We start from the raw sequence: 55,400 nt of genomic DNA, 5'->3' as shown, positions 1-55,400 counted from the left end.
CGCCGGCCGCGTCGAGGATCTGCAACCGGGTGCCGTGCGGTGCCCGGCCGGCGGTGGTGGGCGCCGCACGCAGCTCGGCGGGGCCGGCTATGGACGCCCAGGAGACCTCGGTGGAGCCGTAGAGGTTGTGCAGGACGTCGCCGTAGACGTCCATGAACCGCGGGGCGAGGCCGCCCGGCAGCGCGGAGCCGCTGACCGCGACCACCTTCAGCGGGGGGCGGGGCTCCGGCGGCGGCACCTCCAGCAGCCGTTGCAGCATCACCGGTACGGCGAAGAGGGCGTCGCAGCGCTGTGCCACCAGGGCGGCCAGCGTGGCGGCCGGGTCGAAGCGGCGGTGCAGCACGATCGTGGCGCGCAGGGCGAAGCAGACCTGGAGGGCGGCGTACCCCCAGGTGTGGAAGAGCGGCGCGGCGATCATGACGGTGTCCCGGGCGTGCAGCGGGATGCGGTCGATGATGGAGACCAGCGGGCCGAAGCCGTTCGGGGTGGGGCGCCGGGCGCCCTTGGGCGCGCCGGTGGTGCCGGAGGTGAGCACGATGATCCGGCCGTCGCGCCCGGGGGGACGCAGCTCGCCGGAAAGCGAGCCGACCACGAGTTCCTCCCGGGCGCGCTCGTCGAGGCGCAGCACCTCGGCGGCGAGGTTGGCGACCCGGTCGACGAACTCGGCGTCGTGCACCAGCACGCGCAGCCGCTGCTCCTCGGCCACGGTGGCGAGCTGCGCGGCGGAGAGCCCGGTGTTGACCAGCACCGCGTCCGCGCCGAGCAGGGTGGCGGCCACGATCGACTCGACCAGGCCGGGGTGGTTGCGGCAGAGCACGCCGACCCGGTCGCCGGGCCGCACCCCGAGCGCCGTCCGCATCCCCCGGGCCAGCCGCTCCGACCGGTCGAGCAGTTCGGCGTACGTCGTCCTGGTGCCCTGCTCGTCGACGACGGCCGTGCGGTCGGGGTCGCGGGCGGCGGCCTGGCGCAGCTCGCCGGCGATGTTCCAGCCCCACCTGCGCAGCGCCTGGAGCTGGGCGGCGACGCGGATCGGCCGGCCGGGGGTGAGCAACCCGCGTCGGGTCAGGGTGGCGACGACGAACGGCAGGTCCATGACGCAACCTCCTCAGGCGGTGCGCGTGGGACCCCGGGCCGGGGCCCCACGCGGGCGGTCTGGAGATCAGGTGCGCGGTGGTACGGGTGCGGCGGCCGCCCGGACCGGCACGTGTCCGGTACGGCAGCGCGCCGGCGGCCGGTCAGCGGATCTGGACGCCGGAGATGGCCCGGGAGATGACGAGCCGCTGGATCTCGGAGGTGCCCTCGAAGATGGTGTAGATCTTGGCGTCGCGGTACCAGCGCTCGACCGGGTGGTCCCGCAGGAAGCCGGCCCCGCCGAGCAGCTGTACGGCCTTGTCGGTGACGGAGACGGCCACCTCGCCGGCCTTCAGCTTGGACATCGAGCCCTCGCCGGCCGTGAAGGGCCGGTTGTTGCGGCCCATCCAGGAGGCGCGCCAGACCAGCAGCCGGGCCGCGTCGATCTCCATCTTCATGTCGGCGAGCGCGAACGCGACCGCCTGGTTCTCGATGATCGGGCGGCCGAACTGGACCCGCTCCTTCGCGTAGTCCAGGGCGTACTCGTAGGCGGCCCGGGCCACGCCCAGCGCCTGCGCGCCGACGGTGGGCCGGGAGAGTTCGAACGTACGCATCGCGGCCTGGCCCGAGGCGCGCTTGCCGGAGCGGGCCCGGTCGAGCCGTTCGAGCAGGGCGTCCCGGCCGCCGAGCAGGCAGCGCCCCGGCACGCGTACGTCGTCGAGGAAGACGTCGGCGGTGTGCGACGCGCGCAGGCCCAGCTTGCGCAGCTTGCGGGTCGCGGTGAGGCCGGCGGTGTCCGGCGGTACGACGAACGCCGCCTGCCCGCGGGAGCCGAGCGTCGGGTCGACCGAGGCGGTGACCACGTGCACCCCGGCGATCCCGCCGTTGGTGGCGTACGCCTTCTGCCCGCGCAGCACCCACTCGTCGGTGGCCTCGTCGTAGACCGCCCGGGTGCGCATCGCGCCGACGTCGGAGCCGGCCTCGGGCTCGGTGGTGCAGAACGCGGCGACGGCCGGCTCGTCGACGGTGCCGAAGCACTGCGGCACCCACTCGACCATCTGGTCGGGCGTGCCGGCGCCGTAGATGGCGGCCACCGCGAGGGAGGTGCCGAAGATGCCCAGGCCGATGCCGGCGTCACCCCAGAAGAGTTCCTCGCTGGCGATCGGGAGGGAGAGGCCGGTGGGGTCGGCCCAGCAGGTGGCGAGGAACTCGAAGCCGTACAGGCCGACCTTCGCCGCCTCCTGGATGATCGGCCAGGGGGTCTCCTCCCGGGCGTCCCACTCGGCCGCGGCCGGGCGCACGACCTCGGCGGCGAAGCCGTGCACCCAGTCGCGCAGATCCCGCTGTTCCTCGTTCAGGTCGAGCGAGAACTCGGCCATGTCAGGCCTTGGGGATGTCGAACAGGTTGGCGATGTTGGCGGCCAGGCCCAGGTCGCCCTTGGCCTTGAGCTTGCCGGTCATGAACATCATGACGGGGTTCGCGCCACCGGAGACGATCTTCAGGAACTCGACCGGGCCCATCGTGAGGCTGAGCTTCGGGTCGTGCTGCGGGGTCTCGTTGACGGTGCACGCGCCGTCGGCGATGACCACCTCGTAGGTGTCGGTGCCACCGTCGGGGCGGCCGGTGATGTTCCAGTGGATGACCGCGTTGGTCGAGCCGGCCCGGTCGGCGCGGAAGAGCTGCGGCATCCGGCCGAAGACCTCACCGAGGATCTTGCCGCGCAGGTCGCCGGACATCACCTCGGCGATCTTGTCGTCCGGGGTGGACTTGACCAGCTGGGCGAACTCCTTGGGGCCGACGTTCGCGAAGTTGGCCGGGTCGAAGTCAGTCATGGGGCTGCACCTTCCGGGTGTTGGCTACTCGTGCGTAACCTTACGGGCGAGTAGGTATGCTCGCAAGGTGTCCACCCCACCCACCTTCAAGCGCCTACCCCGCGCCGTACGCGAGCAGCAGATGCTCGACGCGGCCGTGAAAGTGTTCTCACGCAGGGGTTTCCACGCGGCCAGCATGGACGAGATCGCCGAGGACGCCGGCATCTCCAAGCCCATGGTCTACGCGTACCTCGGCACGAAGGAAGAACTCTTCGTCGCCTGCCTGCACCGGGAGGGCACCCGGATGATGCAGGCCATCGCCGGGGCGGCCGCCCCCGAACTGCCGGCCGACGAGCGACTCTGGCGGGGGCTGCGCGCGTTCTTCGGCTTCGTCGGGGCGCACCGCGACGGGTGGGCGGTGCTCTACCGGCAGGCCCGGGGCGAGCAGCCCTTCGCCGGCGAACTGGCCGGCATGCGGGCCCGGCTGGTCGACGTGGTCGCCGGGATGCTCGACCACGCGCTGCGCGCCGAGGGCCGCGAGGTGGGCGAGACCGACCTGGAGGTCGTCGCGTACGCCCTCGTGGGGGCGACCGAGTCGCTGGCGGACTGGCTCGCCGACCACCCCGACGCCGACCCGGAGAAGACCGCGACCCGGATGATGAACGTCGCCTGGCTGGGCGCCGGCCAACTCCTCCGTGGCGCCACCTGGCACCCACGGGCCACCCCCTCCTGACCCGTCGCCCGGTTCAGCGGCGCCTGCGGCGGCGTAGCCAGCGGAACGACTCCAGCAGGAGGGTGATCGCCAGCGACAGGCCCACGCCGGCGAGGATGCCCTTGATCGGGTCGCGCTCGAAGGCCAGCCCGCCGAAGTAGCCGAGCAGGGCGCAGTAGAGCGCCCAGCTCACCGCCGCGACGGCGTCGAAGAGCAGGAACGACCGGAGCGGGTAGCGGACCGCGCCCATGGTGAGGGTCACCGCCGTCCGGCCACCGGGGACGTACCGGGCGGTGGTCAGGATCAGCCCGCCGCGCCGGTGCACCGCCCGCCGGGCCCACTCCGAGCTGGCCCGGCGCCGGCTGTCGGCCGGGAAACGGGCGAGCCGGTTCGCGCCGCCGCCGCGACCGATGGCGTACGACACGTGGTCGCCGGCGAGGGCCCCCAGCGCGGCGGCGACGATCACCACCACCAGGTCGGGGTTGCCGCCGGTGGCGAGCACGGCGGCGGTGATCACGGCCGCCTCGCCGGGTACGGCGGGGAAGAACGCGTCGACCGCGGTGAGCCCGAAGATCAGCAGGTACACCCACGGTGAGGTGACCAGCTGCCGGAGCAGGTCGAGCACGGACTCCATGCCTCCCATGCTCGCCGTGCGCGCCCCGCCCGGTGGCCGAGTCGCCGGATCACCCGCATCGACCTCCAGCGGGGCCCGGCGTCACGCCGACGCCTCGGCCGGCGTTCTGACCGACGGGAGGGATCGCGGGGCGAGCAGCGGGCCGTGCGGGGTCTTGTCGTCGGCGGTGGGGCCCCGCGAGGCCAGCACCACGGGCGCTCTCAGCTCCTCCCGCACCGCCGCCGTCCAGTCGGGCGGCGGGGCGTCGTCGTACACGGGGCGGGAGCGCAGCAGGCGGGCGGTGAGCGCGGCCTGCCGGTCCAGGTCGCCGGGCGGGCCCGGGGCGAGCCGGTCGGTGGTGTCGTAGCGGCGGCAGATCCGCAGCGTGGGTCCGGCGAGGTCGAGGTGGGTCAGCGCCAGGCCGTCAACCCCGCCGGCGGCGGCGAGGGCGTACCGGTGGGCGACCGCGTCGAAGTGGCCGAACCGGAACCGCCCCTGCCACGGGTTGGTCGGGTTGCGCGGGTCGGTCAGCGGCAGGGCCGGGTCCTCGGTAACCAGTGGGCCGGGGCCGTGCCGGGTGGTGACCACGCGCAGCACCCCGATCCGGGTGGCCGTACCGGCCTGGCCCGCCTCGGCGAGCAGGCCGTCGACGTTGGCGAAGGTGGTGGTGCTCCACGTCGTGTACGGGTGGAAGCCGTGCCACTCGTCGAGCAGCACCCCCTGCGCGCCCTCGAAGACGCAGGTGCCGGCGCGCAGCGCCCCGGCCAGCCAGCTCCGGTCGACGATCGCGACCCGCGCGGCGAAGCCGGTGAACGCGGGCAGGCAGTCGGCGACGGGCGGCGCGTCCAGCGGGCCGAGTTCAGCGGTCAGCCGGTCCCGCAGGGCGGTCAGCCGGCGGCGCAGCCGCCCCGGGTCGGCGCAGTCGGCCACCCGGGGCGCCTCGTCGGGGTGGGCGAGACCGTACGCGACGGCCTCGCCCACCCCGAGCCCGCAGGAGCCGTGCCGGTCGGCTCCCCGGGCGATCTCCCGGGCCCGGTTGGCGGCCCGGTGGTACGGGGTGGCGAGCAGCGCCTCCCCGTCGACGGTCAACCGGTCGAGCGCGTCGGGCACCCCGACCGAGGCGAGGTGGTCGGCCTCGGCGGCCAGCGCGAGCGGGTCCACCACCACGTGCCGCGACAGGTGCGTACGGACGCCGGGGTGGAACGTGCCGGCGCCGAACTGCGCGAACGTGTGGTGCCGACCGTCGCGCAGCACGACGTTGTGCGCCGCCTGCGCGCCCCCGTTGAAGCGGACCACCGTGTGCACGGGCCGGGTGGCGCAGAGCCAGTCCACGACCGTGCCCTTGCCGGCGTCGCCGAAGCCGAGGTCGACCACCGCCACGTGCCTGCTCACCGGGCCTCCCCTCCGGAGCCGCAGCCGCCGCCGGAGCTGAGGGCGACCGTCGTCACGTGGTTCACAGCCGGGTCACCTCGCCGCCGGTGTCGCGGAACGCGGGCAGCGTCGACACCTCGGCGCGCCGCCCTCCGCGCAGGCGGGCCAGCGCCTTCGAGACGGTGCCGGTGGCGCCGGAGCCGGCCCGGTCGAGGTCGCGCAGGCCCTCGTCCAGGTCGATGGCCTGCTCGCCGAGCCCGACCGTGAGCGCGATCGTCTCGCAGACCGCGTCGAGGTCGTCCAGCACGACGGCGTTCTGCCCGAGCAGGTCCCGCCACGAGTCGAGCACCTTGGCGTTGCCGGAGTAGTGGCTGCCGGCGGGGAGCAGGTAGTAGGTGTCCCAGCGGCGGGTCACCTCGTCGACGATCTGCCGCAGCGGCACGTCCTCGCGCAGGTCGCCGCCGATGACGCGGGCCACCTCCCGGGGCTTCACCTGCGGGTACGCCAGCTCGTCGCCGATGATGAACAGGTAGCCGCGCCGGCCGCGCTTCTCCCAGGAGTCGGTCACGGTGTGCCGGGCCATGAAGTACATGGCCAGCTCGTACGACTCGGTCATCTGCCCGCCGCCGCCGCCCTCCAGCACGATCCGGCCCAGGTCGTCGTCCATCCGGTTGTCCGACTCGAACTGGCCGACCTGCAAGGGCACCCGGTCGCAGGTGGCGTCGCCGATCGCGCCGAACATGATCTGCGGGTCGCTGGCGTAGCCCTGCCGTTGCAGCAGCCCGAGCAGCTGCGGCAGCTTGGTCTGCAGGACGCGCGGCACGTTGCGCATCGAGCCGGTGACGTCGAAGAGCACCGCGATGGGCGTCGACCGGGGGTGCTCGGCGGAGTCGCGGCTCTCGCGCATCGCGTCGCGGGGGTCGAGGGCGGGGTGCACCTTGCGCGCCCCGCTGTCGCTGTAGGAGAACGCGCTCTTGCCGGTCTTCCGGCGGTAGCGGTCGGCGGCGTCGTACACGTCGGTGGACCACATTCCACTGCCCATGACAGCTCCTTACGGGGTGAGGGTGAAGGGTCGGAAGGTGCGCGGCCCGTAGAGCCGCTCCAGCACCTCGTCCAGTTCGCGCAGCAGGAGCCACGCGTCGTCGGGCCGGGCGCCCAGCGCCCGCTGGCGGCAGCCCCGCGCGAAGGCGTCCAGCTCGCGGGGCGCACGTGGCCCCATCAGCCAGCTCATGCAGAGGCTCGCCATCGCGATGTCGGTGCCCGGCCCGCAGGGTCGCTTCCGGGGGACCTCGTCGGGGTACCACCGCGCGTCGTAGCCGGGCACCAGCGCGGGGACGGTGCTGCCGACGGGCGCGGAGAAGCACCAGTCGACCAGCACCACGCCGTGCCCGTCCGGCTCGATCAGCACGTGCGGCGGCAGGACCGCGCCGTGCACGACGCCCGCCCGGTGGGCCAGGCCGAGCGCCACCAGCAGCCTTCGCCACATCCAGGCCACGTCGCGGGCGTCGACCCCGTCCGGGTACGCGCGCCGCACCTCGTCGAGGTCGTGCAGGCCGGGGGCGGTGGCGAGCACGTTGATCCGCCGTTCGGCGCCGGTGGCGGCGTCGGAGTGCCGGAACGAGTCCACCAGCCGGGGCACGTACGGCAGGTAGCGCGGGTCGCCGCGCTCGGCGATGGTGCGCAGGGCGTGCGCCTCGCGGGCCATCAGGTCGTTGTCGGTGGGGCGCCGGGGCAGCTTGAGCAGCCGGTCGGCGTCGACGTCGTAGAGGTCGGCCAGGTCGCCCGAGTGGACCGGCGTGCCGAGGCGGTAGTCGCCGAGCACGGTGACCTGCCGGGCCCGCCAGCGGGTGGTGACCCGGATGAACGCGTCGGTGGCCTCGGCGCGTACCGCCGGGTCGGCCGGCAGGCGGTCGGGGTGCAGGGCCGCGACCAGCTCGCGGTAGCGGCGGGCCGGCTGGTCCGTGCCGAACAGGTCGGCGTCGGTGCGGGCCGCCGTGACCAGGCGGACGGCTTCCGCGGTCCTCATCGCACCGTCTCCTCGCGGGCGGGGCGCAGCAGCGCCGGGTGCAGCAGCCGGGCGTCGCCGGCCCGGTAGAGCTTGGCGCGGGGGCCGCCGCGGGCGCCGCCGCGTTCGGTGCTGGTGCCCGTGCTCTCGACGAAGCCCGGCACCGAGAGCACCTTGCGGTGGAAGTTGCCGGCGTGCAGCGGGTGGCCCCAGACCGTCTCGTAGACGGCACGCAGCTCGCTGACGGTGAACTCGCCGGCGAGGAAGCGCGTGGCGAGCGGGGTGTATTCCAGCTTGGACCGGGCCCGCTCCAGCGCGTCGTCGATGATCCGGCCGTGGTCGAAGGCGAGCTGCCGGCTGGTCAGCGCGGTCACCGGCAGCCAGATCGCCTCGTCGGCGTCGGTGCCGGCGGCCGGGTCCGGCAGGTCGGGGGCGAACGCGAGGTGGGCGACGGAGACGACGCGCATCCGCGGGTCGCGGTCGGGGGCGCCGTAGCTGCCCAACTGCTCCAGGTGTACGCGGCGCAGCCCCTCGCCGCCGAGCCCGGTCTCCTCGGCCAGCTCCCGTCGGGCGCCGGCGGCGAGGTCCTCGTCGGGGCGGACGAATCCGCCGGGCAGCGCCCAGTGGCCCTCGAAGGGGGGCTGGCCGCGCCGGATCAGCAGCAGGTGCAGCGCGCCGTCCCGGATGGTCAGCGCCACCACGTCGACGGTCACGGCGACCGACGGATAGGCCCGGGGGTCGTACGCGGCCAGGAAGTCCTGCTCGTCAACCATGTCTCTCTCATCCTGAGAAAATCTCGATGTGAGAACAACCTAGCGCACGGAGGCGCCCCTGCCAAGCCCGGGAGCGGATCCGGCAGGAGCGCGTCAGCTTCGTCAGGGGCGCGTCAACCTCGGCGGGGGGCGGCCCAGCTCCGGCCGGGGGTGGCTCAGCGCACGAGGCCCGCCAGGTGCGGCCGGCCGCGCGAGTCGTGCAGGGCGAACCCGCCCTCCGGCAGCAGCCCGAAGCTCACCGTGCTCGGCAGCGGCACCGGCAGCTTGAAGGCCACCTCGACCGTGTAGGCGTCCGGCAGCCGGTTCTCCAGCGCGGCCAGGCAGCGCGCCTTGCTCCACATCCCGTGCGCGATCGGCCGGGGGAAACCGAACAGCCGCGCGCCGAGGCGCGAGGTGTGGATCGGGTTGTGGTCGCCGGAGACCCGCGCGTAGTCCGTACCGACGCGGGGTTCGACCCGCCAGCGCGCCGAGCCGGCCGGCGTCGTGGGCCGCCCGGGCTGGTCGCGCCGCCCGCCGCCGCCCCGCTTGCCCTCCCTGCCGAGGTACGTCGAGACGCCCCGCCAGACCTCCTCCGCGCCGACCGAGCCGACGAGCACCACGTCGACCTGCCGCCCCCGGTCGTGCGGGCGCAGGTTCTCGGCGTACGCGCGGAAGTCGAGGGTCTCGTCGGCGGTGACCGGGCGGTGCACGGTGATCCGGTTGCCGACGTGCACCACACCGTTCAGCGGGATGGGGAACTCCGGCGCGGTCATCAGCCGCAGCGCCAGCGGAAAGCCCATGACGTGCGGGAACGTGGCGGGCAGCCGGTCGGTGAGCCGGAACCCGCAGACCCGGTCGTAGTCGGCGAGGTGCGTCCGGTCGACGGCGATCCCGCCGACGGCCAGCTCGACCGCCGGGACGCCCGCCGAGCGCCGCCCACCGCCGAGGCCGGGCAGCGCGCCGAGCAGCGCCCGCCGGTAGAGCGCCCCGGCCGCCGGCATCCGGGGCAGCTCGACGCGCTCCCGGGCACCCGTCCCGGCCGGACCCCCGCCCGAGAGGTCCTGCGTCGCCTCGACGGCGGAGGCGGAGAGGTCGTGCGTCTGTTCGAGGCTCAGGTCGTGGCCGGACGCTTCCGGCCCGCGGATCGCGTCCAGGGTGTCCTGCGACAGGATCTCGGTCGGGCCGTCGATCAGCTCGTGCACCGACAGGTCGTCCGGGTCCGGCGCCGGCTGTTCTCGCCTCGCCATCACGCCCCCAGCAGACTCTGGCCGCAGACCCGGACGACGTTGCCGCTGACCGCGCCGGAGGCCGGCCACGCCAGCCAGCCGATGGTCTCGGCGACGTCCACCGGCAGCCCGCCCTGGGACATGCTGTTCATCCGCCGGCCCGCCTCGCGCAGCACCAGCGGGATGCGCGCCGTCAGCCGGGTCTCGATGAAACCGGGGGCGACCGCGTTGACGCTGATCTGCCGTTCGCGCAGCGCCGGGGCGAGCGACTCGACGAGCCCGATCACGCCCGCCTTGCTGGTGGCGTAGTTGGTCTGGCCCCGGTTGCCGGCGATGCCGGCGATCGAGGAGACCGAGACGATCCGGCCGCCGGCCGGGATCAGCTCCCGCTCCAGCAGCACGTCGTTGATCCGCTCCTGGCTGGAGAGGTTGACGTCGAGCACCGAGTCCCACCGGTCGGCGTCCATCCGGCCGAGGGTCTTGTCGCGGGTGATCCCGGCGTTGTGCACGACCACGTCGACCCGCCCGTGCCGCTCGGCCAGGTGCTCGGCGAGCCGCTGCGGGGCGTCGGGGGCGGTCAGGTCGAGCTGGACGGCGGTGCCGCCGATCTCGTTGGTGACCGCCGCCAGCTCGTCCCCGGCCGCCGGAATGTCCAGCGCCACGACCCGGGCCCCGTCGCGGGCCAGCACCCGGGCCAGCGCCGCGCCGATGCCCCGGGCCGCCCCGGTGACCAGCACGACCTGCCCGTCCAGCGGGCGGTCCCAGTCGGCCGGGGCGACGGCCGTGCCGGCGCCGACCCGCACGACCTGCCCCGAGACGTACACGGAGCGGCCGGAGAGCAGGAACCGCAGGGTCGCCTCCACGCTGGTCCAGGTGCCGGCGTCCGGGTCCTTCGTCACGTACACGAGCTGGGCGGTGACGCCCCGGCCGAACTCCTTGCCGATGCTGCGGGTCAGCCCCTCCAGGGCCCGCTGGGCGGTCGCCTCCCGGGGCGAGCCGCACTCGTCGGGCGGGGTGCCGAGCACGACGACCCGGCCGCTGGGCAGCACCGAGCGGGCGCGCGGGTGGAAGAAGTCGTACAGCTGGCGCAGTTCGGCGGAGTCGGTGATGCCGGTGGCGTCGTACACCAGGGCGGCGAAGCGCTCGGTGGACTCCGCGGCGCCGGGATCGCGCAGCTCGACCCCGGCGGTGGTCAGGACCTTGCCGGCCTGCTCGGCGAGCCGGCCGCCGGTCGCGGCGCCCAGCAGGACGGGGCCGGGCACGATGGGGTCGCCGGGGGTGTGTCGGCGCAGTCGCGGCGGGTCGGGCAGCCCGAGGCGCTTGACCAGCGTGCGGCCGGCCCCCGATCGGACGAAGCTCGCGTACCTGTCGGTCATAGGCGTAGCCTACTGGCGAGTAAGGTAAGGGCAAGTCTTTCGAGGAGGCGGGATCGTGCAGAGCATCCGGCGGGTCGCGGTCATCGGCGGCAACCGCATCCCCTTCGCGCGGTCCAATTCGCGGTACGCCAGCGCGTCGAACGCCGACATGCTGGGCGCCGCGCTGGACGGGCTCGTCGCCCGGTTCGGCCTGGCCGGCCAGCGGGTCGGCGAGGTGGTGGCCGGCGCGGTGCTCAAGCACGCGAAGGACTTCAACCTGACCCGCGAGGTCGTGCTCGGCTCGAAGCTCGACCCGCACACCCCCGCGTACGACATCCAGCAGGCCTGCGGCACCGGGCTGGAGGCGGCCATCCTGGTCGCCAACAAGATCGCCCTCGGGCAGATCGAGGTCGGCATCGCCGGTGGCGTGGACACCACCTCCGACGCGCCGCTCGCGGTCAACGAGGAGATGCGCCGCACCCTGCTCCGGCTCAACAGCGCCCGCACCCTCGGCGAGCGGCTGAAGATCGCCGCCAGGCTGCGCCCCACCCAGCCGTTCAAGCCGGAGATCCCGCGCAACGCGGAGCCGCGTACCGGGCTGTCGATGGGGGAGCACGCCGCCCGCACGGCGCTGCGCTGGCAGGTCGACCGGCAGGCCCAGGACGAGCTGGCGCTGCGCTCGCACCAGCGGCTCGCCGCCGCGTACGACCGGGGGTTCTTCGACGACCTGCTCACCCCCTACCTCGGGCTGACCAGGGACCAGAACCTGCGTCCCGACACCAGCCTGGAGCGGCTCGGCGCGCTGAAGCCGGTCTTCGGCGCGAAGGGACCCGACGCCGAGGCGGCGACCATGACGGCCGGCAACTCGTCGCCGCTGACCGACGGCGCCTCGACGGTGCTGCTGGCCAGCGAGGAGTGGGCCCGCGAGCACAACCTGCCCGTGCTGGCGTGGTTCTCCTGGTCGCAGGCCGCCGCCGTCGACTTCGTGCACGGCGACGAGGGGCTGCTGATGGCTCCCGCCTACGCGGTGCCCCGACTGCTGGAGCGGGCCGGGCTGACGCTTCAGGACTTCGACTACTACGAGATCCACGAGGCGTTCGCCTCGCAGGTGCTGGCCACCCTGGCCGCCTGGGAGTCCCCGGAGTTCTGCAAGGACCGGCTGGGGCTGGACGCCCCGCTCGGCGCGATCGACCGGGAGAAGCTGAACGTCAACGGCTCGTCGCTGGCCGCCGGGCACCCGTTCGCGGCCACCGGTGGCCGGATCGTGGCGACCCTGGCGAAGCTGCTGGCGGAGAAGGGCGGCGGCCGGGGCCTGATCTCCATCTGCGCCGCTGGCGGCCAGGGCGTGACCGCCATCCTCGAACGCTGACGCCGGCGCGGGCGAGCTACTTGATCGTGCCGGCCGGCGCGAGCCATCGCATGGGCTGGCCGGTCACCTCGGAGATCTGGTCGAAGTCACGGTCGTAGTGCAGCCCCTGGTGTTCGGCCGTCGCCGCGATCAGCAGGTCGACAGCACCGGCCGAGCGGTGGGTGCCCCGGGCGGTGAGCTGGTCCTGGATCTCGGCCGCCCGCTCGTAGATCCGGTCCGGCATGCCCACCCAGGTGAATACCGTGCGAAGCCGCTCTCCCAACCACCTGCGGTCGGGCGGACGTCCTCGTCCGGGCCGTCCCGGACGACGTGAAAGACTGAGGTACGTGACGATCCCGAATGTGCTCGCCAACCGGTACGCCTCACCCGAGCTGGTCGCCCTCTGGTCGCCCGAGGAGAAGATCCGGATGGAGCGGCGGCTCTGGCTTGCCGTGCTCCGGGCCCAGAGGGACCTCGGCGTCCCCGTGCCCGACGGCGTGGTCGAGGCGTACGAGGGGGTGCTCGACCAGGTCGACCTGGCCTCGATCGCCGAGCGGGAGCGGGTCACCCGGCACGACGTGAAGGCCCGGATCGAGGAGTTCAGCGCGCTCGCCGGGCACGAGCACGTGCACAAGGGGATGACCTCCCGGGACCTCACCGAGAACGTCGAGCAGCTCCAGGTGCGCCGCTCGCTGGAGCTGATCCGCGACCGCGTGGTCGCCACCCTCGCCCGGCTCGCCCGCCTCGCCGTCGAGCACTCCGACCTGGTCATGACCGGCCGCTCGCACAACGTCGCGGCGCAGGCCACCACGCTGGGCAAGCGCTTCGCGTCGGCCGCGGAGGAGCTGCTCATCGCGTACGAGCGGCTGGACGATCTGATCAACTGGTATCCGCTGCGCGGTATCAAAGGCCCGGTCGGCACCGCCGCCGACCAGCTCGACCTCTTCGACGGCGACGCCGAGCGGGTGGCGGAGCTGGAGCGCCGGGTGGCGGGGCACCTCGGCTTCAGCCGGGTCCTCGACAGCGTCGGGCAGGTCTACCCGCGCTCGATCGACCTGGCGGTGCTCTCCGCGCTGGCCCAGATCGCCGCCGCCCCGTCGTCGCTGGCGACCACGATCCGGCTGATGGTCGGCCAGGAGTTGGCCACCGAGGGCTTCAGGCCGGGCCAGGTGGGTTCCAGCGCGATGCCGCACAAGATGAACACCCGCTCCAGCGAGCGCGTCAACGGCTTCGCCGTGATCATCCGCGGCTACCTGTCGATGGTCGGCGAACTGGCCGGCGACCAGTGGAACGAGGGGGACGTCTCCTGCTCGGTGGTCCGCCGGGTCGCCCTGCCGGACGCGTTCTTCGCCGCCGACGGGCTGTTCCAGACCTTCCTCACCGTGCTGGACGAGTTCGGCGCGTACCCGGCGGTGGTCAACCGGGAGCTGGAGCGCTTCCTGCCGTTCCTGGCCACCACGAAGATCCTGGTGGCGGCGGTCCGGCGCGGCGTCGGCCGTGAGGTCGCCCACGAGGTGATCAAGGAGCACGCGGTCGCGGTGGCACTGGGCATGCGCGAGAAGGGCGCCGCCGAGAACGACCTCTTCGACCGCCTGGCGGCGGACGGCCGCCTGGGCCTGACCCGCGCCGAGATCGACGCGCTGGTCGCCGACCGTTCCGCCTTCGTAGGTGCCGCCCCGGCCCAGGTCGAGGCGGTCGCCCGCCGCATCGCCGCCGTGACGGAAGCCCACCCCGCCGCCGCTACCTACACCCCACCCCCCATCCTCTGACCACTCCCCCAGGGTCGGGGCGGGCGCCGGGCGGGGTGGATGGGTCAGGCGTCGCGGGTGGGGGTTTCCGCCGCGGTGCGGAGGTTGGGGGCGCTCGCCGGTTCGGCGATGCCGCCCGGGGACTCGGCGAAGGCCGGGTCGTGCGCGGTCTCCGCTGCGACCAGCGGCTGGTCGGGCGGCATGACGTCGGGCATCTTGGGCGCCACGACCACCGCCGTGCCGTACGCGCAGATCTCCATCCACATCTCGCCGCAGTCGCGGCTGTCGAAGCGCATCCCCACCACGGCGTTCGCGCCGAGGCGGCGGGCCTCCTCGCCGAGCCGGGCCACCGAGTCCGTACGCCACCTGGTGAGGTTGTCCGGGGCCATCGGGTCGTACGCGCCACCGCGCAGGTTCTTGACCCCCTCGCGGTACGGGTTCCGCGTCCTGGCCATCGATGACACCACTTCGCCGAGGATCTGGCGGATCTCGTACCCGGGCAGTTGCTCCGTCGTCACGACCAGCACGCTTCTGATGCTGTCAGGGCGGCGGGCGCCCGATCGTCGGCCTTGTTCACCTGATCGGATGCTGCAAAACGGCGCGGCGCGGACGGCCGGCGCGCTGCCGGCCATCCGCGCCTAGCGTGGCGCTAACCGTCAGACACCGGCCGTCTGGGAGATCCAGGCCCGGTTGTACGCGACGCTGCCGTAGTTCTGGATGCTCTGCCCGTCGGCGGTGGAGGCGACGCCGACCTGCGCGCCGTTGTAGAACTGCGGGCCGCCCGAGTCGCCCCGCCAGGCGTTGCCGTTGATCCGGGTGCTCCGGATCGCCTGCCCGCCGTACGCGTCGGTGGCGCTGTTGCTGGTCACCCGGACCGACGCGGTCTTGAGCTGGGTGGAGGCCGAGCAGCCGCTGTAGCAGGTCATGCCCCAGCCGTAGATCGAGTTGGTGGAGTTGATCGGCGGGTTGCTGTTGGCCAGCGTGACGTACGAGGTGCTCACCGAGCTGGACAGGCGCAGCAGGGCCAGGTCGTAGCGGCTGTAGCTGGCGCTGACGGTGCGGGTCTGGCCGCCGGAGGAGCGGTAGACGCTGCCGACCCGGACGGACATCGTGCCGCTCACGCAGTGCCGGGCGGTGAGCACCCACTGCGGCGCGATGATCGTGCCGGAGCAGGTGAACGAGCCGTTGCTGAACACGGCGGCGGCCCACGGGGCCGACGAGACGGTGCCACCGCCGATGATGTACGGGCTGACGGGTGCGGCGAGGGCGCCGGAGCTGGCGCCGAGCAGGCCGGCCGCTGCGGTGGCCAGCACCGCGATCATGGATCGGATGCGCATGGGGGCTCCTTCGGGGACGGGGCCCGGGTTCACCGGGTCGAGCTGACGGCCGGCGGGCGGGGGTGGCCCGACGGTCGGGCACGTCCGATCGACGTACGACGATGTACGGTAGGGCCCCTGAGATGTCGTTCACAAGGGATCCATCGGAAATGATGGATGAGGTGATATGGCGGGCCGGGCGATCGGGCGGCAGTCCGACGTCCCGACGGAGCGGGGCGAAACGGGCCGGTCGGCAACGGATACGCATCGGGATCGCAACGAACCCGTATCGGTCTCCCGGCCCCACGCCGGGAATGTCGATCACTGCCTGAACCGCGTCCGGCCGGTGCGTCCGGGGCGGTATCTGCCAGGTAGGCTGGCTGCGCTCGCCCGTTGTGGGTCGGCACCCAACTGCGTACACAGTCAGGAGTGCCCAGTGCCTCGCGTCGTCGTCGACGTCATGCTCAAGCCCGAGATCCTCGATCCCCAGGGCCAGGCCGTCGCAAACGCGCTGCCCCGGCTCGGCGTCAGCGACGTCGCCTCGGTTCGGATCGGCAGGCGGATCGAGATCGAATTCACCGGTGAACCGGACCTGGACCGCGCCCGGGAGATCGCCGACAAGTTGCTCGCCAACCCGGTCATCGAGGACTTCACGGTCCGCGTGGTCGAGGCCGACGAGACCGTGGACGCCCGCTCGTGACCGCCCGGGTCGGTGTGGTCACCTTCCCCGGCTCGCTCGACGACGGGGACGCCGCCCGGGCCGTCCGGATCGCGGGCGCCGAGCCGGTCCGCCTCTGGCACGGTGACCCGCAGCTGCACGGGGTCGACGCCGTCGTCCTGCCCGGTGGCTTCTCCTACGGCGACTACCTGCGCTGCGGCGCCATCGCCCGGTTCGCGCCGGTCATGCAGACGATCGTGGACGCGGCCCGGGGCGGCTTGCCCGTGCTCGGCATCTGCAACGGCTTCCAGATCCTCTGCGAGGCGCACCTGCTGCCCGGGGCGCTCACCCGCAACCAGCACCTGCACTTCCGCAACCGCGACCAGGTCCTGCGCATCGAGTCGACCGGCACCGCGTGGACCAACGCGTTCCAGCCCGGCCAGGAGGTGCTGATCCCGGTCAAGAACGGCGAGGGCTGCTACGTCGCCGACACCGCGACGCTGGACCAGCTCGAAGCCGAGGGCCGGGTCGTCGCCCGCTACGTCGGCGGCAACCCCAACGGGTCGCAGCGCGACATCGCCGCGATCACGAATCCCGCCGGCAACGTGGTCGGCATCATGCCGCATCCCGAGCACGCGGTGGAGGCGCTCACGGGCCCCTCCCTGGACGGCCTCGGCTTCTTCACCTCGGTGCTCAAGCACCTGGTGGGGGCGCCGGCGTGACCGTGCGCGGCATCATCGGTCGGCTCACCCGCCCGTCGGGCGGACGCGAGCGCAGCGAGGAGACGTCATGACCACCCATCCGGACGAGGTACGGGATAACCCGGAGGCCTTCCCGGCCGCGCCGGCGCAGCCGGTGGAGCCGCGTCCGGCCGCCGTCGTGCCGCCGGCCGGGCGTCCCGGGCCGGCGACCGCCGACTGGGCCGACGGCCTGGACACCGTGCCGCGCGCCGGGGACACCCCCGGTGAGCTCCAGCCGTACGCCGAGCTGGGGCTCCGCGACGACGAGTACGAGCGGATCCGGCAGATCCTCGACCGGCGGCCCACCCAGGCCGAGCTGGCGATGTACTCGATCATGTGGAGCGAGCACTGCTCCTACAAGTCGAGCAAGGTGCACCTGCGCCAGTTCGGCGAGAAGGCCCCGCCCAGCGACCGGCTGCTCGCCGGCATCGGCGAGAACGCCGGCGTGGTGCAGGTCTCCGACGAGCTGGCGGTGACCTTCAAGGTCGAGTCGCACAACCACCCGAGCTTCGTCGAGCCCTACCAGGGCGCGGCCACCGGCGTCGGCGGCATCGTGCGGGACATCCTCGCCATGGGCGCCCGCCCGGTCGCGGTGATGGACCCGCTGCGCTTCGGCGCCGCCGACCACCCCGACACCGCCCGGGTGCTGCCCGGCGTCGTCGCCGGCGTGGGCGGCTACGGCAACTGCCTGGGCCTGCCGAACATCGGCGGCGAGGTCGTCTTCGACCCCTGCTACCAGGGCAACCCGCTGGTCAACGCGCTCTGCCTCGGCGTACTGCCGGTCGACCGGCTCCAGAACAAGGCCGCCGCCGGCCCGGGCAACGTCGTCGTGCTGATGGGCGCGCGGACAGGCCGGGACGGCATCGGTGGCGTGTCGGTGCTGGCCAGCGCCAGCTTCGACGAGGGCAGCGAGCAGCGCCGCCCGTCCGTGCAGGTCGGCGACCCGTTCATGGAGAAGCTCCTCATCGAGGCCTGCCTGGAGCTCTACGACGCCCGGCTGGTCGTCGGCATCCAGGACCTCGGCGGCGCCGGCCTGACCTGCGCCCTGACCGAGACCGCCGCGGCGGCCGGCACCGGCATGCGGGTGTGGCTGGAGCGCGTGCCGCTGCGCGAGCCCTCGATGGAGCCGCACGAGATCCTGGCCAGCGAGTCGCAGGAGCGGATGCTGCTGGTCGTCGAGCCGGAGAAGCTCGACGCGGTGCTCAAGACCGCCGAGAAGTGGGGCGTCTGGGCCACGGCGATCGGCGAGGTCACCCCGCCGGCGCCGGACGGCCAGCCGGGCCGGCTGCTGATCACCTGGCGCGACCAGCTCGTGGTGGACGTGCCGCCGGGCTCGCTCGTCGACGACGGTCCGGTCTACGCCCGCCCGATGCGCGAGCCGGCCGACCTGATCCTGCTCCAGGCCGACCGCGCCGAGACGCTGCCCCGGCCGGCCGACCCGGAGGCGCTGCGCGAGACCGTGCTGCGGATGATCGCGTCGCCCAACCTGGCCGACAAGACCTGGGTCACCGAGCAGTACGACCGCTACGTGCTGGGCAACACCGTGCTCGCCCAGCCGGAGGACTCCGGCGTGATCCGGATCGACGAGCGGACCGGCCTCGGCGTGGCGCTGTCGGTGGACGGCAACGGCCGGTACGCGCGGCTCGACCCCTACAACGGCACGAAGCTCGCGCTGGCGGAGGCGTACCGGAACGTGGCCGTCACCGGCGCGAAGCCGATCGCCGTCACCAACTGCCTCAACTTCGGCTCGCCGGAGGACCCCGGCGTGATGTGGCAGTTCGCCGAGGCCGTCCGTGGCCTGGCGGACGGCTGCGCCGAGCTGGGCATCCCGGTCACCGGCGGCAACGTCAGCTTCTACAACCAGACGGGCGCGGCGCCGATCCACCCGACCCCGGTGGTCGGTGTGCTCGGCGTGCTCGACGACGTGGCCGACCGCGTGCCGATGGGCTTCGTGGCCCGCCCGGGCGGCGACCACGACCAGCTCTTCCTGCTCGGCGAGACGCACGTGGAACTCTCCGGCTCGGAGTGGGCCTGGGTCACCCACGAGCACCTCGGCGGCGTACCCCCGCAGGTCGACCTGGCCCGCGAGCGGCTCCTTGCCGAACTGCTGGCGGAGGCCGCGCGGGTCGGGCACCTCAGCTCGGCGCACGACCTCTCCGACGGCGGTCTCGCGCAGAGCCTGGTGGAGTCCTGCCTGCGGCGCGGCGTCGGCGCCCGGATCGCGGTGCCGGAGCGGTTCGACGGCGGCTCGATGCCGTTCGTCTACCTGTTCAGCGAGTCCGCCGGCCGGGTCCTGGTGTCGGTGCCGCGCGGGCACGAGAAGGCGTTCACCGCCCTCTGCGCCGAGCGGGGCGTGCCGTTCGAGCTGATCGGCGTCACCGACCCGACCGGCGGGGCGCTCGAGGTGCACGGCCAGTTCCGGATCGGCCTGGACGAGCTGCGGGCGGCGCACAGCGAGACGCTGCCGCGCCTCTTCGGGGGCGCCGGGGTCGTCGAGGTGCCCGCGCCGGCCGCCGGCGTGGCGGGTGCGGTGGAGGCCGTGCCGCTGCCCGTCGCCGAGTCGGCCGAGGCGGCGTCGGTGGACCCGTCGGCCGTCGCGAGCGAGCCGATCGCGTCGGCCGCACCGGTCCCGCCGACGGGTGCCGTCGAGCCGGTGGCCCCGGCGGAGACCGCCGGGCCCGGCCCGGAGCAGCCGGCGGCCGAGGCTGCCGGGTCGGTTCCCGAGCCCGGTGACACCGAGCCCGGTCAGCGCTGAGGCGGTGGCCGCGGCCGTCCACGTCCAACCCGGTTCCGGTGCCCGGTTCGACTGGGGGCTGACGGGGGCGGCCGAGCTGGGGCGGGTGTGCGCGGTGCTGGTGGTGGTGGACGTGCTGTCGTTCACCACCGCCGTGGACGTCGCGGTCGGGCGCGGCATGCGGGTGCACCCGTTTCCGTGGGGCGAGCAGGCGGCCGACTACGCGCGGCGGGTCGGCGCGGTCGCGGCGGTGGGCCGCAGGCAGGTGGGCCCGGACCATCCGTGGTCGCTCTCGCCGGCGGCGCTGAGCACCGCGCCGGTCGTCGCCGACCTCGTGCTGCCGTCGCCGAACGGTTCGGCGATCAGCGCGGCGGCCAGCGCCACCGGGCTGCCGGTGGTCGCGGCGTGCCTGCGCAACGCGCGCGCCGTCGGCCGTTGGCTCACCCACCAGGGGTACGGCGCGACGGACGCGCCGATCGGCGTGATCGCCTCGGGTGAGCGCTGGCCGGACGGCTCGCTGCGGCCCTCCGTGGAGGACCAGCTGGGGGCGGCCTGCGTGCTGGACGCCCTGTCGGGTGTGCCCGGCGGTCTCTCCGTGGAGGCGGCGATGGCGCTCGCCGCGCTCGCCAGCACCCCCGACGTGCCCGCCGCGGTCCGTGGCAGCGTGTCGGGCCGCGAGCTGATCGAGGGCGGCTTCGGCGAGGACGTCGAGGTCGCCGTCCGGGTCGGCGTGTCGGGCGTGGTCCCGGTGCTGCGCCAGGGCGTCTTCTCCGCCACCTGACGGCCCTGCCGCGCGCGGGTCCCGACGCGATTTGCCGTACGGGCTCGCGCAGCCGTCGACCGGCTGCGACGACCCGGCCGATCCCGGCGGAGCCGCAAGCGGTAGGGGTGCCCGGAGTCCGGCCCGTTCCGGATGGAGCCGCGAGCGGCGGCGAGGGCCGCCCGGAGTCCGGACGGCCCTCGCCGTGGTGCTGTGTCGTCGGGGCGTACCCCGCGCGGGTCAGTCGTCGAGCCAGTCCAGCCGGCGCCCGCCCCGGTCCTGCTGCGGTGGGCCGTCCGGGCGGCCGTGACCGGTCGGCTCGTCGTAGCCGCCCGGCTGGCCGTAGCCGCCGCGCGACGTCGAGGGCTCCTGGCCGCCGTAGCCGCCACGGTCCTCGTAGCCGCCACGCTGCTGCGGGGGCTCCTGCCCGTACCCGCCCTGGCCGTAGCCGCCCTGGTTGTCGTACGAGGTGGGCTGGTCGTAGCCGCCCGGCTGGCCGTAGCCGCCGCGCGACGCCGGGGGCTCCTGGCCGCCGTAGCCGCCCGGCTGGCCGTAGCCGCCCCGCTCGTAGCCGCCCGTCGACTCGCCGCCGCGGCCGTACGCCCCGGGCTCGGACTGGCCGTAGCCCTGACCCTGCTCCGGCTGGTAGACGCCGGTCGCGTACGGGTCGGCCGGGGCCGGGTACTGCGTGGCGTCACCGGTGTAGCGGCCGGTCGGCTCGTCGTAGCGCTCGCCGTAGCCCCGGCCGCCGCCCGCCGGCGGGTAGCCCGCGGCTCCGGCCGCGCCCGTCGGAGCGCCGTAGTCGTTGCTGCCGTAGCCGCCACCCGAGGCGGGGGCGTTGCCGTAGCCGCCGCCCGAGGACGGCGCGTTGCCGTAGCCGCCACCGGACCCGCCGCTGCCGTAGCCGCCGCCGGACGAGGGCGCGTTGCCGTAGCCGGCGGCGCCGTAGCCACCCGGGCCGGCCGGCTCGTCGCCGTAGCCGCTGCCGCCCCAGCCCTGCTGGTTGCCCGCCGCGCCGTAGGGCTGCGGGGGAGCGCCGTACGGGTCCGGCGGCACGTCGTCGACCACGGGGCGGTGCATCATCGTCGGGGCGTCGCTCAGCGCGGTGCCACCGACCATCGTCGGATCCGGCGTGACGCCCACCCGGTTGACCACCCGGGTCTGGTCGTCCGCGCCCCGGAACGCCCCACGCGCCGCCGGGACCGCGCCGGCAGCCGCCGCGCCCGCCGGGGCGTCGTCGACCTCGTCGCCGCTGTCCTTGCGCCGCATCCAGAGCAGCACGATCGTGCCGACACCGGCGGCGACGAGCAGGCCGCCGAGCAGGATGATCAGCCAGGAGCCCATGCCGCCGGAGTCCTCGTTGCTGGCGTTGGCCGCCGCGCCCGGGGTCGCCTCGGCGCTCTCCTCGGGGGTCTCCTCGACCGGCTCCTCGGTGGGGAGGGCCTCCTCGGTGGCCGAGGGGGTGGCGCTCGGCGTCGTCTCGACCTTGATCGCCAGGGCGATGCGCTGGCCGGTGACGCTCTGCCCGGCGGACGCGTCGAAGCTCTTGGTGGCGTACACCTCACCGACGCTGGCGCCGACCGCGAGCCGGCCGGGCGCGATCGGCTTCTCGCTGCTGCCGGTGAAGCGGAAGTTGCCGTCGTCGTCGCTGATCGTGTCGATCTTCTTGCCGGCGCCGTCCTGGAGCATGACCACGGCGTTCGGCACGGCCTTGCCGTTCGCCTGGACGACGACCTTGCCGGAGACCGACTTGACGGTCTGCACCTGGGTCGGCTGGGACGGCTGGGCCTTGCCCTTGACGCCGAGCTGGAAGGTGGCGGTGCCGGGGCCGGACTTGTCGCCCTCGGCCGCCACCGTGACGGTGACGTTCGCGTCGCCGGCGTTGTCGTTGGCCCGCAGCCGCAGCAGCTGGGACCTCGGCCGGTCGTTGTTGAAGTCGATCGTCCCGCAGCCGCCGGCGCAGCTCACGCCGCCCGGGAGGCCGGCGAGGCTGATCTGGACCTTCTCGTCGCCGTCCCGGGGAGTCACCTGCACGGTGACGGCGGCGTCGCTGCCGGCGTTGACGGTGACCGAGCCGGGCGACACGGTGACGTCCGCGGCCAGGGCTGGTGTGGCGGGGGCAGCGAGCAGAGCGCCGACAACCAGCGCCACGACCACACCGGCCCGCTGCTTCCAGGCACGTCGGTGTGTTGACACGTCCACCGCCTTCCGGACTGACTTCCCTCGGCGGCGGGTCGCCGGGCCGGGGATCATCACGGTACGAATACGCCGTCGGCAACTATGCCTTGTCTGACCGGATCGGCGCGACCCAGGGCCAGCGTCAGGCGTGGCGCGCTGAAGCCGTATCGTCCCGTCGTGTCCTCTCCGCACATTAAGTCCGCCGCGGTCGCGGCGGCGTTGTCGGCGCTCGACGAGGGGCGTACGCCCGATCGACCGGTCCTCCGGGAGGCGGTCCGTGCCCTGTTGACCGTCCTGGCGGAGCGCGCCCCCGGCCGATCGGTGGAGGTGCGTGTCCCACCTTACGGCGCAGTTCAGTGCGTTCCCGGTCCCCGACACACCCGCGGCACCCCCGCGAACGTCGTCGAGATGGAGCCGGGGACCTGGCTGGAGGTGGCCACCGGACGGCTCGGATGGGCCGATGCGATCACCCAGGGTCGCGTACGGGTGAGCGGAATCCGGGCTGATCTCTCCGCGTACCTGCCGCTCTAGCTGCGGCGATATCCATCGACCGGTGACGTCACGGAGCCGGATCGTGACTTTCTGTATCGACACGGATTCGCGTACACTGTCAGGCGACGACAGTGGTCCCGGCCGAGGAGTGCGGATCCCGCCCCCGCGTGATTCCGCAAGGCCGGTCCAGACCAGCATGAGGGAGCGCAGGTGCCCCGAGGCGACGGCCGGCTGAGCCACGACCTTGATCCCCAACGACCAGGCCCCCAGGACGCGTGCGGCGTCTTCGGCGTCTGGGCGCCCGGGGAGGAGGTCGCCAACCTGACGTACTTCGGTCTCTACGCCCTCCAGCACCGAGGCCAGGAGGCCGCGGGCATCGCGGTCAGCGACGGTTCGGGCGTGGTGGTCTACAAGGACCTCGGCCTCGTCGCCCAGGTCTTCGACGAGCCGACCCTCGCCAGCCTGCGCGGGCACGTGGCGATCGGGCACGCACGCTACTCCACCACCGGCGGCTCGACCTGGGAGAACGCCCAGCCGACCATCCGCTCCACCACGTCCGGCACCACGATCGCGCTGGCCCACAACGGCAACCTGGTCAACACGGCGGAGCTCCAGCGCGAGGTCAGCGAGCGGGGACTGCTCGCCGACGGCTCGACCAACGACACCTCCCTGGTGACGATGCTGCTGGCCAGCCGCCCGGACCTGTCGGTCGAGGCGGCGGCGCTGGAGGTGCTGCCGCGGCTGCGGGGCGCGTTCAGCTTCGTGTTCATGGACGAGTCGACCCTCTACGCGGCCCGCGACCCGCACGGCGTGCGCCCGCTGGTGCTCGGCCGGCTGGAGCGCGGCTGGGTGGTGGCCAGCGAGACGGCCGCGCTGGACATCGTGGGCGCGAGCGTGGTCCGCGAGGTCGAGCCCGGCGAGCTGATCGCGATCGACGAGGACGGGCTGCGCTCCAGCCGGTTCGCCGCCCCGGAGCCCAAGGGCTGCCTGTTCGAGTACGTCTACATCGCGCGCCCCGACGCCACCATCGCCGGGCGCAACGTGCACTCCGCGCGGGTGCAGATCGGCCGCCAGCTCGCCAAGGAGCACCCGGTCGAGGCCGACCTGGTCATCCCGGTGCCGGAGTCGGGCACCCCGGCCGCGATCGGCTACGCCGAGGAGTCGGGCATCACCTACGGCGCCGGCCTGATGAAGAACCCGTACGTCGGGCGCACCTTCATCCAGCCGTCGCAGACGCTGCGCCAGCTCGGCATCCGGCTCAAGCTCAACCCGCTGCGGGAGAACGTACGGGGCAAGCGGCTGGTCGTGGTCGACGACTCGATCGTGCGCGGCAACACGCAGCGGGCGATCGTGCGGATGCTGCGCGAGGCCGGCGCGCTGGAGGTGCACGTACGCATCTCCTCGCCGCCGGTCAACTGGCCGTGCTTCTACGGCATCGACTTCGCCACCCGCGCCGAACTGCTGGCCAACGGGCTGGACAACGACGGCATCCGGCGCTCCATCGGGGCGGACACGCTCGGCTACGTGTCGCTCCCGGGCCTGATCGCCGCCACCGAGCAGCCGAAGACCCGGCTGTGCCGTGCGTGCTTCGACGGGGAATACCCGATCGAGCTCCCCGCCGGCAACCTGATCGGCAAGCACGTGCTCGAAGGGGTGGGCCGGCGGGTCGCCGCGCAGGCGTCCGACACCTCGGAGCACACCGCCCCGCTCGTCGCCACTCCGGGCGGCGTGACCACACACCGCCCGTAGCACCACCCGGCGCGGCCGGTCACCGCCGGCGCGGCGCCAGAACCAAAGGGGAGAACCGTGACGCACGTGTCCGAGCGCAGCGGCGCAGGAAGCAGCCCGACCGGCGCCAACGGCGACCGCCAGCCCTGGACGGCCGGCACCGGCCGCCCGGCGCGCAAACGCTCGGTCTCGTACGCGGACGCCGGCGTCTCGATCGAGGCGGGCGACCGCGCGGTCGAGCTGCTGAAGTCGAAGGTGAAGCAGACCAGGCGCCCCGAGGTGATGGGTGACCTGGGGGGCTTCGCCGGGCTGTTCCGCCTGGACACGAAGAAGTACAAGAACCCGATCCTGGCCTCGTCCACGGACGGCGTGGGCACCAAGCTGGTGATCGCCCAGCAGATGGACATCCACGACACGGTCGGCATCGACCTGGTGGCGATGGTCGTCGACGACCTGGTGGCCTGCGGCGCCGAGCCGCTCTTCCTGCTCGACTACATCGCCACCGGCGAGGTCGTGCCGGACAAGGTGGCCGAGATCGGCGCCGGCATCGCCGACGGCTGCCGCTACGCCGGCTGCGCCCTGCTGGGCGGCGAGACGGCCGAGCACCCGGGCGTGCTGCGTCCGGACGAGTACGACATCTCCGCCACCGGCGTCGGCGTCGTGGAGGAGAGCGACATCCTCAGCCCGGATCGGGTCGAGGTGGGCGACGTGGTCATCGCGATGCGCTCCTCCGGCCTGCACTCCAACGGCTACTCGCTCGTGCGGCACGTGCTGCTGGGCGCGGGCCGGATGCGGCTCGACGTGGTGATCGACGACTTCGGCCGGCAGCGCACCCTCGGCGAGGAGCTGCTGACCCCGACGAAGATCTACGCGCAGGACTGCCTCAAGCTGATCGCCGAGGCCGAGGTGCGCTCCATCGCCCACGTCACCGGCGGCGGCATTCCCGGCAACCTGGTCCGGGTGCTTCCCGAGCACGTCGACGCGGTGGTCAACCGCTCCACCTGGAAGCCGCAGCCGATCTTCGACCTGATCCAGTCCAAGGGGCGGATCGAGGACCCGGAGATGGAGGCCACCTTCAACATGGGCGTCGGCATGTTCGCGATCGTCTCCGCCGAGGACGCCGACCGCGCGCTGGCCACCCTCACGGGCCGGGGTGTCGACGCGTGGCAGGCCGGCGAGATCATCGAGGGCTCGGGCAACGTGCAGATGATCGGCCAGCACACCCGGGGTTGATCAACTCGCGGTGATCGTACGGGCACCTGATCAGGGCTTCACCCGAGTGGCCGTAGCCGCCTAGCCTGAAGGGCACCCTCAAGCTGTCGGGCCACCCGTCCGGGTTCCCGACAGCCCTTCAGGCGCTGAGGAGGGCAATGGCTGCTCGGGGACGGTCGTTCAGCGGGATGCGCGGCCTGGCCGCCGTCCCCTCGTACGTGGTCATGCAACCCACCACCCTGTGCAACCTGGACTGCGCCTACTGCTACCTGCCGCTGCGGGCGGTCGACCGGCGGATGCCGGTGCCGGTGGCCGAGGCGGTTGCCGCGTCGGTCAATCCCTGGGCGGCGGCGGGCCGCTTCTCGGTGGTGTGGCACGGCGGCGAGCCGCTGGCCGCCGGCCGGGAGCACCTCGCCGCGCTGATCGCGCCGTTCGGGCCGCAGGTCGAGCACCACGTCCAGACCAACGCCACGCTGATCGACGACGCCTGGTGTGCGTTCTTCGTCGAGCACGGGGTGCGGGTGAGCGTGAGCGTGGACGGTCCCCGGGAGCGCAACGGCGAGCGGGTCACCCGGGGCGGCGGTCCCGCGTACGACCGGATCCTGCGGGGGGTGGCGGCGCTGCGCCGGCACGGCCTGCCGTTCTCGGCGCTGGCGGTGGTGGGCCGCCCCGGGCCGGGCCTGGCCACCGAGTTGTACGACTACTTCCTCGACCTCGGCTGCGACGTGCTCGGGGTCAACATCGAGGAGACCGAGGGGGTCAACCTCCGCGACAACTCCCACGACGCGAAGCTGGTGACCGCCTTCTGGGCGGAGTTGGTGGCGGCCTGGCGCCGGGAGCCCCGGATCCACCTGCGCGAGGTCGAGTGGTCGCTGCGGTACGCCGCAGCGGTGCTGGACGGCAGCGCGGACGACGTGCTCCCCCGGCGGTTGGACCCGATCCCGACCGTCGGCCACGACGGCTCGGTGATCGTGCTCTCCCCGGAGCTGGCCGGTTTCACCGACGTCCGGTACGGCGACTTCAGCAGCGGCAACGTGCTGACCACCCCGCTGGCCGAGATCCTCGCCCACGCGGACCGGACGCCCTGGGTCGGCGAGTTCCTCGCCGGCGTCGAGGCGTGCCGTTCGTCCTGCCCCTACTTCGGGTTCTGCGGCGGGGGCCACGCGGCCAACCGCTACTTCGAACAGGGGCGCTTCGACGGTACGCAGACCGCGCACTGCCGCAACAGCAAGATCCACTTACTGGAGGGAGTGTTGGAGCATGCCCGAGACCACCAGTCACCGGCAGCCTGACCGGAGGACGGACACCCCGGACGAGGTCGCCGATCGGGTGCGGCAGGCCGCGCCGGGACTCTCCGCACTTCTCCACGAGGCCGAGGCCGCGCGGCGACTACGGGCCGAGGTGGCGGGCGGCGACGGCGCGAGCGCCGTGTGTGCCTGGAACCACTTCGAGAACATCCCGACGTTCTACAACTGGAACAACCGCCCCCGCTGAGCCGGACCGTGATCAGGGACCTGCCGATCGGCCGGACGGTTCTCCGGCACGGGCAGGTCCCTGATCGTCGGTCTTGGCGCCGCTTCGATGGGCACATGCGTGAGCACGCGGGCGACACCGCGTGCTCAGCTGTTACCGGAGGTCAGCGGGGCGGACGTACCCAGGGATCCGGGTCTTCGTCCGCGTGATCCTCATCATCGTCGTCGACATACTCTTTGTAGTCGTCGTCGAAGTTGTGCTCAGACTTACCAGCACCCGCCAGTTCGCGCTGCAAGGCGGTGAGGTCGGTGTTCGGGGAGTGGTACTTCAACTCCCGGGCCACCTTCGTCTGCTTGGCCTTAGCACGGCCGCGCCCCATGGCTCGACCCCCTCGCACAGAATGCGGGGCAGCCCGAAGGCGGGCCCCGATGACGTCAGGCATCTCTCGTGGCTCTTACGGTACATGGGGATGCCATCGTTCGGCACCTCGGGTTACCGCCGACCGACACCGCGCGTCGCGGTCATCCGGCCGTCACCGATTGTACCCGGTAAGGAGCGGCGCCGGGAGCGCCCGTGACACGGGGCAAAGCCCCGTGAATCCAGCCTAACGGGACGGGCCGCCCTGCGGGGCCGGGGGCGGAACGACGCTCCGCCCCCGGGGCGCTCAGCGCAGGTGGATCGTGCGCAGCCGGCCGACGTCGGCCATCCGCCGCTCCGCGAGCCGGTCCGCCGCCACCGCCGGCGGCACGCCCTCGGCGTCGGCCAGCCGCAGGATCTCCCGGGTGGTGTCGTAGATCCGGGTCGCGCGCAGCTTGGCGCGCTCGAAGTTGAAGCCCTCGATCTCGTCCGCCACCTGGATCACGCCGCCGGCGTTGACGACGTAGTCGGGGGCGTAGAGGATGCCGCGGTCGGCCAGCAGCTTCTCGATGCCCGAGTGGGCGAGCTGGTTGTTGGCCGCGCCCGCGACGACCTTGGCGCGCAGCGCGGGCACCGTGTCGTCGTTGAGCGCGCCGCCCAGCGCGCAGGGGGCGTACACGTCGATGTCGGCGGCGACCAGCGCGGCGGCGTCGTCGACCAGCGCGACCTGCGGGTGGGTCGCGCGCGCCCACTCCAGGGCCTTCGGGTTCACGTCCGTCGCCACCACCTCGGCGCCGTCGTCGACCAGGTGGCCCACCAGGTACTTGCCGACCTTGCCCAGGCCGGCGACGCCGACGCGCCGCCCGGCGAGGGTCGGGACGCCCCAGACGTGCTCGGCGGCGGCCCGCATGCCCTGGAAGACGCCCCACGCGGTGAGGATGGAGGAGTCGCCCGCGCCGCCGTGCTCGACGCTGCGGCCGGTGACGTACGAGGTCTCGCGGGCGATCACGTCCATGTCGGCGACGTAGGTGCCGACGTCGCAGGCGGTGTAGTAGCGCCCGGCGAGGGACTCCACGAAGCGGCCGTAGGCGCGCAGCAGCGCCTCGCTCTTGATCCGCTCGGGGTCGCCCCAGATGACGGCCTTGCCGCCGCCCAGGTCCAGTCCGGCGAGGGCGTTCTTGTAGGCCATGCCCCGGGAGAGGTCGAGCACGTCGGCGAGGGCGTCGGACTCGCTGGCGTACGGGTAGAACCGGGTCCCGCCCAGCGCGGGGCCGAGCGCGGTGGAGTAGATGCCGATGATCGCCTTGAGGCCGGTCTGCTTGTCCTGGCAGAACACGACCTGTTCGTGACCGCTGGACCCCGGGTCTTCGGTGGTGGCGAATACGCCCATGACTCGCTCCTGGTGTGGGGTGCGTCCTTGTGGGACGCGGACCTGTGGACCGCCGGCGGGATGCTGCCGGTGCCGGTGAGCCTAGTATCGGCCGACGCCGTCCGGCCGCCCAAGGCGCGCGTGATCGGGCCGCCGACGTCGGCCGGGTTCCGATTCGTGGGAGGATCGCGCCGTGCCGTCGCTCTTCGCTTCATACCTGCGCGTGTACGAGCCGCTGACCGCCTTCGACCGGGACCGCCAGTCGTACTGGCGGCGCTACGTCGAGCAGGGCCGGGCGGTGGCACCGGTGGAGGGGCCGGGCCGGCAACGGACGTCGGTGCTGGAGGCGCTCGGCGCCGGCTGGACCCGGCTGCCCGACCTGCCGGACGAGGCGTACGTCCTGGAGACCGACGAGACGCTGCTGGTCTGCCCGTGGAACCTGCGCATCCGGGTGGCCGAGGCGGCGCTGAACGCCCGCGACGGCGTGCCGCCGGTGCTGGCCGACGCCTTCGTCCCGCCGGTGCTCGCCGGGCAGGCGAAGGCGGCGGTGGAGGACTGGCGCAGCGGGGCCCGGGTGCTGGAGCACGGCGTGCCACGGGTGCACGAGCAGACCGCGACGTGGGGCGTGCCGCTGCGCTGGTTCGTGCTCTTCGACCCGGAGGAGCGGAACCACGTGACCCACCCCGGGCGGCGGGCGCTGCGCTACCGGACGGAGATCTCCAAGGCGCGGCGTCGGTCGTCGCGGGCCCTGTCCGTGCTGCGCAAGTCGATCGGCGACGCCCCGATCACGGAGGCGGTCGAGGAGGCCGCCCGCTGGCTGGAGGAGTTCCACCCCCGCTCGATGGTGGAGCTGGACTACGGGGGCCTGGTCGAGCTGCTGTCGGACGAGACGCTGGCCGCCGACGACTCGCCCGAGCTGGTGGCGACCGGTCTGGCCGGGCTGTCCCGGGGCGAGGCCGAGGAGGCGTCGGCGGCGTACGACCGGTTGGTCGCGCGCTGGCGGGCGGTCCAGTTGCTGGAAAGGTGCAACTGAGGCGAAAACGCCCAGGGAGCGCTCCCAAGCCGAGGTGAGCTCGTAGTTGACTCATCACGAACCGTGATCATGAGTCCGAATAAGGTACTTTCTGCCGTGTAAAAGTCGCATAAATCGGGCATGGTTCATCCGTCCGTCTAGGGACGTTCGGCCGTTCGGCCCATGTCGGACATCGGGGACTAGCCGGACCATGGGAGACGCGTCGGCCGGCGGGACCCCGGCCGATGTCTATACATGTGGAGGAGTGACCGATGGCATCGCGAACGCACGAACCAGAGCCGCTACTCACACCGGCCGAGGTGGCGTCGATGTTCCGTGTCGACCCGAAGACGGTGACCCGGTGGGCCAAGGCGGGCAAGCTCAGCGCCATCCGCACCCTGGGTGGCCACCGTCGGTACCGGGAGTCGGAGGTCAGGGCACTGTTGCAGGGTCAGATCCCGCAGCAGCGGCAGGGGGACTGACCGACCGGGAGTGAACAGATGTGGACGAAGGGCGGCGGACACGGTCCGCCGCCCTTCGTCGTGTCTCGGCCCGCCCGCGTACGGCGGGTGGGTCAAACGTCGGTCGGCGGCCGGTCGGTGAGGACGACCCGGATGCCGACCGTGCCGCTCTCGCCGCGACGCAGGCGGCTGCCGAGCAGGCTGAGCCGGCCGACCAGCCGGTACTTCTGCTTGATCAGCTCACGTACCCGCCGCGTGCCGGCCGCGTCGCACAGGGTCGCGTGGGCGGCGACCGCCTCGCCGTGCGGCCGGCCCCGCACGTCGCACGGCGCCACCGTGACGTCGCCGCTGCGCCGGATCCGCTTCACCTTTCCGGCGTCCGCCGCCGACCACACCGCCAGCGCGTCGCCGTCGCGCACCGCCCAGACCGGGGTCGGCACCGCCCGACCGTCCTTGCGGAAGGTCGTGAGCAGGATGTACTTCTCCGCGCCGAGGCGGTCCAGAGTGGTCATCCCGCCAGGATACGGCCGTCGCGTCGACTGACCGGCCGGATAGCGTGAAGCCCGTGACGGTGGAGCCACGGATCGGTGACGTGTTCGGAGAGATGCTGCGCGACGCGTACGCCGTGGCCACCGGGGTCGGCCCCCGGCCGCTGGCCGGCGGACGGCTGCCGCGACCGGTCATCGAGATCATCGAGCGCGACGACGGGCTCATCAACGGCGCGCCCGCCGCGCACTACCTGGATCCGCCGGCGGACTGGCAGCCGTACGACCACCGGGCCGTGGACCGCGTCCGGGGCGCGACCCTGGACGTCGGCGTCGGGGCGGGCCGGATCGCGCTGCTGCTCCAGGAGCGGGGGGTTCCCGTCACCGGGCTGGACACCTCGACCGGGGCGCTGGCCGTCTGCCGCCGCCGGGGCGTACGCGACCTGGTGCACGGCACGGTCGACGCGCACGTCGCCGACAGCCGCCGCTACGACACGTTCCTGCTGCTCGGCAACAGCGTGGGCCTGCTGGAGGGGCGGGAACGGGCGCCGGCCCTGCTGGCCGCGCTCGCCGCGCTGGCCCGGCCGGGAGCACAGGTCATCGCCCAGGGCACCGACCCGTACGGCACCCGGGACCCGGTGCACACGGGCTACCACGAGCGCAACCGGCGCCGGGGGCGCTTCGGCGGGCAGCTCCGGCTCCGGCTGCGTTACCGGGAGCTGGGCACCGAGTGGTTCGACTACCTGGTCTGCTCGCCGGACGAGCTGGCCGAGCTGGTCCGGGGCAGCGGCTGGCGACTGACCGACGTGGACGACCGGGACGCGCCGTACTACCTTGCCACCCTGCGCCTCGCCGGCTGACGCCCCGGCGGAGGGTCGCGCGCCCGGATTCCCGCCCGCGGCGGGAATCCGGGGCGGGCGTCAGACCTGGACGGTCGGGGGGAGCTGCTCGGGCGGGAGGCCACCGTCGCCGTCGACCACCTCGTCCGGGGTGCCGTCCTCGTCGAGGTCGACCATCGTGATGTCCACCTTGCCGTCGTGGTCGGTGTCGAACTGGAACAGGTCGGGCTTGCCGTCCCCGTCGGTGTCGGCCACCCAGACGTCGGTGCGGCCGTCGTTGTTGGTGTCGGCACGCAGCAGGTCGACCCGCTCGTCCCCGCGGGTCTCCACGGTCTCCGCCGTGTCGGCGGCGTGCACGGTCTCCGGTGCCTGGCTCATCTGGCCCGTCCTTCCCTCGGTTGGTGCCGTGGTACCCGATCCGTCGCGCCCCCACGCATGCCGGGGAGATCGCCGCTGCATAGGGTCGGCCCATGAGCGAGTGGAGCGGGCGGCGGGGCACGGGTCGACCCCGTCCCGCCACCGGAGACAGGGAGGCGTCATGAGCGACCGCTTTGTCGTCGTCGGGGCCGGCACGATGGGGCTCGGCATCGCGTACGTGGCGGCCGGGGCCGGGCACGCCGTGGAGCTGGTCGAAGTGGACCGGGCGCGGGGCGCGGCGGCCCTCGAACGGCTCGGCGAGCTGTGGGACCGGGCGGTGGCGCGCGGCAAGCTGGACGCCGAGCGGGCCGCGGCGAACCGGGAGCGGGTGACGCTGCGCACGGGGCTCGCCGAGGTCGCCGAGGAGCCGGCCGTGGTGGTCGAGGCCGTACCGGAGCGGCCGGACCTGAAGCGGGCGGTGCTGCGCGAGGCCGAGGCGCTGCGGCCGGCACTGCTGGGCAGCAACACCTCCAGCATCCCGATCGCCGCGCTGGCCGAGGGGCTGGCGCGGCCCGAGCGCTTCCTCGGGCTGCACTTCTTCAACCCGGTCTGGGCGATGGCCCTGCTGGAGGTCGTGGTCGGCCCGGCCACCGCGACGGAGACCACCGCCGAGGCGGTCGCGCTCGCCGGCCGGCTGGGCAAGGACCCCGTCGTCGTACGCGACATGCCCGGCTTCGCCACCTCCCGGCTCGGGGTCACCCTCGGGCTGGAGGCGATCCGGATGGTCGCCGACGGGGTGGCCAGCCCCGCCGACATCGACAAGGCGATGGTGCTCGGCTACCGGCACCCGGTCGGCCCGCTGGAGCTGACCGACATCGTCGGCCTGGACGTGCGGCTGGACATCGCGCGCACCCTCCAGGCCGCGTACGGGGACCGGTTCGCCCCGCCGCCGCTGCTGGAGGAGATGGTGGCCGCGGGCCGCCTGGGCAAGAAGTCCGGCGAGGGCTTCTACCGCTGGGAAGGCGGGGTGCGCTCGTGAGCGGGCTGCGGATCGAGGAGCACCCGGACCGGCTGGTGGTGACGCTCGACCGGCCGGAGAAGCGCAACGCCATCGACGCCGACCTGATCGCCGAGCTGCACCAGGTCTGCGCGGACCTGGAGGCGCGGCCCCGCCTGCTGCTGCTCACCGGCGGCACCGAGGGGATCTTCGCCGGTGGGGCGGACATCGGGCAGTTGCGCGAGCGGGGCCGGCTGGACGCCCTCGCGGCGATCAACTCGGCGGCCTTCGCCCGGATCCGGGCGCTGCCGATGCCGACCGTGGCGGCCGTGGACGGGCCCGCGCTGGGCGGTGGCGCCGAGCTGGCGTACGCCTGCGATCTGCGGGTCTGCACGGCGCGGGCGGTGTTCGGCCAGCCGGAGGTCCGGTTGGGGATCCTGGCCGGCGCGGGTGCGACCCACCGGCTGCCGGCGCTCATCGGGGAGGCCCGGGCCAAGGAGCTGCTCTTCACCGGCCGCCGGGTGGACGCCGAGGAGGCGCTGCGGATCGGGCTGGTCAACCGGGTGGTGGCCGAGCCCGGCGAGCTGCTGCCCACCGCGCACGGGCTGCTCGACGAGATGGCGAAGGGCTCCGCGCTGGCGCTGCGGCTGACCAAGCTCGCGGTCGACGCGCCGGCCGCCGCGCACCCGCACCTCGACCTGGTCAGCCAGGCGGTGCTCTTCGAGGACGAGGAGAAGCACCGGCGGATGACGGAGTTCCTCGAGCGGCGCCGACCCCGCTGATTCCCGCAACGACGACGGCCGCACCGGTCACCGGTGCGGCCGTCCGTGTTCCAAGGTGGCTCAGTGTCGGATCTGCACCCCGGCGTCGGCGAGGGCCCGGATCACCTGGGCGGACTCGGCGAAGCCGATGATCAGCACGGCCTCCGCGCCGAAGTCCTTGATCTCCTTGGCGCCGGCGACGAAGTCCACCGGGTTCGCCTTGGCGTCGGCCGGCGGCTCGTAGGTCAGCAGCTTGAGCCGGTCGCCGCCGATGCCGGCCCGCTCCAGCTCGGCCCGGACGGTGTTCTGGAGCCCCTCGCCGTAGGAGTCCTTACGGGCCACGATGGCGATCTTCTGCGGCCCGTCGCGGAGGATCACGTCGGCCAGCGCCCGACCCTGGAGGCTGTCCGGCGGCGCGGTACGGAAGTAGAGGCCGTTGTCGTCCAACTCGGTCAGGCTGGCGTCGGTGTTCGACGGGGCGAACAGCACCTTCCCGGCCTGCACCACGTCGGGCAGCACGGCGCGGGAGATGCCGGAGGCGCCGGCGCCGATGATGACGTGGACGTTCCGCGCGACGTGGCTGGCCACGGTGGCCTTCGCGACCGCCGGGTTGGTGCCGTCGTCGCCGTCGATCCAGACCACCGGCTCGCCGAGCACCCCGCCCGCCGCGTTGATCTCCCTGATCGCCAGCTTGGTGCCGGCGGAGATCGGCGGGTACGCCAGGGCCAGGTCACCGGTCTGCGGCAGCAGGCCGCCCATGACCAGCGGTGAGCCGTCGCTGCGGTCGGTGCGGCCGCCGCGCTGCTTCTTCGCCTTCGGCGGCGCCTTGGTGCTCGCCGCCGACTCGTCCCCGGCCCCGACGAACTCCGTCTTGCCGTCGTTGAGCCGCTGGCCGTCGAAGTGCAGGGTGCCGTAGCTCGCGGTGGACGGCTCGCCGGCGTCGGTGAAGCCGGCCCGGGTCAGCGAGACGCTGCGGTACTCCACGTCGCGTCCCGCGCGGGCCAGGGTCAGGCACTCCGCTGGCGTCTCGCAGCGCTGCCCGCCGTTGGTCACCCCGACGATCTGCTTCGCGATGGCCGCCGGGTCCGTCGTGCCCGCGAGCTGGGCGGCGATCGCGCTGATCACCACCGCGTCGTACGCCTCGGCGGAGTAGAGAAAGTCGCCCAGCTTCGGGTCGAGGGACCGGAGCCGGTTCTTGAAGTCCTCGGGCAGGGGCGTGAGCGGCGTCGTGCCCTTCATGCCGTCGACCAGGCTGGCGCGATCCTTCAGCTCGGCGGGGTACGAGTTCAGCATGTTGCCGTCGGTGCCGTAGAGGCGCACCTGATGGGTGGTCGCCTCCTCGGGCTCTTCGGTCCCGCAGGCGCTCGTGGCGAGCAGGAACGTCGCGCAGGCAGCCAGGGTGGCCGCCCGCGAGGCGCGTGACTTGAACATGGTCGTCCTTCCTCCGGCGAAGGTCCGCTGCGCACATTAGCGTGCTGGGCCGCGCCGCGGGACCACGGAGGCGGCTCAATCCGCAGGTCGCCCGCCCTAACTACGGAAAGTAACCGCCGCCGGGTGGCTTGACCCCAACCCCTACCGTGCTGTGGGTGACGGACTCACCACAGCAGACGCTCGACGACGCGACCGCCGTGCTCCGCTCGGCGCTGGCCGGGGACGGCGACGCGGTGGCGGGGGCGTTCGACGCGGTCGTCGACCGGTCCGGCCTGGCCGGCGCGTACGGGGTGGCCTGGTGTCTCGCCGCCACCATGGTCGGCGACCCGGTTCCGCCGGGCACGTGCGCGCTGGACTTCCCCGGCATCGACGAGGCGGGCTACGACACCCGCTGGGTGGCGCGCTTCGTCAGCGCGTACGCCAACGCCGACGACGACACCGGCGAGGCGCTGTTCGGTGCGGCGGCGGCCGACGGGCTGCTGCCGGAGTGCCTACTCACGCTCGCCGGCTCGACCGTGGCGACGCTGCGTAGCCGGGCCGTCTGACCCGTCTTTCCGCTGGGCGCCCGCCCGCCGGTCGTCGGCACGGTCACCGCGTCCACCCGCCGGTCGGCCGCCATGCGGCGAGATCGGGCCGGCGTGACCGGTCACCGGGTCGTCCGCCGGTCGGTCGCGGTGCGGCGAGGCCGGGCCGGCGTGACAGGCTGAGCGGCATGTCCGACGCCATGCTCAGCAAGGTGCGCAAGCTGCTGGCCCAGGCCGAGGACCCGGCCTGCACCCCCGCCGAGTCGGCCGCGTTCACCGCCAAGGCGACCGAGCTGATCGCCCGCTACGGCGTGGACCGGGCGCTGCTGGCCGCCCGCGACCCGGCCTCGGACCCGGTGGGCGACCGGGTGGTCGAGGTCGTCGCCCCGTACGCCCGGGACAAGGCCGGCCTGCTCGCCGCGGTCGCCGACCCGCTGCGCTGCCGCTGCGTCCGCCGCCGGGAGGGTACCGGCTTCGCCATGCACCTGTTCGGCTTCGCCAGCGACCTGGAACGCGCCGAACTGCTGTTCACGTCGCTGCTGGTGCAGGCCGCGCACGGGCTTGCCGGCGCCGAGCCGCCGGCCGGCGCGCATGTCGCCGCCTTCCGGCGCTCGTGGCTGGCCGGGTTCGCCCACGTGGTCGGGGTGCGGCTCCGGGCGGCGGAGGCCGGGGCCGTCGCCGAGGCGGGTGCGCCCTCGGTGGCACTGGTCCTGGCCGACCGGTCGGACCGGGTCCGGCACCGCGTCGCCGAGGTGTACCCGCAGTTGCGTACCGCCGCGCCGCGCCGGCTCGCGGGCGGCGGGTTCGGCCGGGGCGCCGAGGCGGGCCGCCGCGCCGACCTCGGCGGGCGGGACGCCGCCACGGCGCGGGCCGCGCGCCCCGGCCTCGGCCGCTGACGCGCCACGGCCCTGGCGGCGACGCACCGGGGCAGACGGAGGCCGGCGACGGGCGGTGCGGTGTCGTAGGCCGGTCAGTCGGCGGCGCGGTCGGCCACCCGGGCGGCGTAGCGGGTGAGCAGTTCGTGCCAGCCGGCGGTCAGGGCCTGCCGGTAGCCCTCCGCCGCCTCGCCGTGCCGGTCGAAGTGCCGGTGCTCGACCTGCACCCGGGTCCGCTCCGGCCCCTCCGGCTGGAAGAGCACCTCCACCTCGCTCGCCCTGGCGGGATCCGGCACCGGTGCCCGGTCCGCCCCGATCTGCCAGGTGAAGACGAGCCGCTCGGGCGGATCCCAGGTCAGCACCCGGCCCCAGTCGCAGCGGAAGCCGTACGGGCCGATCTCGTAGAGCATGCCGCCGGCGCGCGGCTCCATGCCCAGGTCGGCGAGCTGCTCCGGCCCCGACCAGGTGTATTCCACCACCCACCACTGCGCCAGGCCGCCGGTGAACACCTCGAACGCCCGCTGGGCGGGAGCGGGGACCAGGAGGTCGCTGCGCAGCGCGAACCGTTCGGACTCCTGCCGGATGCCGACCGGGTCAGCCATCTCCTGTCCCATAGGCCCGGACCATACCGGCTGATGCCCGGGTGCGCAGCTTCGCGACCGCCCGCTCCGGGCCTTTCCGCCGGCCGGGCCCGACGGCGATCCCGTCCCGGCCCGGGTGGCCGCTCGCGCGGTCGTCCGGCGGGATGTTCGGCCGGATAGCGGGTACCCGCGCCGAACGGTCCCGGCCGGCCCGGCCGGAGGATGCGGAGCGGGGAGCATGAGCGAGAACGCGCAGCAGCGGGATCCGGACCAGCTCGGCGGTCGATCGAACCGGCGCGACGGGGAGGGCGGGCCGCCCCGCCCCGACAGGGGGATGGAGCCGGCCCGTCGGGGCGGGGACACCGAGCCGGACGTCCTGCTGGACATACCCGAGGTGTCGGTCGACTCGGTGCGGCTCGCGGTGGACGAGCTGGACGCCGACGTCTCCCTGCGAACGCGGCTGGCCAATCTCCTCCAGCTCGACGCCGGGGTCCGGGTACACCTCAAGGGCGTCGAGCTGGACCTCACCGGGGTGCACGCCGAGGCGCTGCTGAAGGTGCGGCTGGAGAAGCTGGTGGAGATCCTCGACCGGGCGCTGACCACCATCGACCGCAACCCCCAGATCATCGAGGCGCTGTCGCGTACGGCGACGGCCTCGCTGGACGACGTCAACCGGGCGACGCAGCGGATCGCCAACCTGGGCGAGCGGGCCGTCGGCCCCGTGGGGCAGCTCACCGGCCCGGCGGGGCAGCCCCCGTTGGAGCGGGCCGGCGGCGCGACCGACGACCTCGGGCAGCAGGTCGGCGCCATCGGTGCAGTCGCCGACCGGTCCCTGCGTGAGCCGGGCGGCCCCGGGCAGGGCGAGGTGGGACAGGGTCCCGGGCGGGGCGGTCCCGGGCGGGGCGGTCCCGGGCCGGGCGGGGTTGCGCAGGGCGGACCGGGCGGGGCCCGCGAAGGCGGACCGGGCGGGGCTCCCGGAGGTGGGCCGGGCGGGGCTCCCGGAGCCGGGCAGGCTCCTCGGGGTGGTGGCCTCGCCAGCGGGTCCGGGGGCGGGGGCGAGCAGGGGCAGGCGCAGCGCGCACGCGAGCAGGCGGGGCGCGAGGCGGCCCGCCAGCCGACCGGGCCCGGGGAACAGGAACACGCCCAGGGCGCCCCGGAGCGCGGCGGGCAGCAAGCGGGCGGCGAACACGGAAGGCACCCGGCTGCCTCCGGGCCGGGCGGGCAGCAACCGGGCGGTGCGGAGCGCGGCACGTCGGAGGCGGGCGGCGAGGAGCGCGGCGGGCAGCGGCCGGGGCGCGAGGAACAGAGCGCGCGGCAACCGGGCGGTGAGCGGGTCGGCGGTCCCGGCGGCGGTACGGCCGCAACGGCCGGCGGGGATCGGGGACCCGGCGGTGGGCAGGAGGCCGGACGGGCCGAGTCGTCCGAGGGTCCGTCCGAGGGCGGCTCGGGTCGACGACCCGAAATCTCGGGCGGTGCGCAGAGCGCGGCGCAGCTCGCCGAGCAGGCGGGGGAGACGCTCCGGCAGGCCGGCCGGAGCGTCTGGGAGGCGATCCAGGACGGGGTGGCCCAGCACCGCCAGCAGAGGCGCTGAGGGGCGGCCCAGGCGGCCAGCGGGGCGAGCGCCGGGGCCGGGCCCACTCTCGTCGGGCCGGGCCCACTCGCGTCGGGCCGGGCCCACCGCTGGGCCGGCCTCGGCGGCCCGACGGTCAGCGGCCGGACACCTCCGCCCGGTATCGCTCGATCCACTGCCGGTTGAGTTCGTCGGCCTGGCGTCGGTGCCGGGGAACTATGGCGAAGGCGTCCTCGGGCACGTCGAGCCGCAGGAAGTCGAGGATGCGGCGGGTGGTGGCGGCCATGTCCTCGGTCAGTTCCTCGTAGCGCACCACGTGCGGTCGGATCCCCCGCGAGGCGAACCACTGCTCCCAGGCCGCGTTGTGCTCGCCGATCTCGTCAAGGTAGTGGCGGATGCCGTCCGCGTCGAAGCGGGGCGCCCGCCCGGTCCCGGCGTCACCGCTGATCTCCCCACTGCCCCCGAGGAACCACTCGCCGGTCTGCTCGGCGCGCAGTCGCGACACCGCCTGCGCCAGCACGTCGTCGCGTCGCAGGAAGACGAAACCGGTACGGCCGAACGCCCTGCCCAGCAACGCGACGTCGTCGCCGGCGAGGTCGGGATGGCTCGCCGCGAGCCTGGCGAGCAGCTCCTCCAGCGTTCCCCACATGAGCTTCGCGCCGAACACGCCGTTGTCGGTGCGGCCGGCGGCGAGGGCGGCGCGTACGAAGTCCGCGTGATCGAAGCCGCCGTCGGCCGTGCGGGGGAGCCGCCACCGGTCGGCCCACAGCGACTCGTCGGGGGAGCGGAAGTATGCCTGGGGACGACCGGCGACGCCGGTGGACTCCAGCAACCCGAGCAGGAGCGAGCTGCCGGTGCGCGGGGTGCCGCAGACGAAGTACGAGTCGACGCCGTCGGTCAGCATGGGCGTACGCAATCGCAGCGCGGCCCCCGCCGCAACCGAATTCGTCTCCCGCGCCGGGCTGGTTTCTCGGCCCCCGCCAGGGCGATCAGTCGATGGCTCGCAGCGTGGCCGTGCCCATCACGAAGACGGCGATCAGCGCGGCGGAGGCGACGCGCATCGGTCGCGAGCGGCTGAAGGCGCCCACCACCAGCGCCGCCCCCAGGCCCAGCAACCAGTGGCCGACCTCGGCGTGCCGGTCGAGGTCGAAGCCGAGGTCACCGAGGGCGGTGCGCCCGTAGCGGACGAGCGCGGCGCCGCCGACCCAGACGAGCAGGGTCCAGCCGAACCGGGGGCCGGGGCGCTCGGTCAGCCGCGATCCGTGGCGGGTGAGCGTGCCGAGCAGGTAGGTCACCGCGAGCAGCGCCGCCACGCCGGCGAGCAGCAAGGCGTGCACGCCAACGAGGAACACGAGCATCACCCACCCGCCGCTGGTGGTGTCGCGCAGGAAGAGGGCGGCCGTCGTGCCGACCACGACCATCTGCCCCATCGCGAGCCGCCCCGAGTTGACCACCCGGGGTGCGGTCGACCGCGCGGTCGAGCGTTCGGCCACGTCTCTTCCCCCGTCGTGCCGGCCCGCCGCACACCGGTCGCCAGGACGGGTCGGGGTCAGCGTGGCACGGCCGGGCCCTCCACCGCTGTCCCGGATCCGTCCGTCGGCGTCGGCCGGCACGCGCGGACGGGGAGCACCGTCACGCCGAGGCGGCGGCGACGCAGAACTCGTTGCCCTCCGGGTCGGCCATGACGACGTGGTGCCCGGTGACCTCCTCCAGGACGGTCCCGCCCGCCCGGACCAGCCGCTCGGCCTCCGCGCTGATCCGCGTCCACCGCTCCTCGGGGGTGCCGTGGCCCGGCACCCGGACGTCGATGTGCAACCGGTTCTTCGCCGTCTTGGGCTCGGGGACCCTGAGGATGGAGAGCGCGGGGCCGACGTCCTCGGGGTCGCAGAGCCACGCCGCGTCGTCCACCGGGTCGTCCTCCGGCAGGTCGAAACTCGCGTGCCACTCCTCGCGGGTGTGGAAGGGGGCGGGCGGCGGCTCGTCGACGTAGCCCAGTGCCGTCTTCCAGAACTCCCCGAGGAGCTTCGCGTCGCCGCAGTCGAGGGTCAGACTGATCCTGGTCGCCATGGCGGGACGGTATCGCCCACGTCCGACAGCCGAAGGGAGCGAGCCGACTGCGGGGAGGGGCCAGGAGGGGCGAGATCTCTTTCCCCGCCACCCTCAACCTATATCGCACGGGGGGACTTGCCGCAAGACCCGGGTGGTGCCCCAGAATTGTCGGCCGAGGCCAGAACCTGCGGAAATCAGAGCTTTGTGCGTTGCGTGCCGTTGTCGGCGTACGGGCCGAGGCGGGACGTCGGACGCCGACGGGACCCGCGGCGCGGCTGCGGGAGACCGGCGCGGTGGCGCAACGCGGCGGCTGGCCCAGTTCCCATCTCGTGAATGAGGGGCACCATGATCGACGTGATCGTGGTCGGCGGCGGGCCGACCGGCTTGATGCTGGCCAGCGAGTTGCGGCTGCACGACGTACGCGTGCTCGTGCTGGAGAAGGAGGCGGAACCGACCAGGTTCGTCCGCGCGCTCGGGCTGCATGCGCGCAGCATCGAGGTGCTGGACCAGCGCGGCCTGCTGGGGCGCTTCCGCGCGCTCGGCGGGCAGCATCCGCTCGGCGGCTTCTTCGCCGGCATCCCCAAGCCGGCGCCGGACCGGCTGGACACCGCCCACCCGTACGTCCTCGGCATTCCGCAGACCACCACCGACCGCCTGCTGGCCGAGCGCGCCACCGAACTCGGCGCCGAGCTGCGGCGCGGCTGCGAGCTGGTCGGGCTGAGCCAGGACGACGCGGGGGTGAACGCCGAGCTGGCCGACGGCACCCGGTTGCGCTCGCGCTACCTGGTCGGTTGCGACGGCGGCCGCAGCACCGTGCGCAAGCTGCTCGGCGTCGGCTTCCCCGGTGAGCCCACCAGGGTCGAGACGCTGCTGGGCGAGATGGAGGTGGCCGAGGACCCGGCCACGGTTGCCGCCGTCGTCGCGGAGGTCCGCAGGACCCAGCTGAGGTTCGGCGCCGCGCCTCTCGGGGACGGGTGCTACCGGGTCGTCGTGCCCGCCGCGGGGGTGGCCGAGGACCGCGCCGTCCCGCCGACCATCGAGGAGTTCCGGCAGCAGCTACGGGCGACTGCCGGCACCGACTTCGGCGTGCACTCCCCGCGCTGGCTCTCCCGTTTCGGCGACGCCACCCGGCTGGCGGAGCGTTACCGGATCGGCCGGGTGCTCCTGGCCGGCGACGCGGCGCACGTCCACCCGCCGACGGGCGGGCAGGGGCTCAACCTCGGGATCCAGGACGCGTTCAATCTCGGCTGGAAGCTGGCCGCCGAGATCGACGGCTGGGCCCCGGCGGGGCTGCTGGACAGCTACGGGGCCGAACGGCGCCCGGTGGCCGCCGACGTGCTGGACAACACCCTGGCGCAGATGTACCTGCTGTCGACTGAGCCGGGCCCGCAGGCGGTGCGTCGACTGTTGTCGGAGCTGATGGACTTCCAGGACGTGAACCGGCACCTGATCGAGAAGATCACCGCGATCGGGGTCCGCTACGACCTCGGCGAGGGCCACGAACTGCTCGGCAGGCGGCTGCGCGACGTGGGCCTGAAGCGGGGACGCCTCTACGAGCTGCTGCACGCCGGCCGGGGGCTGCTCCTCGACCGGACCGGTCGGCTCTCGGTCGCCGGGTGGGACGACCGGGTCGACCACGTCGTCGACGGCGGCGACGAACTGGACGTGCCCGCCGTGCTGCTGCGGCCGGACGGCCACGTGGCCTGGGTCGGCGACGACCAGGCGGGGCTGGTCGGTCAGCTGCCGAGGTGGTTCGGGGCTGCCGTCAGCTGAACGCACGGCGGCCCGTGGGACGCGGGCACCCCGGACACGGGGTGCGGCCGGCGGCGCGGTGCCAGGGGCCGTTCAGATCGTCTGCCGGCGCTCGTGCGACAGGTCGGCGTGATGGTGGGCACCGGGATGGCAGTCGGGATCGGTGTGGACGGTGGCGCTGGTCAGCCGGGGCACGGCGTGGGTGAGCTGGTGTTCGGCGTCGGCGGCGATCCCGTGCGCGGCGACGAGGCTGAGGTGGGCGTCCACCACGAGTTCGGCTTCGGCGTGGAGGCGGTGACCGATCCAGCGGAGCCGGACCGTGGTGACGTCGCGGACGCCGTCGACGGCGCGGAGCGTGGCTTCGGCCTGGTCGACGATGGCGGGGTCGACGGCGTCCATGAGCCGTCGGTAGACCTCGCGGGCGGCGTCCTTGAGGACGAGGGTGATGGCGACGGCGATGGCCAGGCCGACGGCCGGGTCGGCCCAGCGCCAGCCGAGGGCGGCCCCGCCGGCGGCGAGGAGCACGGCGAGGGAGGTGTAGCCGTCGGTACGGGCGTGCAGGCCGTCGGCGACCAGGGCGGCGGAGCCGATGCGGCGGCCGACGCGGATGCGGTAGCGGGCGACCAGCTCGTTGCCGACGAAGCCGACGAGGCCGGCCGCGGCCACCCAGGGCAGGTGGGTCACCTCGGCCGGGTGCAGCAGCCGGGCGACAGCGGTCCAGGCGGCGGCGACGGCGGACGCGGCGATGACCGCGACGATGATGATGCCGGCGATGTCCTCGGCGCGGCCGTAGCCGTAGGTGTAGGCGCGGGTGGCGGCCCGCCGGCCGAGCAGGAAGGCGATGGCCAGCGGTACGGCGGTGAGGGCGTCGGCGACGTTGTGCAGGGTGTCGCCGAGCAGGGCGACCGAGCCGGACAGCGCGACGATGACGGCCTGGGCGACGGCGGTGGCCCCGAGGCCGACGAGTGAGATCCACAGGGCCCGTAGGCCCTCCCGGGAGGACTCCAGCGCGGGGTCGACCTTCGCGCGGGAGTCGTGCGAGTGCGGGACGACCGCGTGGGTCAGCCGATGCCAGCGGGCGGCGAGCCGGCCCCGTTGGTGACGACCGTGATCGTGCGGGTGGTCGTGGTCGTGGTCGTGCTCGTGGTCTTCCACCGCGTCTCCCAACGTCCCTGACGGCACAGCGGGACAGGTATCCCCGACGGCGGCGATAATATGTGCTCATGTACGCACGCGACAATGATGCAGGTGCCAACGACCTGCAACAACGTCTCCCTGTCGACAGTCACGTCGAGGCAGCTACCGAGATGGTGCGGATGCTCGCGGACGGCACCCGACTGCGGTTGATGTGGCTGCTCGTCCACGGGGAGTACGACGTCACTGCCCTGGTGGCGGCGCTGGGAGTGGCGCGGCCGGCGGTGTCGCAGCACCTGGGCAAGCTGCGCCTGGCGGGACTGGTCACGATGCGGCGCGACGGCCGGCGGGCGCTCTACAGCGGCAGAGGAGGTCACGTGCGTCGGCTGGTCACCGAGGTCGTGCACGCGGCCTCGCACCGGGTGCGCGGCATCCCCGAGCACGACTGAAGCGTCCGGCGGGCGGAAACGTGGGCACCGCAATGGCGGGCGAGGAGCCGGTCGCCACCCGGCGGCGGCCCACGGCAGCAACCCGTACGCAGAAGCGCCGACCGGCGTTTCCGCTGGTCGGCGCTTCAGCGGCAGACGGGATGGCAGCAGGAGCGGGTGGCGTCGTTTACATGCCCCGGGTTTGGCCGCGGCGCCATACCTCGCCCTGTTCTCCATGACGCTCTGCCGTATAGCGCTCTTGGTCAGCTCGCGCGTCGCCGGCAGCAGCCGAATCCTCGGATGAGGAGAGCCGCTGTCTGTCTCGCCAGCCCACGAAGACGAACGCCCCGATAGACAGCGCCACGAGTACCACGAGGGATACCACCACCGTTGTCGTGCCATCGATGGTATGCAGCCATGCCCGAACTGACTGTCCCTGAGTAGCCAAAAAGGGCGCGTGCAGCGAACGTGCAACTAGCGACGGCGATCACGGGCCAAGTTCGGTCAACCACGGGCAACGCCGATCGATGCGTCAGGAGGGCGTACAAGAAGATCCCCACCGGCGTTTCCGCTGGTGGGGACATCTTTAGCCCGGCGAAAGGCTATGTGGCCAGGGGTGGGGTCGAACCGCCGACCTTCCGATTTTCGGTTTGTCGTCGGCATACGCCCTGACCTGAACTGGGTAACTTTTGTCGGGTTTCTAGGGAACGTGACATTGGACTGCGGTTCCTTGCCCTCCCGTGCACCCATGGGCGCACGGAGCGTACGACCAAGAGGCGCAGTTGGCGGGAATCGAGAAGCGGTGGCGAGCAGTGGTGGGTGTCGTGGTGGCTGCGCGATACTTGGGGGCCCGCCAAGGGCGAGAACGGCAGCACTCCGGTGCAGGCCAAGGCCTGGCCCACGGAAAGCTGGCGCAGAGGGCCAAGGGCATTGCCGAGGGCATCGCCACTCCTGAACGGCGAAGCAGGTGAGAGACGAGATCCTCGGACCTTCAGGGCAGCGCGACACCGCTTCACATAGCTCGCCGGGCCACGTGCTCTATTAGCGCATCGAAGGAGTCATCCTGAGGGCCAGCCAGGCGGTCACACCAGGGTAGAGGCGGCTGAGAAGCGCGCATGGCGTCCGCTGCCCGCCGAATCGCTGCGACCAATGCGTCCGCGCCGCCGAATTGACGCGGTGCGATGCCAAGCTGCTGAAGGTATCGTGACGGATAACGGTTTACGTCAGAAAATTTAGGTGTGCTGGCGAGCGCCTCTACCTCGATCAGCAGATCGAGGAAGTCTCTCCGCTCCGCACCCTGTTCGCAGGCCAGCTTTGCGTTCAGCGCCAGTTGATTCAGCGAGATTGACAGCCTAAGAGAGTCTAGGCCGCTGGCTGGACGATCCGAAATGGAAACCTGTGCCGCCCAGTACGACGGCCACCGGTGCCCGGAAGTTCCAAGTGCGGCCGACAGTTCGGCCCATGCGCCACGCACATGCTTGGCGTAGTCGCCCCACGCGCTGCGATCGTCTAGCCGAGGCGCTTCCCCTTCCCAAACCTCCGTTATTGCCGATTGCGGTCGGCCTAGGTCACGAAGCGCTTGCGATAGTGCGGTGAAGGTACTTAGCACCCGCGGTGCCACGGTACAGGCGGTACGGCATAGATGGAGCGCAAGCGGCCCGACTAGGTCGCGCGAGATGCCGCTGTTCATCAAACGCCGCCCCAGGTCAATTAGCTGACCGAACCCAGGCCGGAAAAAACCTTGTTTGCCGACTTCGCATATGTCGCCGATGAACTTCTCGAGGCTCGACTCCACACGCAAATCCGAATCGTCGCTGAGGGCTAACTCCAGCAGCGCCTTCGAGATGCTCGGATGCCGAGCGAAAAAAGCTCGTGACGAGGTGCTTAGGAAGAACTCCCGCTTCATCGGAACCTCGACCGACGGCCGCAACTCCGATTCTGAGATCTCAAGAAAACGCGCGGCAATATCCCGGGGCACACCCTCGATGCCCCCGACGTCGACAGCAGCGAGCACGACCAGGAATTCCGCAAGGGAGATAGCCGGGTCGCCCGGACGAACCGTAGCCAATCTGGACAGCAGCGATAACAGACGCGGCCGTAGGCGCTCTGAGTCGAAACGCATGGACAGCAGTGCACCCATAAATGCCTGCCGCCCTTCGGAGGCGCGGCTGGCGTCGAGCATGCCCTGCGAGATCTGCTTAATGTTGTTGCTGGCGAGCATCGCCGGTCGGCTCAATGAGCAGTTGATCCAATTATCCGCGACAACCTGGGCGTCGGCTAGTTCAACTCCCTGCATCTGAATCGGCGGCAGAACCCGGAAGGCCGACGCCCATCGGTCGGCCGTGCTGAATCTCCATCCGAGCCGATCGCGCTCCCCATTCCAGTCCACATCGCGGCTAGCCAACAGGAAGTGGACGAAAATATCTTCCTCATGCAGTTTGGTCGACGCGAATCTGTCGATGTCTAGGAGAAGCGCCTCGGCGTCATCGGATGCGATGAGAACTGTCCGTTGTGAGGCGCACATCGAGGCCAAGGCATCCGGCCCAAGTCGGCCGCCGGCCGTGGTCCGCCAATAGATGGCATCAAAGCGGCCCTCTTGCGCCAGCAGCGCAACGGCCTGTAAAAGAACCGTAGACTTGCCGTCGCCAGTAGCTCCACCGATACGGAGAAGGATGCTCCGGTCTTCGAGATCGTTGGTTCGGAACGCTTTGACCGCCCTTGTCACTGCAGGGCGAGGACGGAGCTTGGGGTGGCAGACGTCCTTCCAGTCTGGCGTTAGGCCGTCGAAGTAGTCGGCAAGATCCGCACGTGGCTTGCGGCTGGCCAGAAACTGCGGTGTGATGCGTACCCATCCCAGTAGCGGAGCGGGCGATACCGGCGGTCGCGGCCTGAGGGCATCAGCGACGTGTTCGATAAGTTTGCCGGCTTCTTCTGCATCCAAGCCTACGCGAATGTCTCCGACCGCCTGATAGTTGGTCGATCCCATTCCGCCGCGCAGTTCCTGATTCGCCTCCAAGGCGCTACTTCTTTTCTTGCTTGTCGACCTGTCCGACCGAGATGTTGCCGCCAGCCTGATAGTTGGTGGATCGGCGGCCACCGCTCTGCTTCTGCCGGATCTGAGGCCGTGTCTCGACCGGATCAGACTTGGTGGGCGCGAGGAAACCAGCGATCAGCACTAGGGCCCCGGCGCAAAGGATCACCAAACCGAGGGCTCCCGGCCAACGCCAAAAAGAGCGCGACGAATCCTGCAGACTGTAGATCAAGTAGCCGATGGTCAGCGATCCACCTAGACCCAAAAGGGCAGAACCCAGCGGCATCAGTCGATCAACCCTCTTCGCCATGGGGGAAGTGTAGATCGCCGCCAGCTTCGAGCCAACCCTGCCGTAAGATCCGAGACCATTAGCGGCCATTACGACGAGCCGTCGGTAGTCAGATTGGGAGCCAGGCCAAGCAGTTAGCCGTTTCCGCTGGTATAAGCGGGTGCCGGCAGGTCGTCCGTGGTGGCGAACTGATCTCGTGATCCCTCGGTCGCCGTGCCCGCTGCGTGTCCGTTGGCGCGGGAGCCGAGGGATTGGCGGCCAGTTCCTGGACGCGGCCGTCTACATGATGGCGCAGGTCAGGCCAGGTCAGGCCCCGCGACTCTGGCCTTGCTGACACTTCCTCAACCGAGTGGCGGCCACGCGGCGCTGACACCCGCCACTGAGACTCGTCCGGTAGGGCGCTCCACCTTGTCCCCGTCCGGGGAGGCTGGACGGTCTACGACTGCCCGACGAGGAGATCCGCTGATCCAGCCCCGGCCTACCACTACTTGTTCTTACGCCCGAGGAGGTACCCCAGGAGGAAATACAGCATCTCGAAGGGGGTGAGTTTGAGCGCGTCGAGACTCTGCCACACGTCGGGATAGCTCGACCGCAGTACCCCGCAGGCGACCAGGCCAACGACCGCGAGCGATGCAACCGTTGCGCCCTTCTCGACGCTGTCGATGGAGGGTGTCGCTAGCCGTAAGCCGAGCATGATCGATGAGACATGCCAAGCAGCCGCCTCGGGCGGGGCCGGAAGCGCTGGTGTTCCGTCGGAGTTCTCTTCAAGGACCGAGGCCAGCTCGGCTTCGACGGCCGACCAAAGCTCCTCGAAGCTTGGTGACCCGGCGACCGAGGCCGCAAGGTCATCGAGAGTCGCCGGCTCTGCCAGGTCTGACTCAGCGGACGACTCAAGGCGTTCAACGAGGTCAGTCCCGGAAGCGACTGCCAACGAGTAGACCCTTGGAGCGGCCGATGACGCCAAGCGCTTCGCCATCACGGCAACCTCGGCCAGGACGTCGGCCGGAATCTGGTCAAGCTGCTTCTGTGCGTCCTCCAGCACGGTGGCCGGGATGACTTTGGCTGCATCGGCGAGGTCGGCCAGGGCGGCCGCTGGAATCCGGTTGAGCTGCTGCGTGAACGCCGCCAACGTGGCCGTCGGCACAGTGTTGGCCCTCTCTGCGAGCTCGGCCAAGGCAGCAGCGGGAATCTGGTCAAGCTGTTTCCAGGCGTCCGCAAGCACGGCGGCCGGGATTGCGTTGACCGTGTCCGTAAGGTCGGCCACAGCGGCGCGGGAGATTTGCCTGAGCCGCTCTCGGACAGCATCTAGCTCGGCGACCGGGATGCGGTCGAACGCGGCGAGCTGCTCATGTAGCAGCCACCGTTCCCGCCAGCTCAGCGGCGTCATCTGTGCCTTCAGTAGCAGGAGTCGCGTGCAATGCCCGTGCAACGAGGTTCGGCTAATCATGGTCGCTGGGGGTCAAGGTCGGCCAAGATCGCCGCCCGGCCCATCGGCCCACAGCAGAAGCGCCGACCGGCGTTTCCGCTGGTCGGCGCTTCAGTAGCCCGGCGAAAGGCTATGTGGCCAGGGGCGGGGTCGAACCGCCGACCTTCCGATTTTCAGTCGGACGCTCGTACCAACTGAGCTACCTGGCCGTGTTGCTCGGTTCATGCTACCCGCACGGCGGGTTCTCCGCCGGGAGGGTCACATGCCCCGATACGCAGAACGCCGCGCAGGGCGCGGCGTTCTCCGCTGGCGGTCCTGACGGGACTTGAACCCGCGACCTCCGCCTTGACAGGGCGGCGAGCACTCCAACTGCTCCACAGGACCTAGCTTTGTTGCCTCCGGCCGAAGCCGGACCGTGCCCCCAACGGGATTCGAACCCGTGCTACCGCCTTGAAAGGGCGGCGTCCTGGGCCGCTAGACGATGAGGGCGGCCCCGCCATCATTGCACACTCGCAACTTCAAGCGGACTTGCTCCCATCCGGCCCCGCCGGAGGCTTGGATAGCTTACGTGATGATCGGTCTGTCGACCAAACCGGTATGGCCCTAGCCACAGCGCCCCGCAAAACCGCAGGTCAGGGGGCTCTAGCGGAGCCGGGCGACGCCGTAGCGGCGCTTCAGGTCGGCGATCAGGCGTGGGCAGGCGGCCAGCGTGGCCGCCCGATCACCGCCGCCGTCGTGCAGCAGCACGACGGAGCCGGGGCGGGCCGCGGCGCGTACCCGCTTGGCGATCGTCGCGGCGGTCGGCTTGCCCCAGTCCTGCGGGTCGACGTGCCAGTGCAGCGACCGCATGCCGAGCTGCTTGGCGACCGTCACCACCTCGGCCGTCCACCGGCCGCCCGGCTGCCGGTAGAACGGCACCTTGGCGCCCGGCACCGCCGCCCGGATGGCCGCGTTGGTGCGCAGGAGGTCCCGCCGGATCTCGGCGGCCGGCCGTCGGGCGAGATCCAGATCGTGGTTCCAACTGTGGTTGCAGAGCTGGTGGCCCTCCCGCACGATCCGCCGGACCAGGTCGGGATGGCGCCGGGCCTGCTTGCCCACCACGCAGAAGGTGGCGGTTACCCGGGCCGCCCGGAGGCGGTCGAGGACCTTCGGCGTCCAGGTCGGATCCGGCCCGTCGTCGAAGGTCAACGCCACCGTCCGTACGCCGGTGGTGCGTCGCAGCCCCGCCGGCAGCTTGGTCGGCAGCGGGCGGACCAGGCGCCGGGGTGGGGTGGGGCGGCTGGGTCGCGGGCCGGCCGACGGCGCGGGCTCGGCCGGCAGCGGGGCGGAGGCGACGGGTGCGGGCCCGGCGGCCCGCCGGCCGCTCGTGGTGCCGTCGCCGCAGCCGCCGAGGAGGAGGACCAGTGCCAGGCCGGCGGCCAGCACGGCGCGTGGGCGCATCGTTCGCTCCCGGAGGGGTCGGGGTCGGCGGACCTCCCGACGCTAGTGGACGGCGTCCCGCCCCGGGATCCCCGGTCAGTCCGCCGACGCCTGGTCCAGCGAGTCGCGCAGGGCGAGCGCCAGCGAGACCGCCTCGGTGAGGTCGACCGGCCGGACCACCCCGGCGGGCAGCGAGTCCGCCAGCCAACCCGGCCCTGCGGCGAGCACCAGCAGCGGCCGGCGGGGCGCGGCGAGGAGGGCGTTGAGCTGGGCGGGATCGGCGGTGGCCCGGGTGTGCGACCAGATCACCACGGCGGCCGGCCCGGTCCGGTTGACGGCCTCGAGCAGCGCGGGCAGCGGCATCCGGGCGCCGAGCATCCGGTAGCCGACCCCCGCCTCGGCGAGCGCGGCGGCGAGCGCCTCCAACGGCAGGGTGTGCTGCTCCTCGTCGGCGCAGGAGAGCACGATGCGCGCCGGCCCGGCGGGCGCGGCGGCCCGGGCGACCACCGCGAACGCCTCCGAGACGCAGCGCGACATCAGGTGCTCGACCTCGACGAGGCCGCCGGTGGCGACGTGCCGCTCGCCGATGCCGAAGAGCACGGGACGCAGCAGACCTTCCCAGGTGGCGATCACACCGTTCGCCTCCAGGCTCCGGGCGATCGTCTCTCCGATCGCCACCGAGTCCAGCCGCATGGCGGCGCGGGCCAGCCCCCGGGCCGCCGGTCCGGCCCGGCCGACGGGGATCGTCGAACCGCCGCCGTCGCGGCCGGCGACGGCGCGCACCCGTGGGGGTACGGCCGCGTCGGCGGGCACGGCGTCCGGCGCCCGGCGGGCCCAGCGGGCCGCCTCCGCCGGGGTGACCCCCTGGGCGGTGAGCCGCCGCATGACCTCCAGGCGCGCGAGGTCGGCCGGCGTGTAGCGCCGGTGGTGCCCGGGTACGTGCTCGCTTGGCCCGAGGCCGTAGCGCTGGTGCCAGGTGCGCAGGGTGGTCACGGCCACGCCCAGCCGTCGGGCGACGGCTCCCGCGCTCAGCGCCTCATCGGCCACCCGACCGCTCCGACGCGTCGTTCGCCGGCGGGCCGGACGGGATGCCGGGCTGGCCCGGCGGGCCGGCGGCCGGCCCCGACGGGTGCAGCAGCCGGTTCACCACCCCGCCCAGCCAGGGGGCGTACGCGCGGGGGTCGGCGTCGAGGTCGGCCGTCAGCGCGGCGGGGTCGGCCCAGCGCAGCTCGGCCACCTCGTCGGGATCCGGCAGCAGTGGGCTGCCCGGCCGGAACTCGCCCCGCAGGACGTGGTCGTACTCGAACTCGACCCGACCGGTGGCCGGGTCCTCGGCGTAGTAGATGTACACCCCGACCTCGGTCAGCTCGACCGGGTCGGCGCCGAGCTCCTCGCGCAGCCGGCGGTTGGCGGCCTCGACCAGGGACTCGCCGGGCGTGGGGTGGCCGCAGCACGCGTTGGCCCAGCGCAGCGGGAAGCGGGTCTTGACCGCTGCCCGCCGTTGCAGCAGCACCCGGCCCCCGGGGTCGACGAGCAGCACCGAGAAGGCGCGGTGGAGCTGGCCCGGGGGCTGGTGGGCGGCCGACACGGTGGTCTCGCCCCGCGCCAGTCCGGCGTCGTCCACGAGCTCGACGAGGTGCGTCTCGCGGCTGGTCACGGCAGGTGTCTCCCTGTTGCGAGGGGGCGGGCCATCAGGCATCACCGGTGATGCGGCCGGCGGCTAGCTTGCCGGAGATGAGCACCATGGGCACGCCGACGCCGGGCTGGGTGCCCGAGCCGACGAAGACGACGTTCGACAGCGTCCGGTGCAGGTTCGACGGGCGGAACGGGCCGGTCTGGAAGAGGCTGTGCGCGGCGGCGAACGGGGTGCCGGCGGCCATGCCCTGCTCGGCCCACTCGGCCGGGGTCACGGCCCGCAGCACCTCGACGCCGGCGCCGAAGCCGAGATAGCCGCGCTCCTCCAGGGTGCCGACGAGCTGATCGGCGTAGCGCTCGGTGAAGTCGCCCCGCCAGTCGAACGGCGCCCGGTCGAGGTTGGGCACCGGGGCGAGCACGTAGTAGGTGTGCCGCCCGGCCGGGGCCACCGACGGGTCGGTCCGGCTCGGGTTGGTGACCAGCAGGGACGGGTCGCTCATCAGCTGGCCCCGCCTGATGACCTCATCGAAGGTGCCCTTCCACGACCGTCCGAAGTGGATGTTGTGGTGGGCGATCTTCCCATATCCCTGTGTCGACCCGACGTGCAGGACCACGCAGGAGGGGGAGTAGGTGAGCTTGCGCGGGCGGCTCGGCGGCAGCAGGTCACGGTAGGCGACCGGCAGGTCGGGGTTGAGCACGACCACGTCGGCCGGGATCAGCTCGCCGTCGGCGGTCACCACCCCGGTGGCCCGGCCGTGGGCGGTCTCCACCCTGGTCACCGTGGTGTCGTAGCGGATCTCGACGCCGTGCTTCTCGGCGGCGCCGGCCATGCCGCGCGAGACGGCGTGGATGCCGCCGCGCGGGAAATAGACCCCGGCGACCGAGTCGAGGTACGCGATGACCGCGTAGATGGCCAGCGCGTCGTGCGGGGCGAGGCCGGCGTACATGGCCTGGAAGGAGAAGATCCGCTGGGTGCGCGGGTCGCGGAAGAACTGGTTGATCTTCGTCTGGAGTCGGCGGAAGGCGCCCCCGGCCAGCAGCTTGACCAGGTTGCCGGTGAGCAGGTCGGTGGGGGCGTCCAGGTTGCGCTCGATGAAGTCGGCGCGTTCCCACTGCCAGAGCCTGCGCGCGTAGTCGACGAAGCGCAGGTAGCCGTCCGCCTCGCGCGGGCCGCACACCCGGGCGATCTCGGCGGCCATCCGCGTGGTGTCGGTGATGACGTCCAGCGTCGACCCGTCCGGGTAGTACGCCCGGTACGCCGGGTCGAGCGGGGTGAGGTCCAGCCAGTCGTCCAGTTCCTCGCCGACCGCGCCGAGCGCCTCGGCGATCAGGTCGGGCATGGTGAGCACGGTGGGCCCGGTGTCGAACTCGTAGCCGTCCACGCTGAGCCGGCCGGCCCGGCCGCCCGGCACCGGCTCGCGCTCCAGCACGGTCACCTGCCGACCGCTGCCCGCCAGGTGCAGCGCGCAGGCGAGCCCGCCCAGCCCGGCGCCGACGACGACCACCCGGTCCGTACGCCCGTCAACGGTGCGCACGCGACCACCTCCTTGTGCGAAGTTGACCATCATGCCCGCCGGTTGGTGGCGGCGGTGGCGAGACCGGTCAGCGCGGTGCGCGCGGTCTCGTCGATCGACGCGGTGCCGAGCGCGCCCAGCGCCTCGGTGACCCGGTCGGAGATCATGCGTTCGACCCGGTCGACGGCCCCGGTGTCGGCGACCACCTCGGCGAGGCGGGCGACCTCCGCGTCCCCCACGCCGCCGCCGAGGCCGTCCAGCACGAGCCGCTGGGCCGGCGTGGCGAGCTGCCGGGCCAGCATGAGCAGCACGGTCGGCTTGCCGGTGCGCAGGTCGTCGCCGGCCGGCTTGCCGGTGGTGGCCGGGTCGCCGTAGACGCCGAGGAGGTCGTCGCAGAGCTGGAACGCCTCGCCCACGGCGAGCCCGTAGCGGGTGTACGCGGCGGTCAGCGGGGCGTCGTCCCCGACGCCGGCCAGGCGGGCGCCGAAGAGCAGTGGCCGCTGCACCGTGTAGCTGGCGGTCTTGTAGCGGGCCACCCGCAGGGCCCGGTCGACAGACCAGTTCCCGGCGTCGCTCTCGCCGAGCACGTCGAGGTACTGCCCGGCGATCGTCTCCACGCGCATCTGGTCGTAGCAGCGCCGGACGTCGAGCAGGCGGGCCGGCGGCAGGGCCGCGTGCGCGAGGAGCCGGTCGGCCCAGACCATGCAGAGGTCGCCGATCAGCACCGCGACCGACTCACCGAACCGACGCGGGTCGCCCCGATGGCCGGCCGCGGTGTGCCGGGCGGCGAGCGCCTCGTGCACGCTCGGCTGGCCCCGGCGCGTCGCGGAGGCGTCCATCACGTCGTCCTGCACCAGGGCGAAGGTGTGCAGCAGCTCCAGGGCGGCGAAGGCGGGCAGCACCGGCGGCAGCGAGCCGGTGCCGCCGGGCACGCCGCGCCACCCCCAGTAGGCGAACGTGGGGCGGACGCGCTTGCCGCCGGCCAGCACGCAGTCGCGGGCCGTCGCGGCGAATTCCCCCATCGCCGCGTCGATCTCGCCCAGCGCGTCGACCTCCGGGGCCAGGAAGGCGGCGAGGGTGTCCTCCACCGCCGTGACCAGGTCCTTCGTGTACGCGGCCAGAACCGCGCGCACCGGATCGTCCCCGTCGGCCGGGCCGGCGGGGGCCACGCGGAGCGAATTACCCGCAACTGCGTCGTTGGCCATGCGGCCGAGCGTACCCTAGGCTTACGAGTTGCGTCGATTCATGCGTCGAAATTGAGGAGGGCCGGTGGAAACCGATCTCACCGCGGCCTATGGCCGCTGCCGTGAGCTGCACAAACGGCACGGCCGCACCTACTATCTCGCCACCCGGCTCCTACCCGCTTGGAAACGGCGGCATGTCCACGCCCTGTACGGATTCACGCGCTACGCCGACGAGATCGTCGACCGCACCGAGGAACTGCCCCCCGCCGAGCGCGCCGCGCGACTCGACGACTGGGCCGGCCGCTTCGTCGCCGGACTGCACGGCGAACCGGTGGACGACCCCCTGCTTCCGGCCGTGCTGCACACGATCGCCGTCTTCGATCTCGACCGGGACGACTTCGCGTCGTTCCTCAAGAGCATGGCGATGGACCTGACGGTCACCTCGTACCGCACCTACGGGCACCTGCTCGACTACATGGAGGGCTCGGCGGCGGTGATCGGCACCATGATGCTGCCGATCCTGGGCAGCTCGGACCCGGCGGCGGCCCGGGAGCCGGCCCGTCAGCTCGGCTTCGCCTTCCAGCTCACCAACTTCATCCGGGACGTGGCCGAGGAC

General features: G+C 73.0%; 54 protein-coding genes, 3 tRNA genes and 1 pseudogene (2 of these 58 running past the window's edge). 23 read left to right on the top strand and 35 right to left on the bottom strand.

The window, feature by feature from the left end; all coding sequences use genetic code 11:
- The 3 genes from AC5L34_RS05715 to AC5L34_RS05705 form a co-directional block, all read right to left on the bottom strand.
- On the bottom strand, positions 1 to 1,093 hold the 5' portion of the coding sequence (locus AC5L34_RS05715; protein WP_441173752.1) for an AMP-binding protein. 473 nt of this gene lie to the left of the window's left edge; only the first 1,093 of its 1,566 coding nucleotides appear in the window; its start codon is at positions 1,091 to 1,093; its stop codon lies beyond the left edge, outside the window.
- 142 nt (positions 1,094 to 1,235) lie between these two features.
- A complete protein-coding gene (locus tag AC5L34_RS05710) occupies positions 1,236 to 2,450 on the bottom strand; it encodes an acyl-CoA dehydrogenase family protein (RefSeq protein ID WP_494823993.1) in 1,215 nt (404 codons plus the stop codon).
- A 1-nt stretch (position 2,451) separates the two neighbouring features.
- Complete coding sequence (locus tag AC5L34_RS05705) at positions 2,452 to 2,904, bottom strand: SCP2 sterol-binding domain-containing protein (RefSeq protein ID WP_089002639.1); 453 nt, start codon at positions 2,902 to 2,904, stop codon at positions 2,452 to 2,454.
- Between the two features lie 67 nt (positions 2,905 to 2,971).
- Here AC5L34_RS05705 and AC5L34_RS05700 point away from each other — a divergent pair, with 67 nt between their 5' ends.
- Entirely contained in the window at positions 2,972 to 3,616 is a 645-nt protein-coding gene (locus tag AC5L34_RS05700; RefSeq protein WP_357717140.1) for a TetR/AcrR family transcriptional regulator, read from the top strand.
- Between the two features lie 13 nt (positions 3,617 to 3,629).
- Here the strand turns inward: AC5L34_RS05700 and AC5L34_RS05695 are convergent, their stop codons facing one another.
- The 7 genes from AC5L34_RS05695 to AC5L34_RS05665 all read right to left on the bottom strand — a co-directional run bounded on the left by AC5L34_RS05695 (position 3,630) and on the right by AC5L34_RS05665 (position 10,938).
- Positions 3,630 to 4,229, bottom strand: coding sequence for a DedA family protein (locus AC5L34_RS05695; RefSeq protein WP_494823991.1), 600 nt, complete (start codon positions 4,227 to 4,229; stop codon positions 3,630 to 3,632).
- A gap of 81 nt (positions 4,230 to 4,310) precedes the next feature.
- Positions 4,311 to 5,600, bottom strand: coding sequence for an adenylosuccinate synthetase (locus AC5L34_RS05690; RefSeq protein WP_494823990.1), 1,290 nt, complete (start codon positions 5,598 to 5,600; stop codon positions 4,311 to 4,313).
- 61 nt (positions 5,601 to 5,661) lie between these two features.
- Entirely contained in the window at positions 5,662 to 6,621 is a 960-nt protein-coding gene (locus AC5L34_RS05685) for a hypothetical protein (RefSeq protein ID WP_494823988.1), read from the bottom strand.
- 9 nt (positions 6,622 to 6,630) lie between these two features.
- Positions 6,631 to 7,605, bottom strand: coding sequence for a protein kinase family protein (locus AC5L34_RS05680; RefSeq protein ID WP_441173747.1), 975 nt, complete (start codon positions 7,603 to 7,605; stop codon positions 6,631 to 6,633).
- Positions 7,602 to 8,357 (bottom strand): NUDIX hydrolase, encoded by a 756-nt coding sequence (locus AC5L34_RS05675; protein ID WP_494823987.1) that lies wholly within the window; start codon positions 8,355 to 8,357, stop codon positions 7,602 to 7,604. Before AC5L34_RS05675 ends, AC5L34_RS05680 begins: the two co-directional genes overlap by 4 nt.
- A gap of 155 nt (positions 8,358 to 8,512) precedes the next feature.
- Positions 8,513 to 9,337 (bottom strand): MaoC/PaaZ C-terminal domain-containing protein, encoded by an 825-nt coding sequence (locus AC5L34_RS05670; protein ID WP_494824202.1) that lies wholly within the window; start codon positions 9,335 to 9,337, stop codon positions 8,513 to 8,515.
- A 245-nt stretch (positions 9,338 to 9,582) separates the two neighbouring features.
- Complete coding sequence (locus tag AC5L34_RS05665; protein ID WP_494823985.1) at positions 9,583 to 10,938, bottom strand: 3-oxoacyl-ACP reductase; 1,356 nt, start codon at positions 10,936 to 10,938, stop codon at positions 9,583 to 9,585.
- Between the two features lie 55 nt (positions 10,939 to 10,993).
- On the opposite strand from AC5L34_RS05665, the gene AC5L34_RS05660 reads away from it, so the two are divergent.
- Positions 10,994 to 12,286 carry an acetyl-CoA C-acetyltransferase gene (locus AC5L34_RS05660; protein WP_441173744.1) on the top strand — a complete coding sequence of 431 codons (1,293 nt, stop codon included), beginning with the start codon at positions 10,994 to 10,996 and terminating at the stop codon, positions 12,284 to 12,286.
- 16 nt (positions 12,287 to 12,302) lie between these two features.
- Here the strand turns inward: AC5L34_RS05660 and AC5L34_RS05655 are convergent, their stop codons facing one another.
- The gene (locus tag AC5L34_RS05655; RefSeq protein ID WP_494823983.1) at positions 12,303 to 12,509 is read right to left on the bottom strand and encodes a PIN domain-containing protein; all 207 of its coding nucleotides are present in this window, start codon (positions 12,507 to 12,509) and stop codon (positions 12,303 to 12,305) included.
- A 103-nt stretch (positions 12,510 to 12,612) separates the two neighbouring features.
- Between AC5L34_RS05655 and purB the strand changes: the two genes are divergently transcribed.
- Complete coding sequence (gene purB, locus AC5L34_RS05650) at positions 12,613 to 14,034, top strand: adenylosuccinate lyase (RefSeq protein WP_441173741.1); 1,422 nt, start codon at positions 12,613 to 12,615, stop codon at positions 14,032 to 14,034.
- A 44-nt stretch (positions 14,035 to 14,078) separates the two neighbouring features.
- Here purB and AC5L34_RS05645 read toward each other — a convergent pair whose 3' ends face one another.
- Together AC5L34_RS05645 and AC5L34_RS05640 are read right to left on the bottom strand one after the other, a co-directional pair.
- On the bottom strand, positions 14,079 to 14,645 hold the full coding sequence (locus AC5L34_RS05645; protein ID WP_494823981.1) for a YbjQ family protein: 567 nt from the start codon (positions 14,643 to 14,645) through the stop codon (positions 14,079 to 14,081).
- Positions 14,646 to 14,669: 24 nt separating this feature from the next.
- Positions 14,670 to 15,350, bottom strand: coding sequence for a S1 family peptidase (locus AC5L34_RS05640; protein WP_441173739.1), 681 nt, complete (start codon positions 15,348 to 15,350; stop codon positions 14,670 to 14,672).
- Positions 15,351 to 15,765: 415 nt separating this feature from the next.
- On the opposite strand from AC5L34_RS05640, the gene purS reads away from it, so the two are divergent.
- From purS to AC5L34_RS05620, 4 genes are all read left to right on the top strand, one after another.
- Positions 15,766 to 16,029 carry a phosphoribosylformylglycinamidine synthase subunit PurS gene (gene purS, locus AC5L34_RS05635; RefSeq protein WP_089002625.1) on the top strand — a complete coding sequence of 88 codons (264 nt, stop codon included), beginning with the start codon at positions 15,766 to 15,768 and terminating at the stop codon, positions 16,027 to 16,029.
- Positions 16,026 to 16,709, top strand: a complete 684-nt coding sequence (gene purQ / locus AC5L34_RS05630) for a phosphoribosylformylglycinamidine synthase subunit PurQ (protein WP_363624149.1) — start codon at positions 16,026 to 16,028, stop codon at positions 16,707 to 16,709. Before purS ends, purQ begins: the two co-directional genes overlap by 4 nt.
- Before the next feature lie 67 nt (positions 16,710 to 16,776).
- A complete protein-coding gene (purL, locus tag AC5L34_RS05625; RefSeq protein ID WP_441173738.1) occupies positions 16,777 to 19,482 on the top strand; it encodes a phosphoribosylformylglycinamidine synthase subunit PurL in 2,706 nt (901 codons plus the stop codon).
- A gap of 4 nt (positions 19,483 to 19,486) precedes the next feature.
- Positions 19,487 to 20,242 (top strand): 2-phosphosulfolactate phosphatase, encoded by a 756-nt coding sequence (locus AC5L34_RS05620; protein WP_357659914.1) that lies wholly within the window; start codon positions 19,487 to 19,489, stop codon positions 20,240 to 20,242.
- Positions 20,243 to 20,461: 219 nt separating this feature from the next.
- On the opposite strand, the pseudogene AC5L34_RS05615 reads toward AC5L34_RS05620, so the two are convergent.
- Positions 20,462 to 22,464, bottom strand: a pseudogene (locus AC5L34_RS05615) (carboxypeptidase-like regulatory domain-containing protein); the annotation flags it as partial.
- A gap of 112 nt (positions 22,465 to 22,576) precedes the next feature.
- Here AC5L34_RS05615 and AC5L34_RS05610 point away from each other — a divergent pair.
- From AC5L34_RS05610 to amcA, 5 genes are all read left to right on the top strand, one after another.
- The gene (locus tag AC5L34_RS05610) at positions 22,577 to 22,930 is read left to right on the top strand and encodes a sterol carrier family protein (protein WP_363892308.1); all 354 of its coding nucleotides are present in this window, start codon (positions 22,577 to 22,579) and stop codon (positions 22,928 to 22,930) included.
- A 171-nt stretch (positions 22,931 to 23,101) separates the two neighbouring features.
- Positions 23,102 to 24,640, top strand: coding sequence for an amidophosphoribosyltransferase (gene purF, locus AC5L34_RS05605; protein ID WP_089002621.1), 1,539 nt, complete (start codon positions 23,102 to 23,104; stop codon positions 24,638 to 24,640).
- 57 nt (positions 24,641 to 24,697) lie between these two features.
- A complete protein-coding gene (gene purM / locus AC5L34_RS05600; protein ID WP_441173737.1) occupies positions 24,698 to 25,852 on the top strand; it encodes a phosphoribosylformylglycinamidine cyclo-ligase in 1,155 nt (384 codons plus the stop codon).
- 167 nt (positions 25,853 to 26,019) lie between these two features.
- Positions 26,020 to 27,123 (top strand): cyclophane-forming radical SAM peptide maturase AmcB, encoded by a 1,104-nt coding sequence (gene amcB / locus AC5L34_RS05595; protein WP_441174082.1) that lies wholly within the window; start codon positions 26,020 to 26,022, stop codon positions 27,121 to 27,123.
- The gene (gene amcA / locus AC5L34_RS05590; RefSeq protein ID WP_089002618.1) at positions 27,092 to 27,325 is read left to right on the top strand and encodes a multiple cyclophane-containing RiPP AmcA; all 234 of its coding nucleotides are present in this window, start codon (positions 27,092 to 27,094) and stop codon (positions 27,323 to 27,325) included. The genes amcB and amcA overlap by 32 nt, the downstream gene beginning before the upstream one ends.
- A gap of 142 nt (positions 27,326 to 27,467) precedes the next feature.
- Here amcA and AC5L34_RS05585 read toward each other — a convergent pair whose 3' ends face one another.
- A complete protein-coding gene (locus AC5L34_RS05585; protein WP_089002617.1) occupies positions 27,468 to 27,683 on the bottom strand; it encodes a DUF3073 domain-containing protein in 216 nt (71 codons plus the stop codon).
- Positions 27,684 to 27,968: 285 nt separating this feature from the next.
- Positions 27,969 to 29,051: a Glu/Leu/Phe/Val family dehydrogenase gene (locus AC5L34_RS05580; protein WP_441173736.1), complete on the bottom strand. Its 1,083-nt coding sequence runs from the start codon at positions 29,049 to 29,051 to the stop codon at positions 27,969 to 27,971.
- 172 nt (positions 29,052 to 29,223) lie between these two features.
- Here AC5L34_RS05580 and AC5L34_RS05575 point away from each other — a divergent pair, with 172 nt between their 5' ends.
- The gene (locus AC5L34_RS05575; protein WP_363624159.1) at positions 29,224 to 30,063 is read left to right on the top strand and encodes a DUF8083 family protein; all 840 of its coding nucleotides are present in this window, start codon (positions 29,224 to 29,226) and stop codon (positions 30,061 to 30,063) included.
- A 251-nt stretch (positions 30,064 to 30,314) separates the two neighbouring features.
- Complete coding sequence (locus AC5L34_RS05570) at positions 30,315 to 30,524, top strand: BldC family transcriptional regulator (protein WP_007073996.1); 210 nt, start codon at positions 30,315 to 30,317, stop codon at positions 30,522 to 30,524.
- Between the two features lie 92 nt (positions 30,525 to 30,616).
- Here AC5L34_RS05570 and AC5L34_RS05565 read toward each other — a convergent pair whose 3' ends face one another.
- The gene (locus tag AC5L34_RS05565) at positions 30,617 to 31,015 is read right to left on the bottom strand and encodes a PPOX class F420-dependent oxidoreductase (RefSeq protein ID WP_441173735.1); all 399 of its coding nucleotides are present in this window, start codon (positions 31,013 to 31,015) and stop codon (positions 30,617 to 30,619) included.
- Positions 31,016 to 31,068: 53 nt separating this feature from the next.
- Here AC5L34_RS05565 and AC5L34_RS05560 point away from each other — a divergent pair, with 53 nt between their 5' ends.
- The gene (locus tag AC5L34_RS05560; protein WP_441173734.1) at positions 31,069 to 31,848 is read left to right on the top strand and encodes a class I SAM-dependent methyltransferase; all 780 of its coding nucleotides are present in this window, start codon (positions 31,069 to 31,071) and stop codon (positions 31,846 to 31,848) included.
- Positions 31,849 to 31,908: 60 nt separating this feature from the next.
- On the opposite strand, the gene AC5L34_RS05555 is transcribed toward AC5L34_RS05560, so the two are convergent.
- The gene (locus AC5L34_RS05555) at positions 31,909 to 32,205 is read right to left on the bottom strand and encodes a hypothetical protein (RefSeq protein ID WP_441173733.1); all 297 of its coding nucleotides are present in this window, start codon (positions 32,203 to 32,205) and stop codon (positions 31,909 to 31,911) included.
- Positions 32,206 to 32,365: 160 nt separating this feature from the next.
- On the opposite strand from AC5L34_RS05555, the gene AC5L34_RS05550 reads away from it, so the two are divergent.
- Both AC5L34_RS05550 and AC5L34_RS05545 read left to right on the top strand, forming a co-directional pair.
- A complete protein-coding gene (locus AC5L34_RS05550; RefSeq protein ID WP_441173732.1) occupies positions 32,366 to 33,223 on the top strand; it encodes a 3-hydroxyacyl-CoA dehydrogenase family protein in 858 nt (285 codons plus the stop codon).
- Positions 33,220 to 33,963 carry an enoyl-CoA hydratase/isomerase family protein gene (locus AC5L34_RS05545; RefSeq protein WP_441173731.1) on the top strand — a complete coding sequence of 248 codons (744 nt, stop codon included), beginning with the start codon at positions 33,220 to 33,222 and terminating at the stop codon, positions 33,961 to 33,963. Before AC5L34_RS05550 ends, AC5L34_RS05545 begins: the two co-directional genes overlap by 4 nt.
- 60 nt (positions 33,964 to 34,023) lie before the next feature.
- Here AC5L34_RS05545 and AC5L34_RS05540 read toward each other — a convergent pair whose 3' ends face one another.
- Entirely contained in the window at positions 34,024 to 35,373 is a 1,350-nt protein-coding gene (locus AC5L34_RS05540; protein ID WP_441173730.1) for an ABC transporter substrate-binding protein, read from the bottom strand.
- 155 nt (positions 35,374 to 35,528) lie between these two features.
- On the opposite strand from AC5L34_RS05540, the gene AC5L34_RS05535 reads away from it, so the two are divergent.
- Both AC5L34_RS05535 and AC5L34_RS05530 read left to right on the top strand, forming a co-directional pair.
- Entirely contained in the window at positions 35,529 to 35,918 is a 390-nt protein-coding gene (locus AC5L34_RS05535) for a hypothetical protein (RefSeq protein WP_441173729.1), read from the top strand.
- 167 nt (positions 35,919 to 36,085) lie between these two features.
- A complete protein-coding gene (locus AC5L34_RS05530) occupies positions 36,086 to 36,793 on the top strand; it encodes a DUF2786 domain-containing protein (protein ID WP_494823973.1) in 708 nt (235 codons plus the stop codon).
- Between the two features lie 74 nt (positions 36,794 to 36,867).
- Here AC5L34_RS05530 and AC5L34_RS05525 read toward each other — a convergent pair whose 3' ends face one another.
- Positions 36,868 to 37,386 (bottom strand): SRPBCC family protein, encoded by a 519-nt coding sequence (locus AC5L34_RS05525; protein ID WP_494823971.1) that lies wholly within the window; start codon positions 37,384 to 37,386, stop codon positions 36,868 to 36,870.
- 205 nt (positions 37,387 to 37,591) lie between these two features.
- On the opposite strand from AC5L34_RS05525, the gene AC5L34_RS05520 reads away from it, so the two are divergent.
- On the top strand, positions 37,592 to 38,944 hold the full coding sequence (locus AC5L34_RS05520; RefSeq protein ID WP_494823970.1) for a hypothetical protein: 1,353 nt from the start codon (positions 37,592 to 37,594) through the stop codon (positions 38,942 to 38,944).
- A gap of 115 nt (positions 38,945 to 39,059) precedes the next feature.
- On the opposite strand, the gene AC5L34_RS05515 is transcribed toward AC5L34_RS05520, so the two are convergent.
- The 3 genes from AC5L34_RS05515 to AC5L34_RS05505 all read right to left on the bottom strand — a co-directional run bounded on the left by AC5L34_RS05515 (position 39,060) and on the right by AC5L34_RS05505 (position 40,990).
- A complete protein-coding gene (locus AC5L34_RS05515; protein ID WP_441173725.1) occupies positions 39,060 to 39,827 on the bottom strand; it encodes a Stf0 family sulfotransferase in 768 nt (255 codons plus the stop codon).
- 85 nt (positions 39,828 to 39,912) lie between these two features.
- The gene (locus AC5L34_RS05510) at positions 39,913 to 40,416 is read right to left on the bottom strand and encodes a hypothetical protein (RefSeq protein ID WP_494823968.1); all 504 of its coding nucleotides are present in this window, start codon (positions 40,414 to 40,416) and stop codon (positions 39,913 to 39,915) included.
- 139 nt (positions 40,417 to 40,555) lie between these two features.
- Entirely contained in the window at positions 40,556 to 40,990 is a 435-nt protein-coding gene (locus tag AC5L34_RS05505) for a VOC family protein (RefSeq protein ID WP_494823966.1), read from the bottom strand.
- Between the two features lie 327 nt (positions 40,991 to 41,317).
- Here AC5L34_RS05505 and rox point away from each other — a divergent pair, with 327 nt between their 5' ends.
- Entirely contained in the window at positions 41,318 to 42,745 is a 1,428-nt protein-coding gene (gene rox, locus AC5L34_RS05500) for a rifampin monooxygenase (RefSeq protein ID WP_494824201.1), read from the top strand.
- A gap of 72 nt (positions 42,746 to 42,817) precedes the next feature.
- On the opposite strand, the gene AC5L34_RS05495 is transcribed toward rox, so the two are convergent.
- Positions 42,818 to 43,879, bottom strand: a complete 1,062-nt coding sequence (locus AC5L34_RS05495; RefSeq protein ID WP_494823964.1) for a cation diffusion facilitator family transporter — start codon at positions 43,877 to 43,879, stop codon at positions 42,818 to 42,820.
- Positions 43,880 to 43,947: 68 nt separating this feature from the next.
- On the opposite strand from AC5L34_RS05495, the gene AC5L34_RS05490 reads away from it, so the two are divergent.
- Positions 43,948 to 44,307, top strand: coding sequence for an ArsR/SmtB family transcription factor (locus tag AC5L34_RS05490; RefSeq protein ID WP_441173721.1), 360 nt, complete (start codon positions 43,948 to 43,950; stop codon positions 44,305 to 44,307).
- Positions 44,308 to 45,298: 991 nt separating this feature from the next.
- On the opposite strand, the gene AC5L34_RS05485 is transcribed toward AC5L34_RS05490, so the two are convergent.
- The 11 genes from AC5L34_RS05485 to AC5L34_RS05435 form a co-directional block, all read right to left on the bottom strand.
- Positions 45,299 to 47,302 carry a P-loop NTPase gene (locus AC5L34_RS05485; RefSeq protein ID WP_494823962.1) on the bottom strand — a complete coding sequence of 668 codons (2,004 nt, stop codon included), beginning with the start codon at positions 47,300 to 47,302 and terminating at the stop codon, positions 45,299 to 45,301.
- A gap of 4 nt (positions 47,303 to 47,306) precedes the next feature.
- Positions 47,307 to 47,627: a hypothetical protein gene (locus AC5L34_RS05480; RefSeq protein ID WP_494823961.1), complete on the bottom strand. Its 321-nt coding sequence runs from the start codon at positions 47,625 to 47,627 to the stop codon at positions 47,307 to 47,309.
- 463 nt (positions 47,628 to 48,090) lie between these two features.
- Positions 48,091 to 48,993 (bottom strand): hypothetical protein, encoded by a 903-nt coding sequence (locus AC5L34_RS05475; RefSeq protein WP_494823960.1) that lies wholly within the window; start codon positions 48,991 to 48,993, stop codon positions 48,091 to 48,093.
- 174 nt (positions 48,994 to 49,167) lie between these two features.
- Positions 49,168 to 49,241, bottom strand: a tRNA-Phe gene (locus tag AC5L34_RS05470).
- Between the two features lie 98 nt (positions 49,242 to 49,339).
- Positions 49,340 to 49,416: transfer RNA gene (locus AC5L34_RS05465), tRNA-Asp, on the bottom strand.
- A 32-nt stretch (positions 49,417 to 49,448) separates the two neighbouring features.
- Positions 49,449 to 49,521, bottom strand: a tRNA-Glu gene (locus tag AC5L34_RS05460).
- Between the two features lie 153 nt (positions 49,522 to 49,674).
- Positions 49,675 to 50,472, bottom strand: a complete 798-nt coding sequence (locus AC5L34_RS05455) for a polysaccharide deacetylase family protein (protein WP_494823959.1) — start codon at positions 50,470 to 50,472, stop codon at positions 49,675 to 49,677.
- A 75-nt stretch (positions 50,473 to 50,547) separates the two neighbouring features.
- A complete protein-coding gene (locus tag AC5L34_RS05450; protein ID WP_441173719.1) occupies positions 50,548 to 51,498 on the bottom strand; it encodes a MerR family transcriptional regulator in 951 nt (316 codons plus the stop codon).
- Positions 51,488 to 52,108 carry an isopentenyl-diphosphate Delta-isomerase gene (gene idi, locus AC5L34_RS05445; RefSeq protein ID WP_441173718.1) on the bottom strand — a complete coding sequence of 207 codons (621 nt, stop codon included), beginning with the start codon at positions 52,106 to 52,108 and terminating at the stop codon, positions 51,488 to 51,490. The genes AC5L34_RS05450 and idi overlap by 11 nt, the downstream gene beginning before the upstream one ends.
- Before the next feature lie 34 nt (positions 52,109 to 52,142).
- Positions 52,143 to 53,651, bottom strand: coding sequence for a phytoene desaturase family protein (gene crtI / locus AC5L34_RS05440; protein WP_358166185.1), 1,509 nt, complete (start codon positions 53,649 to 53,651; stop codon positions 52,143 to 52,145).
- The gene (locus AC5L34_RS05435; protein ID WP_441173717.1) at positions 53,651 to 54,805 is read right to left on the bottom strand and encodes a polyprenyl synthetase family protein; all 1,155 of its coding nucleotides are present in this window, start codon (positions 54,803 to 54,805) and stop codon (positions 53,651 to 53,653) included. Before AC5L34_RS05435 ends, crtI begins: the two co-directional genes overlap by 1 nt.
- 64 nt (positions 54,806 to 54,869) lie before the next feature.
- On the opposite strand from AC5L34_RS05435, the gene AC5L34_RS05430 reads away from it, so the two are divergent.
- Positions 54,870 to 55,400, top strand: partial view of a phytoene/squalene synthase family protein gene (locus AC5L34_RS05430; protein WP_494823956.1) — the 5' portion only. 408 nt of this gene lie beyond the right edge of the window; the window shows 531 of its 939 coding nt (coding positions 1-531); its start codon is at positions 54,870 to 54,872; its stop codon lies beyond the right edge, outside the window.

The sequence above is a fragment of the Micromonospora sp. ZG13 genome, from assembly GCF_059359355.1.
This window is presented reverse-complemented; position numbering and strand designations above follow the sequence as displayed.

Bases quoted from the DNA above. Each gene is read 5' to 3' on its own strand.
- AC5L34_RS05710 (WP_494823993.1), bottom strand. From the start codon at position 2,450: ATGGCCGAGTTCTCGCTCGACCTGAACGAGGAACAGCGGGATCTGCGC.
- AC5L34_RS05705 (WP_089002639.1), bottom strand. From the start codon at position 2,904: ATGACTGACTTCGACCCGGCCAACTTCGCGAACGTCGGCCCCAAGGAG.
- AC5L34_RS05695 (WP_494823991.1), bottom strand. From the start codon at position 4,229: ATGGAGTCCGTGCTCGACCTGCTCCGGCAGCTGGTCACCTCACCGTGG.
- AC5L34_RS05685 (WP_494823988.1), bottom strand. From the start codon at position 6,621: ATGGGCAGTGGAATGTGGTCCACCGACGTGTACGACGCCGCCGACCGC.
- AC5L34_RS05680 (WP_441173747.1), bottom strand. From the start codon at position 7,605: ATGAGGACCGCGGAAGCCGTCCGCCTGGTCACGGCGGCCCGCACCGAC.
- AC5L34_RS05675 (WP_494823987.1), bottom strand. From the start codon at position 8,357: ATGGTTGACGAGCAGGACTTCCTGGCCGCGTACGACCCCCGGGCCTAT.
- AC5L34_RS05670 (WP_494824202.1), bottom strand. From the start codon at position 9,337: ATGCCGGCGGCCGGGGCGCTCTACCGGCGGGCGCTGCTCGGCGCGCTG.
- AC5L34_RS05665 (WP_494823985.1), bottom strand. From the start codon at position 10,938: ATGACCGACAGGTACGCGAGCTTCGTCCGATCGGGGGCCGGCCGCACG.
- AC5L34_RS05655 (WP_494823983.1), bottom strand. From the start codon at position 12,509: ATGCCGGACCGGATCTACGAGCGGGCGGCCGAGATCCAGGACCAGCTC.
- AC5L34_RS05645 (WP_494823981.1), bottom strand. From the start codon at position 14,645: ATGGCCGGCAGCGCGCCGGCCGTCCGCGCCGCGCCGTTTTGCAGCATC.
- AC5L34_RS05640 (WP_441173739.1), bottom strand. From the start codon at position 15,350: ATGCGCATCCGATCCATGATCGCGGTGCTGGCCACCGCAGCGGCCGGC.
- purL (WP_441173738.1), top strand. From the start codon at position 16,777: ATGACCACCCATCCGGACGAGGTACGGGATAACCCGGAGGCCTTCCCG.
- amcB (WP_441174082.1), top strand. From the start codon at position 26,020: ATGCGCGGCCTGGCCGCCGTCCCCTCGTACGTGGTCATGCAACCCACC.
- amcA (WP_089002618.1), top strand. From the start codon at position 27,092: ATGCCCGAGACCACCAGTCACCGGCAGCCTGACCGGAGGACGGACACC.
- AC5L34_RS05585 (WP_089002617.1), bottom strand. From the start codon at position 27,683: ATGGGGCGCGGCCGTGCTAAGGCCAAGCAGACGAAGGTGGCCCGGGAG.
- AC5L34_RS05580 (WP_441173736.1), bottom strand. From the start codon at position 29,051: ATGGGCGTATTCGCCACCACCGAAGACCCGGGGTCCAGCGGTCACGAA.
- AC5L34_RS05570 (WP_007073996.1), top strand. From the start codon at position 30,315: ATGGCATCGCGAACGCACGAACCAGAGCCGCTACTCACACCGGCCGAG.
- AC5L34_RS05565 (WP_441173735.1), bottom strand. From the start codon at position 31,015: ATGACCACTCTGGACCGCCTCGGCGCGGAGAAGTACATCCTGCTCACG.
- AC5L34_RS05555 (WP_441173733.1), bottom strand. From the start codon at position 32,205: ATGAGCCAGGCACCGGAGACCGTGCACGCCGCCGACACGGCGGAGACC.
- AC5L34_RS05550 (WP_441173732.1), top strand. From the start codon at position 32,366: ATGAGCGACCGCTTTGTCGTCGTCGGGGCCGGCACGATGGGGCTCGGC.
- AC5L34_RS05540 (WP_441173730.1), bottom strand. From the start codon at position 35,373: ATGTTCAAGTCACGCGCCTCGCGGGCGGCCACCCTGGCTGCCTGCGCG.
- AC5L34_RS05530 (WP_494823973.1), top strand. From the start codon at position 36,086: ATGTCCGACGCCATGCTCAGCAAGGTGCGCAAGCTGCTGGCCCAGGCC.
- AC5L34_RS05525 (WP_494823971.1), bottom strand. From the start codon at position 37,386: ATGGGACAGGAGATGGCTGACCCGGTCGGCATCCGGCAGGAGTCCGAA.
- AC5L34_RS05520 (WP_494823970.1), top strand. From the start codon at position 37,592: ATGAGCGAGAACGCGCAGCAGCGGGATCCGGACCAGCTCGGCGGTCGA.
- AC5L34_RS05515 (WP_441173725.1), bottom strand. From the start codon at position 39,827: ATGCTGACCGACGGCGTCGACTCGTACTTCGTCTGCGGCACCCCGCGC.
- AC5L34_RS05505 (WP_494823966.1), bottom strand. From the start codon at position 40,990: ATGGCGACCAGGATCAGTCTGACCCTCGACTGCGGCGACGCGAAGCTC.
- rox (WP_494824201.1), top strand. From the start codon at position 41,318: ATGATCGACGTGATCGTGGTCGGCGGCGGGCCGACCGGCTTGATGCTG.
- AC5L34_RS05490 (WP_441173721.1), top strand. From the start codon at position 43,948: ATGTACGCACGCGACAATGATGCAGGTGCCAACGACCTGCAACAACGT.
- AC5L34_RS05480 (WP_494823961.1), bottom strand. From the start codon at position 47,627: ATGGCGAAGAGGGTTGATCGACTGATGCCGCTGGGTTCTGCCCTTTTG.
- AC5L34_RS05475 (WP_494823960.1), bottom strand. From the start codon at position 48,993: ATGACGCCGCTGAGCTGGCGGGAACGGTGGCTGCTACATGAGCAGCTC.
- AC5L34_RS05455 (WP_494823959.1), bottom strand. From the start codon at position 50,472: ATGCGCCCACGCGCCGTGCTGGCCGCCGGCCTGGCACTGGTCCTCCTC.
- crtI (WP_358166185.1), bottom strand. From the start codon at position 53,651: ATGGTCAACTTCGCACAAGGAGGTGGTCGCGTGCGCACCGTTGACGGG.
- AC5L34_RS05435 (WP_441173717.1), bottom strand. From the start codon at position 54,805: ATGGCCAACGACGCAGTTGCGGGTAATTCGCTCCGCGTGGCCCCCGCC.